General features: G+C 46.7%; 47 protein-coding genes. 2 read left to right on the top strand and 45 right to left on the bottom strand.

Going from position 1 to position 51,578, the window contains the following annotated elements:
- The 32 genes from WMO28_RS14720 to WMO28_RS14565 all read right to left on the bottom strand — a co-directional run.
- A partial coding sequence (locus WMO28_RS14720) for a hypothetical protein (protein ID WP_435376618.1) occupies nt 1–1,313 on the bottom strand: 1,313 nt, incomplete at its 3' end.
- A 128-nt stretch (nt 1,314–1,441) separates the two neighbouring features.
- Nucleotides 1,442–2,692, bottom strand: coding sequence for a glutamate-5-semialdehyde dehydrogenase (locus WMO28_RS14715; RefSeq protein WP_353963845.1), 1,251 nt, complete (start codon nt 2,690–2,692; stop codon nt 1,442–1,444).
- 94 nt (nt 2,693–2,786) lie between these two features.
- On the bottom strand, nt 2,787–3,347 hold the full coding sequence (locus WMO28_RS14710; protein WP_349057483.1) for a 5-formyltetrahydrofolate cyclo-ligase: 561 nt from the start codon (nt 3,345–3,347) through the stop codon (nt 2,787–2,789).
- Complete coding sequence (locus tag WMO28_RS14705; RefSeq protein ID WP_349057484.1) at nt 3,325–3,546, bottom strand: DUF896 domain-containing protein; 222 nt, start codon at nt 3,544–3,546, stop codon at nt 3,325–3,327. Before WMO28_RS14705 ends, WMO28_RS14710 begins: the two co-directional genes overlap by 23 nt.
- Before the next feature lie 51 nt (nt 3,547–3,597).
- Nucleotides 3,598–4,461 (bottom strand): glutamate 5-kinase, encoded by an 864-nt coding sequence (gene proB, locus WMO28_RS14700; protein WP_349057482.1) that lies wholly within the window; start codon nt 4,459–4,461, stop codon nt 3,598–3,600.
- 130 nt (nt 4,462–4,591) lie between these two features.
- Nucleotides 4,592–5,644, bottom strand: coding sequence for a DUF3048 domain-containing protein (locus tag WMO28_RS14695; protein ID WP_349057481.1), 1,053 nt, complete (start codon nt 5,642–5,644; stop codon nt 4,592–4,594).
- A gap of 69 nt (nt 5,645–5,713) precedes the next feature.
- Complete coding sequence (gene ybeY, locus WMO28_RS14690; protein ID WP_349057480.1) at nt 5,714–6,208, bottom strand: rRNA maturation RNase YbeY; 495 nt, start codon at nt 6,206–6,208, stop codon at nt 5,714–5,716.
- Nucleotides 6,205–7,230 (bottom strand): PhoH family protein, encoded by a 1,026-nt coding sequence (locus WMO28_RS14685; RefSeq protein WP_349057479.1) that lies wholly within the window; start codon nt 7,228–7,230, stop codon nt 6,205–6,207. Before WMO28_RS14685 ends, ybeY begins: the two co-directional genes overlap by 4 nt.
- Complete coding sequence (locus WMO28_RS14680; RefSeq protein ID WP_349057478.1) at nt 7,223–8,428, bottom strand: sporulation protein YqfD; 1,206 nt, start codon at nt 8,426–8,428, stop codon at nt 7,223–7,225. Before WMO28_RS14680 ends, WMO28_RS14685 begins: the two co-directional genes overlap by 8 nt.
- Nucleotides 8,425–8,691 (bottom strand): YabP/YqfC family sporulation protein, encoded by a 267-nt coding sequence (locus WMO28_RS14675; RefSeq protein ID WP_349057477.1) that lies wholly within the window; start codon nt 8,689–8,691, stop codon nt 8,425–8,427. Before WMO28_RS14675 ends, WMO28_RS14680 begins: the two co-directional genes overlap by 4 nt.
- 59 nt (nt 8,692–8,750) lie before the next feature.
- Nucleotides 8,751–9,290, bottom strand: a complete 540-nt coding sequence (locus WMO28_RS14670; protein ID WP_349057476.1) for a DUF2284 domain-containing protein — start codon at nt 9,288–9,290, stop codon at nt 8,751–8,753.
- The gene (locus WMO28_RS14665; protein ID WP_349057475.1) at nt 9,287–10,261 is read right to left on the bottom strand and encodes a tRNA dihydrouridine synthase; all 975 of its coding nucleotides are present in this window, start codon (nt 10,259–10,261) and stop codon (nt 9,287–9,289) included. Before WMO28_RS14665 ends, WMO28_RS14670 begins: the two co-directional genes overlap by 4 nt.
- Nucleotides 10,261–11,052, bottom strand: coding sequence for an NYN domain-containing protein (locus tag WMO28_RS14660; protein ID WP_178643491.1), 792 nt, complete (start codon nt 11,050–11,052; stop codon nt 10,261–10,263). The genes WMO28_RS14665 and WMO28_RS14660 overlap by 1 nt, the downstream gene beginning before the upstream one ends.
- A 170-nt stretch (nt 11,053–11,222) precedes the next feature.
- Complete coding sequence (locus tag WMO28_RS14655; protein WP_178643495.1) at nt 11,223–12,443, bottom strand: L-cysteine desulfidase family protein; 1,221 nt, start codon at nt 12,441–12,443, stop codon at nt 11,223–11,225.
- 72 nt (nt 12,444–12,515) lie between these two features.
- Nucleotides 12,516–13,493 (bottom strand): oligopeptide/dipeptide ABC transporter ATP-binding protein, encoded by a 978-nt coding sequence (locus tag WMO28_RS14650; protein WP_178643489.1) that lies wholly within the window; start codon nt 13,491–13,493, stop codon nt 12,516–12,518.
- Nucleotides 13,490–14,449 carry an oligopeptide/dipeptide ABC transporter ATP-binding protein gene (locus WMO28_RS14645; protein WP_178643487.1) on the bottom strand — a complete coding sequence of 320 codons (960 nt, stop codon included), beginning with the start codon at nt 14,447–14,449 and terminating at the stop codon, nt 13,490–13,492. Before WMO28_RS14645 ends, WMO28_RS14650 begins: the two co-directional genes overlap by 4 nt.
- Before the next feature lie 14 nt (nt 14,450–14,463).
- Nucleotides 14,464–15,297 carry an ABC transporter permease gene (locus WMO28_RS14640; protein ID WP_349057473.1) on the bottom strand — a complete coding sequence of 278 codons (834 nt, stop codon included), beginning with the start codon at nt 15,295–15,297 and terminating at the stop codon, nt 14,464–14,466.
- Between the two features lie 13 nt (nt 15,298–15,310).
- Nucleotides 15,311–16,261 carry an ABC transporter permease gene (locus WMO28_RS14635; protein WP_349057472.1) on the bottom strand — a complete coding sequence of 317 codons (951 nt, stop codon included), beginning with the start codon at nt 16,259–16,261 and terminating at the stop codon, nt 15,311–15,313.
- Nucleotides 16,262–16,368: 107 nt separating this feature from the next.
- Nucleotides 16,369–17,943: an ABC transporter substrate-binding protein gene (locus WMO28_RS14630; RefSeq protein ID WP_349057471.1), complete on the bottom strand. Its 1,575-nt coding sequence runs from the start codon at nt 17,941–17,943 to the stop codon at nt 16,369–16,371.
- Between the two features lie 189 nt (nt 17,944–18,132).
- On the bottom strand, nt 18,133–18,420 hold the full coding sequence (locus tag WMO28_RS14625) for a co-chaperone GroES (RefSeq protein ID WP_178644303.1): 288 nt from the start codon (nt 18,418–18,420) through the stop codon (nt 18,133–18,135).
- A 100-nt stretch (nt 18,421–18,520) separates the two neighbouring features.
- Nucleotides 18,521–21,517, bottom strand: a complete 2,997-nt coding sequence (locus WMO28_RS14620) for a leucine-rich repeat domain-containing protein (RefSeq protein ID WP_349057470.1) — start codon at nt 21,515–21,517, stop codon at nt 18,521–18,523.
- Nucleotides 21,518–21,739: 222 nt separating this feature from the next.
- On the bottom strand, nt 21,740–22,219 hold the full coding sequence (gene rlmH, locus WMO28_RS14615) for a 23S rRNA (pseudouridine(1915)-N(3))-methyltransferase RlmH (protein WP_349057469.1): 480 nt from the start codon (nt 22,217–22,219) through the stop codon (nt 21,740–21,742).
- The gene (locus tag WMO28_RS14610) at nt 22,219–24,969 is read right to left on the bottom strand and encodes a DNA translocase FtsK (RefSeq protein WP_349057468.1); all 2,751 of its coding nucleotides are present in this window, start codon (nt 24,967–24,969) and stop codon (nt 22,219–22,221) included. Before WMO28_RS14610 ends, rlmH begins: the two co-directional genes overlap by 1 nt.
- A 23-nt stretch (nt 24,970–24,992) precedes the next feature.
- Nucleotides 24,993–25,868 carry an undecaprenyl-diphosphate phosphatase gene (locus WMO28_RS14605; protein ID WP_349057467.1) on the bottom strand — a complete coding sequence of 292 codons (876 nt, stop codon included), beginning with the start codon at nt 25,866–25,868 and terminating at the stop codon, nt 24,993–24,995.
- Nucleotides 25,869–26,047: 179 nt separating this feature from the next.
- Nucleotides 26,048–27,442, bottom strand: a complete 1,395-nt coding sequence (gltA, locus tag WMO28_RS14600; RefSeq protein WP_349057466.1) for an NADPH-dependent glutamate synthase — start codon at nt 27,440–27,442, stop codon at nt 26,048–26,050.
- Nucleotides 27,442–28,329, bottom strand: a complete 888-nt coding sequence (locus WMO28_RS14595; protein WP_349057465.1) for a sulfide/dihydroorotate dehydrogenase-like FAD/NAD-binding protein — start codon at nt 28,327–28,329, stop codon at nt 27,442–27,444. Before WMO28_RS14595 ends, gltA begins: the two co-directional genes overlap by 1 nt.
- 150 nt (nt 28,330–28,479) lie before the next feature.
- Nucleotides 28,480–29,178 (bottom strand): ClpP family protease, encoded by a 699-nt coding sequence (locus WMO28_RS14590; protein ID WP_349057464.1) that lies wholly within the window; start codon nt 29,176–29,178, stop codon nt 28,480–28,482.
- Nucleotides 29,179–29,246: 68 nt separating this feature from the next.
- Complete coding sequence (locus WMO28_RS14585) at nt 29,247–29,990, bottom strand: YebC/PmpR family DNA-binding transcriptional regulator (protein WP_178644786.1); 744 nt, start codon at nt 29,988–29,990, stop codon at nt 29,247–29,249.
- Nucleotides 29,991–30,100: 110 nt separating this feature from the next.
- The gene (locus WMO28_RS14580) at nt 30,101–30,448 is read right to left on the bottom strand and encodes a type II toxin-antitoxin system PemK/MazF family toxin (RefSeq protein WP_178644788.1); all 348 of its coding nucleotides are present in this window, start codon (nt 30,446–30,448) and stop codon (nt 30,101–30,103) included.
- Between the two features lie 180 nt (nt 30,449–30,628).
- Nucleotides 30,629–31,798, bottom strand: coding sequence for an alanine racemase (gene alr / locus WMO28_RS14575; protein WP_349057463.1), 1,170 nt, complete (start codon nt 31,796–31,798; stop codon nt 30,629–30,631).
- Nucleotides 31,795–33,312: an NAD(P)H-hydrate dehydratase gene (locus WMO28_RS14570; protein ID WP_349057462.1), complete on the bottom strand. Its 1,518-nt coding sequence runs from the start codon at nt 33,310–33,312 to the stop codon at nt 31,795–31,797. Before WMO28_RS14570 ends, alr begins: the two co-directional genes overlap by 4 nt.
- A gap of 68 nt (nt 33,313–33,380) precedes the next feature.
- Nucleotides 33,381–34,025 (bottom strand): redox-sensing transcriptional repressor Rex, encoded by a 645-nt coding sequence (locus WMO28_RS14565; protein WP_178645120.1) that lies wholly within the window; start codon nt 34,023–34,025, stop codon nt 33,381–33,383.
- Nucleotides 34,026–34,240: 215 nt separating this feature from the next.
- Between WMO28_RS14565 and abc-f the strand changes: the two genes are divergently transcribed.
- Nucleotides 34,241–36,157: a ribosomal protection-like ABC-F family protein gene (abc-f, locus tag WMO28_RS14560; RefSeq protein ID WP_349057461.1), complete on the top strand. Its 1,917-nt coding sequence runs from the start codon at nt 34,241–34,243 to the stop codon at nt 36,155–36,157.
- 26 nt (nt 36,158–36,183) lie between these two features.
- Here the strand turns inward: abc-f and WMO28_RS14555 are convergent, their stop codons facing one another.
- Both WMO28_RS14555 and WMO28_RS14550 read right to left on the bottom strand, forming a co-directional pair.
- Nucleotides 36,184–36,963, bottom strand: a complete 780-nt coding sequence (locus tag WMO28_RS14555; protein ID WP_349057460.1) for an inositol monophosphatase family protein — start codon at nt 36,961–36,963, stop codon at nt 36,184–36,186.
- A 23-nt stretch (nt 36,964–36,986) separates the two neighbouring features.
- A complete protein-coding gene (locus WMO28_RS14550) occupies nt 36,987–37,853 on the bottom strand; it encodes a pyridoxamine kinase (RefSeq protein ID WP_178645123.1) in 867 nt (288 codons plus the stop codon).
- Nucleotides 37,854–37,945: 92 nt separating this feature from the next.
- Between WMO28_RS14550 and pdxR the strand changes: the two genes are divergently transcribed.
- Complete coding sequence (pdxR, locus tag WMO28_RS14545) at nt 37,946–39,262, top strand: MocR-like pyridoxine biosynthesis transcription factor PdxR (protein WP_349057459.1); 1,317 nt, start codon at nt 37,946–37,948, stop codon at nt 39,260–39,262.
- Between the two features lie 47 nt (nt 39,263–39,309).
- Here pdxR and WMO28_RS14540 read toward each other — a convergent pair whose 3' ends face one another.
- The 11 genes from WMO28_RS14540 to cbiD all read right to left on the bottom strand — a co-directional run bounded on the left by WMO28_RS14540 (nt 39,310) and on the right by cbiD (nt 51,423).
- Nucleotides 39,310–39,951, bottom strand: coding sequence for a precorrin-8X methylmutase (locus WMO28_RS14540; RefSeq protein ID WP_178645125.1), 642 nt, complete (start codon nt 39,949–39,951; stop codon nt 39,310–39,312).
- Nucleotides 39,948–41,474: a cobyric acid synthase gene (locus WMO28_RS14535; protein ID WP_349057458.1), complete on the bottom strand. Its 1,527-nt coding sequence runs from the start codon at nt 41,472–41,474 to the stop codon at nt 39,948–39,950. The genes WMO28_RS14540 and WMO28_RS14535 overlap by 4 nt, the downstream gene beginning before the upstream one ends.
- Entirely contained in the window at nt 41,459–42,511 is a 1,053-nt protein-coding gene (gene cobD / locus WMO28_RS14530; protein ID WP_349057457.1) for a threonine-phosphate decarboxylase CobD, read from the bottom strand. The genes WMO28_RS14535 and cobD overlap by 16 nt, the downstream gene beginning before the upstream one ends.
- A 34-nt stretch (nt 42,512–42,545) precedes the next feature.
- On the bottom strand, nt 42,546–43,520 hold the full coding sequence (cbiB, locus tag WMO28_RS14525) for an adenosylcobinamide-phosphate synthase CbiB (protein WP_349057456.1): 975 nt from the start codon (nt 43,518–43,520) through the stop codon (nt 42,546–42,548).
- Nucleotides 43,507–44,904, bottom strand: a complete 1,398-nt coding sequence (locus WMO28_RS14520) for a cobyrinic acid a,c-diamide synthase CobB (RefSeq protein ID WP_178645129.1) — start codon at nt 44,902–44,904, stop codon at nt 43,507–43,509. Before WMO28_RS14520 ends, cbiB begins: the two co-directional genes overlap by 14 nt.
- On the bottom strand, nt 44,905–46,878 hold the full coding sequence (gene cobK, locus WMO28_RS14515) for a precorrin-6A reductase (RefSeq protein WP_349057455.1): 1,974 nt from the start codon (nt 46,876–46,878) through the stop codon (nt 44,905–44,907).
- A complete protein-coding gene (gene cobJ / locus WMO28_RS14510) occupies nt 46,871–47,602 on the bottom strand; it encodes a precorrin-3B C(17)-methyltransferase (protein ID WP_349057454.1) in 732 nt (243 codons plus the stop codon). Before cobJ ends, cobK begins: the two co-directional genes overlap by 8 nt.
- Entirely contained in the window at nt 47,595–48,656 is a 1,062-nt protein-coding gene (locus tag WMO28_RS14505) for a cobalt-precorrin 5A hydrolase (protein WP_349057453.1), read from the bottom strand. The genes cobJ and WMO28_RS14505 overlap by 8 nt, the downstream gene beginning before the upstream one ends.
- A 30-nt stretch (nt 48,657–48,686) precedes the next feature.
- A complete protein-coding gene (gene cobM, locus WMO28_RS14500; RefSeq protein WP_178645133.1) occupies nt 48,687–49,445 on the bottom strand; it encodes a precorrin-4 C(11)-methyltransferase in 759 nt (252 codons plus the stop codon).
- A gap of 3 nt (nt 49,446–49,448) precedes the next feature.
- Nucleotides 49,449–50,150, bottom strand: a complete 702-nt coding sequence (cobI, locus tag WMO28_RS14495) for a precorrin-2 C(20)-methyltransferase (RefSeq protein ID WP_349057452.1) — start codon at nt 50,148–50,150, stop codon at nt 49,449–49,451.
- Nucleotides 50,151–50,214: 64 nt separating this feature from the next.
- A complete protein-coding gene (gene cbiD, locus WMO28_RS14490; protein WP_349057451.1) occupies nt 50,215–51,423 on the bottom strand; it encodes a cobalt-precorrin-5B (C(1))-methyltransferase CbiD in 1,209 nt (402 codons plus the stop codon).
- Nucleotides 51,424–51,578 lie beyond the last annotated feature (155 nt).

Raw genomic sequence — 51,578 nt, 5'->3', positions numbered from 1 at the left:
TGTTTCACTAATTTATAGTAGTACTGGCCTGCTTTATCTGACTGAACCGTTACTAACGCTTCTGTTATGCTGTTCCACTTGGTAAAGTCTGCTTTTGTGACATTGGGAGCCGGTTTCTCTGAGGAGATCAGTTTACCTGTAGTCTCATCTACCGTAAACTGTGTCGTATCTCCTTCATACTGCGGTGCAAGAACCTGAAGAGCTTTTGCATACACATTTGCGTCCAGACCATCTGCTGATACGATCGCTGCATAATCTGCACGTGGCTCTTCCACAGAAAATCCAACTGTAGCTGCTGTGAGTTCACCTTTTACTTCAATTCTGCCCTCACCGGAAAGAATGATATTCGCCGGTGTTGTATTATCTGCCCTGAAGTTTCCTGTGATACTCGGCTCCGTATCTGCCGCTCCGTTTCCCTTTTCCAGAGAAAGCACACCGGTACTGTAAATGGCACCATTATCACTCTTATTTCCTGTGATCGTGCCACCGGTAAGCAATACATTTCCACCTTCGTTTAAAATGGCTGCACCCTTCGCATTTGTATTGTTATTGCAAAGAGTAATACCTGTTGTCAGAGAGAAATTTGCACCTTTTGCTACATATACGAGAGAACCGTCTACGGCACTTCCATCTGTAACAGATCCGTCAACCTTAAGAGTTCCCTCAGTTCCTTCTGAATTAGCTGCATCTTTCTTGGCCATATAAAAAGCACTGCCTGATCGTACTTCAAAAAGATTTCCTCGGAAAGAGTCTGCACGTTCAATTACAGCCTGATCATTCTCTCCGAAAATAGCAATGCTCTTATTCTCCGGAATCGTCACAGTTCCTGTGAGCTCGATCGTTCCGCTGATTATGATCTTGGATGGTTCTGCCTCTGTAACAGACGTTGTTGTGGTATCAACAGATGCTGCATTCTCGATGGCAGTCTTCAGTTCTGCCTCGTTCCTGACTATAGGACTTTGCTGACTGTCTTCATTTGTTACAGCCTGGGTCTGTGCTGCAGCCTGCTCTTCAACCAGCTTCTGTTCTTCCGCTGCTGCCTGCTCTTCTGCCTGTTTCTGGGCCTCTGCTGCTGCCTGCTCCTCTGCCTGTTTCTGGGCCTCTGCTGCTGCCTGTTCCCCGTCCTGATTCTGTGCTTCTGCGCCATCAGCGTTGTTACTGTCGCCGGTATTTTCGGCTGTACCTTCGCTTTCAGCACCAGACTGTGCTTCTGCTTCAGAAGCTGTATCCTCAGCAGCAAATGCTACGGCCGGTGCCATTCCAACTGTCATGGAACCAGCAAGCAGGACTGCAAAAAGTTGCTTTTTTTTCATTTCTATGTGTCCTCCTGTTATGAGTTAGTCTCTCTAAATCAATAATTAAAAGAAGTATATCACAACGCCTGCCAAAAGTAAAGCAGGCGCCAGAAAGCATGCAGCACATGCTTTTGCGCCAGACTTCTCTATGGACGTACCTGTCCGTTTCCGTAAATAATATACTTGGTTGTTGTCAGTGCCAGCAATCCCATAGGTCCTCTTGCATGAAGCTTCTGGGTACTGATTCCGATCTCTGCACCAAAACCAAATTCATTACCATCCGTAAATCTTGTGGATGCATTGACATAAACAGCTGCTGCATCTACCTCATCCAGGAATTTCTGGGCATGAGCGTAATCATTGGTGATGATTGCCTCGGAATGCTTGGTATTGTATTTGTTGATATGTGCAATAGCTTCTTCTACGGAATCTACTACTTTTACGGAAAGAATATAATCCAGATATTCCGTACCCCAGTCTTCCTCGGTTGCAGGAACTGCCCCCGGCATCAACGCCTCCGCATCCCTGTCTGCACGTACTTCCACATGCTTCTCTTTTAAGCGTTCTGCCAGTACCGGAAGAAATTCATCTTTTACCTTACGGTTCACAAGAAGAGATTCACAGGCATTACACACGCCGACTCTCTGGGTCTTGGCATTGATCACTATGTCTGCTGCCATTCGAAGATCTGCGGTCTCATCCACATAAATATGACAGTTTCCGGTTCCTGTCTCAATTACAGGAATCGTACTCTGATTAACTACTGCTTTAATGAGGCCTCTTCCTCCACGTGGGATCAGCACATCCACATACTGATTCATCTTCATGAATTCTGCCGCTGTTTCTCTGGAAGTATCTTCGATCAGCGCAATCGCATTCTCTGTGACACCGCAGGACTTCAGGGCTTCACGGATGCAGCTTACAATAGCTGTATTGGAATGAAGCGCATCGCTTCCACCTTTTAAGATCACAGCATTTCCCGTTTTAAAGCAGAGCCCAAATGCATCAGAAGTAACATTCGGACGCGCCTCGTAAATGATTCCGATCACACCAAGTGGAACTCTTTTCTGTCCAATCAGAAGTCCGTTGGGACGTTTCTTCATGCCGGTAACTTCGCCGATCGGATCCTCCAGACCTACAAGCTGGCGGAGCCCGTCTGCCATTCCCTCGATTCTCTCAGGTGTCAGCATCAGACGGTCTATCAGACCTTCCGGCATCTGATTCTTCTTTCCGTTTTCTACATCCAGTGCATTGGCTGTAAGAATCTCTTCTGTATGTTCAATAAGAGCCCCGGCTACAGCTTCAAGGGTTCTGTTTTTGTCGTTTGTGGAAAGATTTCGAAGGACAGTCTCTGCATCCTTGGCATTTTGTCCCAGTTTTTCGAGCATTTCATTCATTTCCAAATATTCCTGCCTTTCTTCCTGCTGATCTTATGCTTTCCATGCAATATCTGCCTGATTTTTTTACTAAATCGCATGTATTGCAAAGAGTTTACTGTTTATCGCGATATATCTTCTCTTCTGTCACGATAACCTGCGGACGGATATCTGTAGGTTCTGTCGGTACTTCCGAAAGGATCTGGAAAGAAAATCCCACAGCTACCCGACGGATTCCCGGATGCTTCTCAAGAAAACGGTCATAAAAACCGCCTCCATATCCCACACGGTTACAGTTTTCATCAAAGGCGACTCCCGGCATGACCATCATCGCATCTTCCCAGGAAACAGTCTCACCATCTTCTTTCGGCTCCGGTATCCCGAAATATCCGGATTCCAGCTGGGCAAAATCTGTAAGTTTATAGAATATCATATCCTTGCCGAAAACCTTCGGGACTGCCACCTCTTTGCCATCCTTCCAGGCCTGTTCAATAATATATCGTGTGATCACTTCATGATTGTAATCCGCATATGCCATGATCCTGTCCGCATCCTCATATTCCGGAAGTGCTGTCAGAAGCTCTGTGATCCTGCGGCTTTTTTCCTCGATCCAGGTATCGGAATGTTCTTTTCTGGCTTTAAAGATCTGCTTTCTAATTGCCTTTTTTTCTTCCATATTTTTCTCCCAGGTTGGTGATGCTGCCATCCTTTTCCTTGATATCAATATTATTCAGATGAGCACGCAGATTTCCCTTTATTGCATCCAGATATTCTCTTCTGAGCTTCGCCTGCTCAACCTTCTCTTCTTCTGTAAGACCTACGCTTTTCTGTTTATGTGCCAGTGCATTAATTCTGTCGATCTTGATATTGTCCATCATAATAATCTGTATCTCCTCGTTCTATTCTCTGTCAGGGTAACTGTCTCGTTACAGCAGTTTCTCGATATAATCAATCAGGAAAAATTCTTCCTTCTTGTTGCCTACGAACAGTGTTCCGCAGCTCTTGCCCTCCACGATTCTGTGAATATTATGAAAATCATTTCCATTGGCAATGACCATGTCGGTTCCTGCTGCCGTGGCAATGATCGCTGCTGTAAGCTTGGTTGCCATTCCTCCTGTTCCCACATTGCTTCCGGTAGAAGATTTGCCAAGCTTACGCATATTATCGTCCATATTTTCCACAATGTCAATAAACTCTGCGTCCGGGTTGGAATTGGGATCATCCGTGAAAAGTCCGTCAATATCGGACATCAGGATCAGAAGATCTGCACCGATCAGCGCTGCTACTACAGAAGAGAGAGTATCATTATCTCCGAATTTTACGAGATTCTGAAACTCATAGGAAGATACGGAGTCGTTTTCGTTTACGATAGGAATAACACCGACTGCCAGAAGTTCATTGAAAGTGTTCTCGGCATTTTTACGGTTGGTATTGTTAACCATTGTATTCTTGGTCATAAGGATCTGTGCCACCGTCTGATTATACTCACCAAAAAGCTTCTGGTAAATAGTCATAAGCCTTGCCTGTCCTACTGCCGCACAGGCCTGCTTCTTCTCAAGCTCCGCAGGCTTGCCTTTCATCCCAAGAGCTGCTGCACCTACTGCGATCGCTCCGGAGGATACCAGAACTACATCTTTTCCCTGATTGTGCAGATCACTGAGTTCTCTTGCAAGGATCTCCAGCTTCCGAAAATCCAGTCTGCCTGTTTCTGCATGGATCAAAGATGAGGATCCGATCTTGATTACGATACGTTTCTTGTCTTTCAGACGTTCTCTGTAATTTGCATTCATGTCTTTTGTTTCTCCTGATACCTGTGTATTTATTGCATGATCCGGACAATCTTTTCATTGCCCGGATCGTTTTCTGCTTTATGATTTCAATATTTTCTGTCTGATAATTCTTTCGGAACCAAACCAATCTTTACTGATATGTAACAGAATCAACCCTGTCATTCTGCACGATCTCCACCCAGGTTTTACCCTGATTCAGCTGAATTTCCTTATCGTTTTTATCATAGTAATGTGTAATACCCCATTCAGAGTCTTTTTCCCAGCGGATATCAATGGCTTTTCCTCTGGTAATAAATTTGCCGTCTCCGCCGGAAGTCGCATCAACATTCAGATAACTGTCCGTACCGTACGGAGGGCAGGATGAATACTGAAGAATAATATTATCGCAGGTAAGCTGCTGATTATCCAGTTCATCAATCTGTTCTTTTCCAAACTGAAAACGTTTGTACTCACCAGATTCTGCATCGTATTCATACCATGGATGATTGTCTGTAAAGTTGTCAAGCTTTACAAGATTTGCAGTAATACCGTCTTCCGGAACGATCTCCACGCCATCTTCTGCAAAGAGATAATGGCCTTTATAGTCTTCCTTGTATTCCTGACTGTAACCCATTGCATCAATGCCTGCCTGAAGATGCGCCGCATCTGTGTAGGCATTATGTGGTGCCTTCCGGTCAGTGGTGCGGAAATATGCAAGGTTTCCCATTTTGATTCCATTAAGATTATCAATTACATGCTGCTCCAGATACGGAACTGCATAAGAAGCCTGTCCGTAATGGGCATAAATGGCATTAAATTCATTTGCATAATAGAGGTAATAATCACGACAGCTTCGTACGGAACCGATCCGTTCCAGTCCGTCGTAATCTTCGAAAATCCCCATAAGGCGGGTAATATTTCCCTCTACAGGTGCTTCATATACCACTCCTGCATGTCCGATTCCACTCTGTGGTGCACCGGAAATGTTATTACCCAGCATTACAGCAACAGGTCGCCGACGTCCGATACTCTCAGGAACATTTTCTCCTGTAAGATAGCTTTTTACCTGGGTTTCTGCCTGTGTCTCTCCGTCCGGATTCATTCCAACCAGATCCTGCTGTGCCGCAAATGCGGGAATTGCCTGTGCCATGCAGACACATGCTGCCATGATACCTACAAAAATATCTGTTTTTTTCCTTCTCATATAATTACCTCCTTTTCTTCAAGCGAATTTTCTCGCTTAATCTCATGCTTATAACCAGCCTGGCTGCTATTACCGGTTGATCCCCAGCTCCTTAAGCGCTGTTGCCTGTTTAGCTTCCATAACCTTCGCCTCATCCTCAGTCATATGGTCATATCCCAGAAGATGAAGCATGCTGTGTGCCACCAGGAAACAGAATTCTCTTGTCACACTGTGGCCGTATTCCTCTGCCTGTGCAAAAACCTTCGGCACAGAGATCATGATATCTCCCAGAAGAAGCTCATCACTGTCCAGGTCAAAATAGGATTCGTCCTCCTCCACAACAGAATAATCCGCCGGGATCTCAAAAGGGATCATGGGAAAAGACAGCACATCCGTCGGTGCCTGGATATTTCGGAATTCTGTATTTACTCTCTTAATCTCCTCATTATCTGTGAGAACAAGATTGACCTGTCCGTCGTAAGGACATCTCTCCATCTCAAGAACCTTGTCCGCAACCTGGGATGCAAGTGCGGCATAATCAATACCAAGCTCCTGATCTGTCTCATATTCAATATTTATCGTCATCGTCTGTACTCCTTATTCTTAACCGCATACCGGTCATCCCTGCGGGGTTTCGCCGGTTTCTGTTTTTTCTCATAATCGTCATAGGCCTGTACGATCTGCTGCACAAGCGGATGACGGACAACGTCCTTGCTGGTCAGCTGACAGAATCCAATATCGTCGATCTTCTTCAGTACCTTCATCGCTACGTCCAGACCGGACGGCGCATCCTTGGGGAGATCCTTCTGGGAAGCATCACCTGTGACGATCACCTTGGAACCGAAGCCGATTCGTGTCAGGAACATTTTCATCTGTGCAGGTGTGGTATTCTGCGCCTCATCCAGAATGATAAAGGCATTATCCAGGGTACGTCCACGCATGTAGGCGAGCGGCGCTACCTCGATCAGCCCTTTCTCCATATTTTTTGCAAAGCTGTCTGCACCCATGATCTGATACAGTGCATCATAAAGCGGTCTGAGGTACGGGTCTACCTTGCTCTGCAAGTCTCCCGGAAGAAATCCCAGCTTCTCTCCGGCCTCAATAGCAGGTCTGGTAAGAATGATCCTTGAGACCTCCTCGTTCCGAAACGCGGTAACTGCCATAGCCATGGCAAGATATGTCTTACCGGTTCCGGCAGGTCCTACTCCGAAAACGATCATCTTCTTGCGGATCTGATCTACATAATCCTTCTGTCCCAGGGTCTTGGGCTTAATGGGCCGCCCCTGTATGGTGTTACATATAAAATCCTTATCAATCTCCTCCATCACGGAACCGATCTTCTCCATGGCAAGGGAGAGTGCGTAATTCACATTCTGCTGTGTGATGGTATTGCCTCTTCCTGCAAGGGTATTCAGCTCCTCCACGATTGCCTTCGCCTGCGTGGCGTTCTGCTGATTTCCCAGAATCTTGAGGGATCCGTCCCTGAAGATCATCGTTACATTCAGAGTTCGTTCGATCAGCTTCAGATGCTCGTCAAACTGTCCGAAAATATTCGCCTGGCGGTCTGCCGGCACATCCACATATAATTCGATAATGCTGCTAGCCATCCTCTGGTGTCCTTTCTTTTGGCTGCGTCTTTTTTTCTGTGGGGGCTTCCCGGCCGGTTTTCTCTGTAACCGTAAGAGTCCCGCTGCTGACGCAGTCCTGATGATTTATTTCTATTTTAACATTATTTTCAGATATTTGAACCCCTTTTTGTATTAATTTTTCTTCATAATTATGAAGACGGAAAATCGCCTGTTTTTTTGCATCCTTTTCTGTCAGGGTTTCTTTTCGAAGCGTATATTCCTGCGCGGTTATAATTCCTGCACTGAGGGGCAGATAGAAATGTTCTGTTACCTGAAACGGATATTCTGTACGCACTCTGTCTTCATTTTTCTTCTTTGCCCATGACAGATCCAGGAACAGATTTTTTATCCGCAGGAAAAAATATTTCTTCTCCTTTCCTTTCAGTATCTTTTTTTCTGTATTTCGCGAAAAAGAATCATAATAGGAAACCTTATGCCGGATGTAAATATCCGCATCTGCGTGTACGTATTCATACCGCACCACCTCCTGGCTGTCATCGGTAATATTCAGGATTCCCGAAACCAGCTCCTGACCTTTTTCTACAGTATCTCCGGTTCTTACAAGCGGTGTCCCTTTTCGCGTGACCATCCTTTCCACAACTCCGTCAATCTCCGAAAAAAGACTGCAGGCTGCGTCCTCTTCTGACTCTTCCGGTGGAGTATTTCCTTCCCGTATCTCAAAGCTCAGCTTTGTCCCGGCAAGGCTTGCGGATACCCAGGTGATCTCCGGAAATTCCCTTCGCATGGCTTCTGCAAGCGCATGGCAGTGGATCTTTTTTTTATTCATTCCGTAAGAAATCCCCTGATCCTCCAGAAATTCCAGAAGCTGTGACGTGGGGTTCATAATATTTCCCTGGATCTGAATGCTCCACAATCTTGTGGAAAGAAAACATATCACCAGAAGCATCATCACAAGTCCTGCCATCAGACGTTTATGTAACCTGCACCAGAGCAGGAAAAACAGCGGGCCTCTTTTTTTCAGGATGTGGATATGTACACCTGTTTTCCGCCTGAGCGGACCGATCCGGAAAAAATCTCTCACCTGCATGGTAACCTGAAGCTCTTTTTCCCCGGTCAGGACAATTCTCTTAAGCTCCATTCCCCGCCCCCTGCAAAGATTCAGGAAACGTTCCCTCTGTTCGCCTGTGACGGACAGGCACACAAAACCTGGAATCATTTTTTCCGTCCCTCCTCCAGAGTAATGCCCTCGATCCGTCCCCGGATACATATTTCCAGCTTTGTATAATTTACGATTTCCAGCTTTTTCCCACAGATAAGCAGCCGGCCGGAGACAGTGAGAAGCTCGATCCTTTCGCCGGTATATGCCGAAATATTTTTATAATTTTCGATCACTGCCTGACGCTTTCCGGTCAGGATCACCTGTGTTTCCCGAAACACATTTTCACCGGGAAGCCTGCATATTTCCGTTATTTTTTTCATAAAAAGATCCCCCGGCTTTTATCACTAATCTATGCCGGGGGATCTGTATGTATGTTATTTTACTTCCGGATCAGGACCATGGAAAACCAGAGAATGGTATTTCCGCCCAGATTATATTCCATCTGCTCCCGCTCCACGATCTCATTTACCACTACGCCGTAGCTCTCCAGACAGGGGTGCATATGCTCCGGAAAACGGCAGGGTTCTCCGTCCAGGTACGCACAGCGTTTACAGAAATCGCAGGATTCCGTAGAAAGGGTGAACGTTTCATAGCCTTCTCCCTCCAGAAAATCCCGGACTTTCTCCGTAAGCCGTTCATGTGCCATTCTTGTGGAAAGCATTTCTTCCATGTTCATAATGTCCGACACTTCCGCAACACTGGAGAAAAATACTGCATCCGGATAGCTGTGGATCTTTTTTTCGCATTCCGGCAGCTCTCCTACGGCCGGGGGACAAGCCCAGCTGCTTCCGTAACGCTCGCATTCCTCACGGCAGATCGTACGCACACGGAGCTGTACGGTAATATCTGCTGTATTCAGAAGACGGTATTCAAAAATCGGGTACTGTGCTATAAATTCTTCAAATTTTTCTTTGTTCATGCTCCTGTGATCTCCTGTTCTCCAAAAAGGCTCATAACTGCTGCCTCATAATCGCCAAAGTGCTGGGATTTTTTGATCTTTTTCAGATATTTCGTATAATTGGTAAAGCCCGGTGCCATGTAGCTCCACACCTCTTTCATACGAAACAGTACATTTCGTTCTCCCGAAAGATATCCCTGGTAATCGTGATAAAGTCTGTCATGGAACTGACGCATTTTTTTCTTATAGGATTCCATGCTGTCAGAACTTCCACATCCTTCCCACGTATCTTTCTTGATCGCATCCAGAAGATATGGCCTTGCGATCACACCGCGTCCATACATAAAGCTGTCTGCCTCCGGAAATTTTTCCCGCATTTCCTGATATGCTTCCACAGAAAAAATATCTCCGTTATAGCCCAGCGGAACCTTAAGACTCACCTGTGCTTTCTGAAACAGCTCGTATCGCGGAGTTCCTTTATAATAATCCTTAAGGAGTCGGGGATGTATGATCAGCTCCTTCATGGGATACCTGGAATAGATCTCAAGAAGCCGGTCCCAATCCTCTTCGTAATCGGTGCCTACTCTCGTCTTGATGGAGATCTCCATATCCGTATGCTCAAAGATCTCATCCAGAAAACGCTCCAGTTTCTCCGGTTCTCCCAGAAAGCCTGCTCCTTTTCCTTTCGCTGTCACAGTTCCGGAAGGGCATCCGAGGTTTAGATTCACTTCTCTATGTCCGTATTCATCCCGGAAAATATGTGCAGTCTTAACAAAATCTTCTGCATTGTTGGTAAGGATCTGCGGAATCACCGGAAGACTTCCGTTGGTTTCCGGTGATACTTCTTTGATCTCCTTGCTGCTCAGTCTTTTGTTTGGTTTTGCTGTGATAAACGGTGTGAAATATTTATCCATAGGATAAAAGCAGTCATGATAGGCGTTCCGGTAGACCCAGTTGGTAACGCCCTCCATCGGTGCCATGTAATTCTTCATCACTGCTCCTCCTTTATGCGGAAATAAATATGCTTCCTTCCACCGCTGCCTGTGGGGATCATACCTGCCTCGTAGTTACCAAGGGATTTGATAAACGGTGTCAGTTTGGAATACCCATAATTACGCACATCAAAATCCGGGAGTCTTTTTCCCAGCTGATCGCCCAGCTGTCCGGATGAAAGCCATCCCTCCTCATCGGAGAATTTCTCGATAATGGCGTTGATCGCTTTTCGCACACGTTTCAGATCTTTATTCTTTCTGGTGCTGGAGGTATTCTGCTTATTACCGCTGTTACCGGATTTCTTCGCCTCTCCTGCCGTCGCCATGGCTTCTTTTTTCTCTTCCTCCTGCTGGTTGTGATAAAGAAGATCCAAATATTTAAACTGGTTGCAGGCGGAAATAAACGGCTTCGGAGTCTTCTCCTCGCCCATTCCAAGAACCAGCATACCGGATTCCCGAAGTCTTGCTGCCAGGCGGGTAAAATCACTGTCCGATGAAACAAGACAGTATCCATCTACATTTTCGGAATACAGAATATCCATGGCGTCAATGATCATTGCTGAATCTGTAGCGCTTTTGCCGGTCGTATAACTGTACTGCTGGATCGGAATGATCGAATTCTCCAGAAGGACATTTTTCCAGGAGGAAAGGCGGGCACTTGTCCAGTCTCCGTAGATTCTCTTGTATGTCGCCACACCAATATTGGCTACTTCATCCACAATGATCTTGATATATTTATCCGATACATTATCTGCATCGATCAGTATTGCAATTCTTAATTCGTTGTTCATAAATCCAACCTTTTCTAAATGATATATGCCGCGGCACTCTTATAAACAGTATATCGGAAATACTGTTTTTAGTCAAACGCTCTTCTACCTGACAGAAAAGCTGCAAAAAAACCTTTCGTCTTTTTTCACTTCAGACGAAAGGTTTTTTCGATAGATAATTGTTTATCCGTTTAATGTTCCAGCATGATCTTAAGGATCTCCCGGTCAGTCTCCTTCATGCCATCTTTACCGATCTGTCCCACACAGCTGATGGTCTCTGCGGTCTCTTCCTGGAGAATACCGGTGTATGGAGCATAGGACTGTCCGTTCATGGCAAGATGATGTGCAAGGAACGCTGCATCCAGGCTGGCTGCGATCTTGGCCGCGCAGGAGATTTTTGCACCGTCACAGATGATTCCCGGGATATTCGCCAGCGTGTTCTCTATGGTCTTCTTGATCTGGGCAGTACTTCCTCCTACCATGTAAGTGATGGCCGCTCCGGCTGCACAGGAAGCCGACACTGCACCACAGAAGGCAGAAAGCTTGCCAATATAATGTTTCTGATAAACTGTAAGCAGGTTGGAAAATACAAGTGCACGGTAAAGGCTGTAATCCGGCAGCTCCATCTCCCTTGCATAGACAATCAGAGGAACGGAGCAGGCGATTCCCTGGTTTCCGCTTCCGGAATTGATCACAACCGGCATGTCGCAACCGCCCATTCTTGCCTCAGAAGCAGCTGCCGTAAGGCTTCGCATCCTGGTCAGCATATCGTAGGAATAGCTCTCTCTTATGACACGGCCGATGCCCAGTCCGTATTTTCCGGTCATTCCCTCATGGGCAATGGCCATATTGCTGCGGATCTGTGTATCCAGAAGATCCTTTACATCCGAAATTTCCACAGTGTCTGCAAATTCCCGGATATCCTCCAGGTCAAGCAGGGTGCGGTCTGCTTTTTCTTTTTCCTCCAGTGCCTGATCCTCGTCCAGAAGAACCTCTCCGTTTTTGATGATTTTTGTCACATTGATGTGATCGTATTTGATCTCAAGACTGACATTGTCCTCACCGGCCTGCATCTCAATAATAATGTGCAGAACCACCGGCGTATCCAGAAGCTCTACCTTGCAGATGTCTGCATCCAGAAGCTCCCGGCAGCGTTTCCGGCCTTCCTCTGTCACTGTGGAAAGCACTTCCATGTCAAGAGAAGCGTCTCCTGCAACCGCACCCAGGACAACGCCTGCCGGAATTCCCTTTAATCCGCCGGAATTGGGGATGATCACGCAGCGCACATTCTTGATGATATTTCCGCTGCATTTCGCTGTGATGCGCTCCGGCTCTTTTCCCAGTATTTCTCTGGCTCTTGCCGCCCCGTAGGCCAGGGCGATAGGCTCGGTACAGCCCATGGCCGGGATCATTTCTTCCTTAAGGATTGCAAGATAATTATCGTATATGTTTTTGTTCAAATCTTTCTTTTCCCTTCTGTCTGATCACTTCTTTTCGCCGTATTTATGGCAGGCTACCATATGCCCCGGCTCTGCCTCACGAAGCAGAGGTGTCTCATTTTTGCAGCGTTCCTCACACCACGGGCATCGGTTATGGAACCGGCATCCATTGATTCCTCTGGACTGAACACCGGTATCTGTGACGATTTTGTCCAAAGTTTTTACTCTTGGATCCGGAACCGGAATGGATGAAATCAGCATTTTTGTGTACGGATGCAGCGGATTGGAATATAGCTTGTCCGCATCCGCAATTTCCATAAGATTTCCCAGATAAAGTACGCCGATCTCATCACAGATCTTCTGCACTACCTGCAGCTGATGGCTGATGAACAGGTAAGTAAGACCGTATTTCTGCTGAAGGTCCTGGAGCATCTGCACGATCTGCGCCTGCAGGGAAACATCCAGCGCAGAGATCGGCTCGTCACAGACTACAAACTCCGGCTGTACGGAAAGTGCCCTTGCAATGGAGATTCTCTGTCTCTGACCACCGGAAAACTCATGGGGATATTTAAGAAGATCCTGTTCTTTCAGGCCAACCACACGGATCAGCTCTTTTGCACGATCCTTCCGTTCTTTCGGTGTGTACATTTTGTGGATTTCCATAGGCTCACAGATGATATCCTGTACCGTATGGCTTGGATCCAGAGATGAATACGGATCCTGGAAAACGGACTGCATTTTTTTCCGGTATGGAAGAAGATCTTTTTCCCCCATGGCTCCGATCTCTGTACCTCCGTAAAAAATCTCTCCGCCGGTGGGCTGATGATATCGGAGGATTGCCTTACCGATGGTAGACTTACCGCTTCCGGACTCTCCTACAAGACCGAAAGTTTTTCCCTTTTCGATGGAAAAGCTTACCTGATCTACTGCTTTAAGGATGCCTGGCTTAAAGGAGAATATTTTTGGAGATTTCTGTTTAAAATATACTTTCAGATCTTTTACTTCAATTAATTTCTCGCTCATTTCGTCTCCTCTCTTCTGTGGCAGAGAATGCGGTGTCCCTCTGATGACTCATAATATTCCGGAAGACAGGCTTCACAGGTTTTGTCCGCATATTTACAGCGGTTCAAGAACGGACACAGAGAACCGCTTCCGTCAGAAAGATCTCTCTCCAGAAACTGTTCAAAAGTTCCGCCTACACGCGGCATACTTGCGATCAGTGCCTGTGTGTAAGGATGTCCCGGATGAAGGAAAATCTCCTCCACAGTTCCCTCCTCCACGACATAGCCGCCACACATAACAGCCACCCGTTTACAGGTCTGCGCCACAACACCCAGATCGTGAGTGATCAGAATAATACTCATATTGTTCTTTTTCTGAAGTTCCAGAAGAAGATGCAGAATCTGCGCCTGTATCGTTACATCCAGAGCTGTTGTCGGCTCGTCTGCAATCAGAACTTTCGGGTTACTGCTCATGGCCATGGCGATCATCACACGCTGACGCATACCGCCGGAAAGCTCATGAGGATAACTACGCATGGCTTTTTCCGGATCTGTGATACCTACTGCTGTGAGAAGCTCCAGCACACGTGCTTTTGCCTGTTTTTTGTTCATATCTGTATGACGGCGGATCAGCTCCACCATCTTACTTCCTACTGTATAGACAGGATTCAGGGCAGAAAGGGAATCCTGAAAGATCATGGCGATCTCGCCGCCGCGGATCTTGCGAAGCTCTGCCTCATTTTTCTTTAAGATATCTTCTCCGTGAAACAGGATTTCGCCGCCCATGATCTTACAATTGGACGGGCCAAGACGGAGAATGGATTTCGTTGTCACACTTTTTCCGCTTCCGGACTCTCCCACGATTCCGAAAAAATCGCCTTCTTCAATGGCAAAGCCGGCATCTTTTACTGCCTCAGTTTCTCCAAGATCCGTAAAGAAAGACACCTTCAGATCTTTTACTTCCAGTAATTTTTCCATTTATCATGTCCTCCTTACTTCGGCTCGAATACTTTTCTTAAAACTTCTCCCAGGTAATTGAAGCTGATAACGGTGATCAGGATCAGGATTCCGGGAAAAATCGCAAGGTACGGAGCCTGCTGGATATAACGCTGTGCATTGCTTAACATACTTCCCCAGGAAGCAGTTGGCGGCTGGATTCCCAGTCCGAAAAAACTCAGCGCAGATTCCATCAGAATGGCATTTGCAATGTTCATGGTCGCAGCCACGATAATCGTCGGCATGATATTCGGAAGAATGTGATGCACAATAGTCGCGAATTTTTTCTGTCCGGAGATTTTTGCATAGATAACATATTCTCTCTCATTCAGGGAGATCGTCTCGCCGCGGACGATTCTTGCAATGTTCATCCAGGTAAGGAAACCGATGATCAGAACGATATTCTGTAATCCCGGCTTGAGAAAAGCATTCATAACAATCATGATCAGGAAGGTCGGAAGGCTCATCAGCGCATCTACGAGACGCATCAGAACTGCATCTACTGTTCCACCCACAAAACCGCTAATGGAACCTATGATCACACCAAGAGCTGTGGAAAGTATCATGGAAAGAAAGCCAACCAGAAGGGACGCTCTTCCTCCGTAAATACAGCGGGCCAAATAATCTCTTCCCATATCATCTGTACCAAAAAGATGTGCCATGGAAGGACCGTTCAGTCGCTCCGTTGCACTGAGGGCGTTGGGATCCACCGGATACAGGAATGCAAAGATTGAGATCAGTGCCAGAAGAATGATTGCTGCCGCACCGACAACTGCAAGTTTATTCGTTTTAAATCCAAGTTTGATATTTTTCCAGATATTTTCTCTCACGTTCCTTCACCTCCTAACATCCGGCCTTGCGGATTCTCGGATCAAAGACAGCATACAGGATATCTGCCAGAAGATTTCCGAGCACCACAAGAAGTGCTGTAAACATTGTGATTCCCATGATCAGCGGATAGTCATACTGCATAACGGCAGTTACGGCCAGCTGTCCGATTCCCGGCCATGCAAAAACCTGCTCTGTGATAATGGCACCGGAAACCAGTGACTGCAGACTCATTCCCAGAACCGTGATCATCGGAAGCATGGCATTTTTCAGTACATGGCGGAAAAGAATTCCGGACTCTTTCATTCCGTAAGCCTTCTGTACCATAACGTAATCCGATGACATTTCTGTGATCGTGCTGCTTCTCAAGTAACGGATATACTGGGAAGCATTGGCAAAGGTCAGCACTGCACATGGCATCACCATATGTAATACAAGGTCTCCGAAGGAACGGTTTCCGTCTGAATGCATACCGATGCTTGGCAGAATGTGAAGATGCACACTGAACAGATAAATCAGCATGATTCCAAACCAGAAAGTCGGAATGGAAATTCCCACATAGCAGAAAAGGCTGGTAATCTTATCCAGGATTCCGTTCTTGTTTTTTCCGGAATACAGTCCCAGCACAATGGCGATGAGAAATCCCAGAAGCATACTGGTTCCCATCAGGATCACAGTTGCAGGAAGACGTTCCAGCATCTGTGTGAGAACCGGGCGGTTATTCATCAGGGAATTTCCGAAATTCCCGTGAAAAATCCTTCCCAGCCACAGAAAATACTGTTCATAGACAGGTTTGGTAAGTCCCAGGCTTTCTCTTAAATTCTGAATGTATTCTTCACTCATGTTCGGCTCTACATATGTGAGCACCGGATCTCCAGGCGCTGCTTTTGTCAGTGCAAAGCAGAGAATAGATACGATGAATAAAGTCAGAATACACTGTATCAGACGGTTTACGATTTTCTTCAAAATGTACCTCCTTAAAATTTCCCCGAAAACAGGAAATTGGCTGGCGCGTAAAAACAGCGTCAGCCTTTTCCCTTCCAGTGTTTTATTTCTGTATAAAATTAATTTCTTTATTTCTCCAATGTGTAGATCTTGGAGTAATCATAATAGATCGTCTTTAACAGGCACTCATCAAAACCGCCGAAATCCTTGCTTACTGCATAGAAACCGTTGGAATATGCGATCGGGTAGATGTACATATTGTCGTTGATGGTATTCTGGATCTCTTTGTATACTTCGCTTCTCTCTGTCTCATCTGCTGTGCTGTTGCCCTTCTCCCAGAGTGCATCAAGATCAGTATCCTTGATTCTGGAATAGTTGGAACGGCTGTCAGAAGAGCACATATCTGCGTAAAGGCTTGGCTCTTCACCTAATGTATAGAAGCTTAATACCAGGTCATAATCTGTGCACTCCGGATCCTTTGTCTTGTTCTTGAAAGTAGATTCATCTGTCGGAACAAGATTAATGGTGATTCCTACATTCGCCAGTGCAGACTGTACATAAAGTGCCTCGCTCTCCATGGTCTTATCTGTGGAAACATACATAAGATTCAGGGAAATGTTGCTCTTGCCAGCCTCGGAAAGAAGCTCCTGTGCCTTAGCCGGATCATTGTCATAGGTATTATCCGGCTTCGCATAGTAGAGAGTATCCGGTGTAAACAGGGAATCTGCCGGCTCTGCGTAATCCTCAGAAAGGAATGCAAACTGGCAGAACTCTTCTTTATTAAGTGCATATGCAATAGCCTGACGCACTTTCACATCCTGAAGGTCTTCGTTCAGCTCATTCATGAACATAGCGTTAACTCTTCCGGAGTTGTATGTATTGATGTTTACATTGTCGTATGCGCTGACTGTGTCGTAATCATCAGCACTGATCAGACGTGCATCCAGATCGCCGCTTGCCAGTGCTGCATTGGCGGAACTGGAGTCTTTAACGATCTTGAAGGTGATGGAATCCAGATTCACATCCTCGAAATAATCATCGAATTTCGTAACTTTGAAATATTCTCCGGATTTATACTCTTCGAATTTAAACGGGCCGCTTCCGATCGGATTATTGTTCAGATCGCTGTCTCCGATATTCTCCACACCATCATAAATGTGCTTCGGAATGCAGTAAACCTGGCTCAGTCCGCCAAGGAAGCCTGCTGATGAGGATCCCAGGGAAAGCTTCACGGTAAGGTCATCAACCTTCTCCGCTTCAACAGTCTTGTCATTTACATATCCGTAAGAAGAATATGGTACATTCTGCTTCTCGTCTACCAGAATCTGCATGGTAAATACTACATCGTCTGCTGTGATTGGCTCACCGTCGTGCCATTTCAGTCCATCCTTAAGCTTCAGAGTGAATTCGCTGGCGTCGTCATTGGCTGTCACGCTCTCGCAAAGCCCGTTTCCGTAATACATCTCTCCATTTACGATCTCGAAAAACGGGCTGTACAGGGACTGCATCATATCAAAGCTTGTCTGATCCATAACATAAAGCGGATTAATGTTCTGAGGATCTGCTGTCTCTGCGATGGTAATGTTACCACCTTCTGCCTTGGTTCCTTCTGTAGTCTCTGCTGCAAAAACCGCGGTTCCTGCCATAACTGTAGTTCCTGCCACTGCAGCTGCAAGAAGTGCTGCCAGTACTTTTTTTCTCATTTCTAGGGTCCTCCTCTGGTCCAGTGATTATTCCCATTTTCCCACTGGCTTAGTATGATATAAAAGATAGTACTATATCACACCGTTTTTGTCAAGCTCAACTGGAAAATCCTGTGAATTTTTATCACTGCATTTCGTTAAAACTTTACGTTTTATTTTACCTGCAGAGGGCAGGGACGTCAAGGAACATTACTCTTCTACGATAGCAATGATATCATCTGCATTGATAACCAGATATTTCTCTCCTTCATATTTAATCTCTGTTCCTGAATATTTACCGTAGATAACACGGTCTCCTGGTTTTACCTGTACAGGTACTTCCTTACCGTCAACGATCTTACCGCCACCTACAGAGATAACCTCTGCCTGCTGTGTCTTCTCCTTGGAGCTCTCCGGAAGTACGATACCGGATGCTGTCTTATCCTCTGTCTCAAAGTATTTCACGATAACTCTGTCTTCAACTGGTTTTAATGCCATTATTATTTCCTTCTTTCTGTATTTATTAGCACTCTTTTGTATTGAGTGCTACTCTTTTCTTATCATACTACAAATCCGGAAATTGTCAAGATATTTACGGTTATTCATCCTTGGCGACTTCAATCGGCTCTGTTTCATAAATAAATTTCACACTTCCGTCCATGTCGCTCTGGCGACTGGTAAAACTGTCATAAGAAACCGCTTCGGATTTCAGTGCTTTGAAGCGGTCGATCACATCTTTCAGGTCCTTGTTTACTGCATCGTCCAGTTTCTTCACACCATCTTTATAAAATTTCTTCTGTCCGTCGCTCAAAGTCTTTGCACCGTCACTGAGCTTGGTAAGTCCTTCCTGTACCTGTCCGCTTGCTTCTTTAAGCTTGTCGCCGCCGCTCTTAAGTGCTCCTACACCAGAGGAAAGAGCCGACGTTCCGCTCTTAAGACTCTGGGTTCCACCTGCAAGAGTTCCAGCTCCTTCTGCAAGCTTGTCTGCTCCACTGTTTAACTGAGCTCCGGAAGAGGAAAGTGCTGCCGCGCCCTGGGTCAGTTTACTGCTGTTAGCAGAAAGTGTCTGGATGCCCTGCTGAAGTTTTGTGATGGCTTCTTTGATCTGTTTGCTGCCTGCTATGAGTGTTTTTTCTGATTTTTTCAGAGAAGCAGCGCCATTTTGCAGGGCTTTTGCGTTCGCATTCTTTTCGCCCTGAACTTCCGTGATGCCTGAAATAATGGTTTTCCCTTTATCAATAATATCTTCTGCGCCTGCCTGAAGGCCACTGCTTCCTTCTTCCAGATTATTTTTGTATGTAGACTGAATCCCGGTGTTATCTTTTACAAGAGAATCTGTATTCTCTTTCAGCTTGCCAAGCTCGCTTTGAATCTCCGGTAACTGACTGCTCAGATCTGTGAACGCTTTTTTCATCTTGGTCATGGTCGCCGAAAGTTTTTTACCTGTACCGGAAAGAGTATTTCCGCTATCTTTGATCTCCTGTCCGCTGCCGGTCAGATTCTGTGCTTCCTGATCCAGCTTACTGATCTCTTCGGCAAGGCTGTCCATAGCTGTGGAAAGTGAATCGGTCGTATTTTGCAGAGTGCTCAGATTTTCTGCCGCTGTCTGACTGTTCTTCGCTGCTGCAACTGATTCTGCGGCAGCTCCTTTCAAAGTATCTGCCACATTTTTCAGCTGGGAGGTATCCGGTTCCTGGCTCTGAATGGAAGAAGTATCTATACTTTCTGCACTGCTGCTGGCTGCCTGCACGGCTCCAAGTGCCGCCTGTACTGCTGCTTTTGTACTTTCATCCATAGTACTGTAGTCAATTCCAGAAAGAGCCGCTTCTGCTACTGAAAGATTATTTTTCACATCGGAAATCCCGGTATCTACCGCAGAAGTATCCGCATTTACTGTCCCCTGGCTGCTGATCCAGTTCTCAACAGCTGCCGACTGGTTATTCATAGTGTCTGCATTTTTCTGCAAAATCTCGGCCGCCGTCTGCGCTGCACCTGCTGCCTGCTGTGAAATATCCGTTTTGTCAGCCGACGCAAGTCTGCTGCTAAGCTTCGCAAGCTTCTCTCCCAGCTGTTCTACATCGGTTATATAGCTTTGTACCTGAACATTATAATCGTAGACAGCTCCTGCATAGGTTTCCATGTCATCGGAAATTGTCTGCAGTGCCTCTCCATCCAGCGCGCTTCCAAGTTCCTGCAGCTGTGTTACCGCTGCCTCAGTATTTTTCAGTGTTTCATCAAGTCCAGGAGCCAGAATATCCAGCCTCTTGAAAAAACTGTCCAGTCCTTTCAGATACTGAATCATTTCCTCGAAAAGCTGGCTGCTTCCATCAATATAGTTTTTCACTCCATCGGTTACGGCAACTGTCCCTTCCACATAGGCGCTGATCCCGTCAGAAAGGCTGCTTCCACCGGAAACATAGCTGGCCACTCCTTTTGTATAGGAATCCACACCTGATGTAATCTGAGATATACTGCTGTTAAGTGTGTCGACACCTGTGATGTACTGTTTTACTCCTGTTGCAAGTGTTCCGGCTCCGGAAGTATAAGTGGAAACTCCCTGTGCAAGCTGAGACGCGCCTGTGCTCAAAGCCACCGCTCCACTTTGCAGGGTTTCCACTCCGTTGTCCAGCTTATCCGCTCCGGAATCAAGAGAAGCAATTCCATCCGCCAATGTTGCAATTCCATCATCAAATTCTTTGTATTTAGTGCTCAGCGTATCCGCACCTTCGTAAAGAGATTTTGTCCCCTTGGAAAGCTTCGATGCTGCTTTTGTCATTTTACTGATGGAATCCTGAAGATCATCAATACTGTCAAGATCATCCAGATCGATCTCATCCAGAACATCCGTCATGGCTACTGTAAAGGATTCACTCATCTCACACTCTGTCACATCAGCCTCTACGGTAACATCCTCCGGAATCTCCACATCTTTCTCAATATCCTTCGAAAGATTCAGGCTTTTTTTCAGTCCCGGCATGGCTATTCCCAGAACAATATTTCTGGAATCGTCCTCCACAACCTTCCCGTTGTCTACCATCACATTGGAAAAATGATCCGTGGAAAGAATCATTCCGGTGATCATCATAAAAGGCGCATATAATTCTGCTGATTTTCCATTGATCTTTCTGGTTGTCTTCTCATTATTCTGGTATGTGATATGAATTTTCAGATGTCCGGATTTTCCTGCCAAATCTTCCGGCTTGACTTCTTTTCCATCTAGTTCATACGTGAAATGCACAGTTACAGGAAGCTCTTTATCAGTTTTTCCTTCATAATGGATATCTTTTCCATCATTTTCCCAGGTGAGTGTATCGCCATTTTGAGTAAAGTCTTCGTCGCCCTTCGTATTCTTGATCTCTGTAAGATCTGAAGCGTCTGCGATCGTAGAACCGGAGGCCTGTCCTGAGTTTTTCAGCCATTCAGAAACAGTGATCTCTTTTACCGTTCCATCTGCATGCGTATTAACGTAAACAGTCTCCTCCTTGCTGATGGCACTGCCATTCCGTTCTGCTGCACCTGTAAGTATACTCGTCCCCATAAGCATCGACATGCCTGCTGCCAGTGCTGCCGCTGATCTTCTTTTTATATTTTTCATACCGGATAACTCCCTCTGTTGTATTTGTTATACTGCTATAACTTTGTTATACAATAACGAGTTAGTCACGTCAATCTTTTTGTAGATGTTTTATCTTTTTTCGTATATTTTTCTCAGAAAAAATCGGCCTTTTCGAAAAAATAAAGCATCTGCTCACGAACGATTTAAAATGTAAGAAATCGCTGTAAGCAGATGCTTATTTATTGCTTAGTTATTGCTTAGTTATTTATGATACGGTTCCCCGCTGATGATCCGGTAACTCCGGTAAATCTGTTCCAGAAGGATCACTCGCATCAGCTGATGCGGAAACGTCATCTTTGAAAAGCTGAGTGCATAATCTGACCTTTTCAGGACTTCTTTTCCAAGGCCAATAGAACCGCCGATCACAAACTGGATGTGGCTGATTCCACGAATTCCCAGCGTATTAATCTTTTCAGCAAATTTCTCAGATGTGAGCTGTTCTCCTGCAATTTCCAGAGTGATCACAAAGGCATCATCCCGGATATATTTCAGAATACGCTCCCCTTCCTTATTCCGGATGGAATCCTCCACAGTCTCACTTGCATTATCCGGTGTTTTTTCATCGGCAGCCTCTATAATCTCAAGCCTGCAATACCGGCTGAGACGCTTGGAATATTCCGCAATGGCATCTCTTAAATATTTTTCTTTAATTTTTCCTACGGTGAGGATGCTTATCTTCATCAGCCGTTCTCCTCCAGATAATTCTCAAATTCTTCCGCTGACATCAGTACCTTTCGAGGCTTGGTACCCTCCTCCGGTCCGACAACACCTGCGTCGCAGAGCTGATCCATGATTCTTGCTGCACGGTTAAAGCCGATTTTGAACATACGCTGGAGCATACCAATGGAAGCTCGTTCTTTCTCTATAATAAACTTACCGGCATCCGTGAAATACACATCCCGGTCACCGCCACCTGCACCTCCAGCTGCACTTGCTGTGTTTACCTGCTTCTCGATAGCAGTATCATAGACAGCACCCTGATTCTTGTCTGATACATATTCTACAACTGCACTGACTTCCTCATCTGAAACAAAAGCTCCCTGCAATCTGGCAGGCTTTTGATATCCCTGCGGATAAAACAGCATATCGCCTTTTCCAAGAAGTTTTTCTGCACCATTCATATCCAGAATTGTTCTGGAATCCACACCGGAAGAAACCGAAAATGCGATTCTGGAAGGCATATTCGCCTTGATCAGACCAGTAATAACGTTAACCGACGGTCTCTGTGTAGCAATGATCAGATGAATACCTGCTGCACGTGCCAGCTGAGCCAGACGGCAGATCGCATCCTCTACTTCACCAGGTGCGACCATCATAAGATCCGCAAGCTCGTCCACAATGATCACGATCTGCGGCATTTTTTCCGGAGCAGTCTCTCCCTCCGGAACTCGCATATTGGCAACCTTCTTATTATATTCTCCAAGATTACGCACTCCGTACTCCGCAAAAGCATTGTAACGGCTTGTCATTTCCGAAACTGCCCAGTTCAGAGCACCTGCTGCTTTCTTCGGGTCTGTAACGACCGGAATGAACAGATGCGGAATACCATTATAAACGCTGAGCTCAACCACCTTCGGGTCAATCATGATCAGACGTACCTCATCCGGCGTTGCCTTATAGAGAATACTAATGATCAGCGTATTGATACAAACAGATTTACCGGAGCCTGTTGCACCGGCAATCAGAAGATGTGGCATCTTAGCAATGTCTGCTACAACTGGCTTTCCTGCGATATCCTTACCCGCTGCAAAGGAAAGCTTGGATTTCGCATTCTTAAATTCTTCAGACTGAAGAAGATCCCTCAGCATAACAGGACTGTTCTCTTTATTCGGAACCTCGATTCCCACAGCAGCCTTACCTGGAATCGGTGCCTCAATACGGATATCCGGAGTTGCCAGATTCAGCTTGATATCATCTGAAAGACCTACAATCTTGCTGACCTTGACTCCCATTTCCGGCTGCAGCTCATATCTTGTTACAGTAGGTCCGCAGCTGACATTTGTAACTGTCACGTTCACACCGAAATTATGCAGTGTTTCCTGCAGCTTCTGGGCTGTTTTTCGAAGATGTGCATCGGAATCACCCTGTGATCTGCCATCACCACGTTTCAGAAGCTTCAGCGGCGGGTACTGATATGGTTTCTTCTCCGGAACTTCCTTCTGGCTGATTTCATGCTGGATATTTTTGATTCCATGCTCAATCTCTGCCTGGGAAGATTTCGGATTTCTTACAGGCTGATGTGCTGATTTCTCTTCCTGCTGAACCGGTGATTCAGTCTTTATATCTGTCGCAGCTCTTCCTGATCCATGTTTCCTGTTTTCATCTACTGCAGCTGATGTTTTTTGCGGAAGGACCTGTTGCATTTCCGGTATATCAGCGTCCTCATAACCATCATAATCGTCTTCCTGAATCTCCTGCATATCCCGCTCAAAATCCGGTACATCCGTTTCGTCTGCTTCTTCCACCGGTTGTGGTGCAGAGCGATGGATCTGAAATTCCAGAGGTTCTTCATGTTCGGGCTGTTTCATCTCTGTCTCGTTCATTTCGCCGGTTATATCTGCGTCTGCCGGAAGCTCTGCTTTTTCTTCATCCAGAAAAGAAGGAAGATTAAATGCTCCCTTACGGTTGGCTTTTACAGCTGCCTGTCTTTCTTTTTCTGTCTTTGCAGTTTTTTTACGAAATTTCTTCTTCCCTGCAGTTTCCGGAATATCTTCTGAAAGGGCAAGCTCTTCCTCCGCAAGTTCTTCCTCCAGCTGGCGAATCTTCTCTGCTCTTCTCTCTGCACGGATCTTCTTACGGAGTTCTTTTTGTTTTTCGCGGTCAGGCTGGCCATCCATATAGGCCTCCCGTCCTTCCTGGAACACATCTGTAATGAAATCCAGTATTTTATTCATAAATCCGAAAAAAGATCTCTGCGTTATAATGATCAGTGACACCATAAGCACCAGCACAATAATCACTGTTCCACCTATTACACCAAAAGCCGAAGCTGTAGAAATACACACAGCGCCGCCAAAAACGCCACCACCGGTATGATACTCTGAGCTTAAGGAATAATAATCCGCAAATGTGGTACTGGGCGTATATCCTTCTGTCAGAAGCTGAAGAAGACCACAGAGAAAAATAAAAAATATGATTCCCGCCAGTATCTTCTTATAAGCAAGAGGATTGGTATTATTCACAAGCAGAAATGCCACGCCTCCAAACAGCACAACTGGGAACAGATACGCACATAATCCCATAATACCAAACGTTATACTGCTGATGGCATTTCCCACAATGCCGCCCATTCCAAATGCACTGATCATCAGGATGATGCAGGCAGCAAGCATTACCAACGTAAGGATCTCGGTCTGAAATCTGTTACCGGCAGGCTGCTGCTTTGATGCAGTCTTTCTTTTTCTTTTTTTTGTTGTTTTTGAAGCTGCCATTGTCAGATTCCTCCCAGTTGATCTTAAATATAGTTTACAGCCAGTACAAGAATTCCGGCTGCAAAGCTGTAAAATGCAAAATAACGCAGTTTAGCCTGATTGACAAGATTAAGCATAAACCGTATTACAAAATATCCTGTAATTCCGGCCACCAGCATTCCCAGTACATATGTAAAACCTTTTCCGACAGTCATGCTTACTGCCGTAAACTCTCCCATTTCTACAAAAAACGCTCCGATCACTGCCGGAATACTCATAAGAAGAGAATACTTCACGGCGAATTTCCTGCTTAGGCCGCAGAAAAGTCCAGCACTCATGGTAAGCCCCAGTCTGGACAAGCCAGGTAATACAGAAACTCCCTGACAGATACCCATCCACATGGCATCTCCATAACCAGCTTCCCTGGTTCCCTTATTTCCATTTATATTACTATAATCCACTACAAGAAGAATCACGCCCGTCAGCAACAAGCCGATCCCGGAAAACATATGCGATGCTGCAGTACGCACAACCAGACGTTTGCACTGATATCCAATCAGCATTGTCGGAATGCATGAAACAAAAAGCAAAGCAGTAAGCTTACGGTAAGTGCCACTTACAATCTTCGCATAGGTAAGATTCTTCCCTGTTCTCCTGTTATAAAAAAATATATTGGCATTTCCGATAAGATCCAGGATCATCCCGATCAGTTCGATTCCAATCTTCTTAATATCCTTTCGAAAAAAAAGTATCAAAGCTGCCATAGTTCCTATATGAAGCATCACTTCAAAAAGTACTCCGGAACCTCTGGTTCCACCAAGAAGCCGCTGTACTGTGCAGAGATGTCCAAAACTGCTGACCGGCAGAAATTCTGTGATGCCCTGCAGGATTCCCAATATGATCGCATGTATTACTGACATAGTTATATTTCCTTTTCTAAAAATTTTTCCAACACATTATAGCATAATTGCAAAGAACTTACAATCCACACTTAACAGAAAAGTCAAACAAATGTTCTTTTTATTAAAATAAAAAACCTCCCGGCCGAGTCTATATGACTACAGCAGCCGGAAGGTCTGTTTATAAACAGATTCTCTTTTTATTTATTTTTCAGATACTCGTCGATACCTCTTGCACCTGCTTTACCGGCACCCATTGCAAGGATTACGGTAGCAGCACCTGTAACTGCATCACCACCGGCATATACGCCGTCTTTGGATGTCTTACCGGTTTCTTCCTCAGCAACGATACATCTTCTCTTATTAATATCAAGACCTTTCGTTGTAGAAGAAATAAGCGGGTTCGGTGAAGTACCAAGGGACATGATAACTGTATCTACATCCATGTCATACTCAGATCCTGGAATCTCAACCGGGCGTCTTCTTCCGGAAGCATCCGGCTCACCAAGCTCCATCTTGATAACCTTCATACCATTTACATGGCCGTTCTCATCCACAAGGATCTCCTTCGGATTAGTAAGAAGATCAAAGATAATGCCCTCTTCTTTTGCGTGATGAACTTCCTCTGCTCGTGCTGGAAGCTCTGCCTCACTTCTTCTGTATACGATATGTACCTCAGCGCCAAGTCTCAGAGCTGTTCTTGCAGCATCCATGGCAACGTTACCGCCACCAACAACTGCAACTTTCTTACCTGCTGCGATCGGTGTATCGTAGGAATCATCAAATGCTTTCATGAGGTTGCTTCTTGTAAGATACTCGTTGGCAGAGAATACACCGCTTGCATTCTCACCCGGAATACCCATAAACATCGGAAGTCCTGCTCCGGAACCAATGAATACAGCCTCAAATCCCTCATCCTCGATCAGCTGATCGATGGTTGTGGATTTACCGATGACAACGTTTGTCTCGAACTTAACACCTAACTCTTTAACTTTCTCGATCTCTTTCTTAACGACTTTCTGTTTCGGAAGACGGAACTCCGGAATACCGTAAACAAGAACACCGCCAAGCTCATGAAGAGCCTCGAATACAGTTACATCGTAGCCAGCTTTTGCAAGGTCACCAGCACAGGTAAGTCCGGAAGGACCAGAACCGATAACTGCAACCTTATGTCCGTTCTTAACTTCTGCTCCGGCAGGTTTGATATCATGCTCAAGTGCATAGTCAGCAACGAATCTCTCAAGTTTACCGATGGAAACAGCCTCGCCTTTCTTACCACGGATACACTGTCCCTCACACTGAGACTCCTGCGGGCATACACGACCACAGATAGCCGGAAGTGCTGATGACTGTCCGATCACCTTGTAGGCTTCTTCAATATTTCCTTCTTTAATGTGTTCAATGAATCCAGGAATGTTAATGGATACCGGGCATCCTTCCACGCATTTCGGTTTCTTACAGCCAAGGCATCTCTGTGCCTCTTCCATTGCTTCTTCCTGATTGTATCCAAGACATACTTCCTCGAAGTTTGTCGCACGTACCTTCGGATCCTGCTCTCTTACAGGAACTTTATTTAACATTTTTGCATCTGCCATTACTTGTCACCTCCGCACTGTCCGCATCCACCGTGGTGGGTATCGCCTTCCTGAAGTTTCAGTAATGCACGTCCCTCCTGGGTCTTGTACATCTGGCTTCTCTTCATAGCCTGATCGAAGTCAACAAGATGTCCGTCGAACTCCGGTCCGTCTACACAGGCAAATTTAATCTCATCACCGACCTGCAGACGACATGCGCCGCACATACCGGTTCCGTCAACCATGATCGGGTTCATGCTGACAATTGTATGGATGCCCAGCTTCTTGGTAAGAAGACAGACGAATTTCATCATGATCATCGGTCCGATTGCAACGCAGACATCATACTGTTTGCCCTCGTTTGTTACAAGATCCTCAAGCGTCTTGGTTACCATACCGGAACGTCCGTAGGAACCATCATCTGTTGTAACATAAAGGTTGGAAACTGATGCAAGCTCTTTCTCAAGGATAACCATATCCTTCGTCTTGGATCCAAGGATAACATCTGCTGTGATGCCATGCTCATGAAGCCATTTAACCTGCGGATAAACAGGTGCTGTACCAACACCACCGGCAACGAATACCATTTTTTTCTTCTTGAGTTCTTCGATATCCTCGTGTACAAACTCAGACGGGCATCCAAGAGGTCCTACGAAGTCACGGAAAGCATCTCCCTCTTTCAGTGCAGCCATCTTAATTGTAGATGCACCAATCTCCTGGAATACGATGGTGATCGTACCTGCCTCGCGATCGTAATCGCAGATAGTGAGTGGAATTCTCTCACCCTTCTCATCAAGTTTCGCAATAATAAATTGTCCTGGCAGACAGTGGCTTGCCACACGTGGTGCATGCACAACCATAAGATGGATCTTAGCTGCCAGCGTTTCAGCTTTTAAAACCTTATACATGGTCTTCCTCCTCGCGCAAATTATAAACCTTTATTAATAATACGCTAAAATTTATCATATGGCAAGGGGAGATTTACAATTTCTGTCGATTTTCTTTATCACATTACAGTGCAACCACGTTAGTCATACATAACTTATAGAAAAAAGAAATCATCTTTTTTCTATAAGTTTATACAGCTTATCCAGTGCCTCGCGGATTCCTCCCACCTCATCGATCAGCCCTTCTTTTACTGCATCTGCCCCTTCCAGCATGGTTCCCACATCTTTGACCAGCTGGGAAGTATCCAGCATCAGTTCCTCCATACGCTCTACCGTGATATGCGAATGTTCTGACACAAAGCCAGTGATCCGGTCCTGAATCTTTTCCATATTACGGTATGTCTGTACTACACCGATAAACATTCCATTCTGGCGTACAGGATGAACCACCATAGTCGCGCTTGGCACAATAAAGGAATAATCTGCGGAAACAGCCAGCGGAACACCAATGGAATGTCCTCCTCCCAGAACCAGGGAAACCGTAGGAATACTTAAAGAGGCAATCATCTCCGCAATAGCCAGCCCTGCTTCCACGTCCCCACCCACTGTATTCAAAAGGATCAGAAGCCCCTCGATTTCTTCGTCATCCTCGATCAGTGCCAGCTTGGGAAGCACATGCTCATATTTCGTGGTTTTGCTATTGGAAGGTGCTGACTCATGACCTTCGATCTCACCGATCACTGTAAGAAGCTCCACCTTATGTTTTCTTGAATTCCCTTCAAGCATTACCTGTCCCATTTCACAGATCTGGCCATTCTGACTGTCCTCCCGGTCCAACTCCTTCTGCTTTTCATTTTCTTTTTTTTCCATATAAAAATACCTCCAGAATCTGAAATTCTGAAGGTATTATATGCAAAAGATCAATTTCTATTCAAAAATCACTCGTCCCAGTTTGTCCATACATCTGTGACATCGTCGTCCTCATCAAGAAGATCCAGTGTTCTGTTAAGATCTTTGATGGCCTGCTCATCAGTAAGTTCTACGTATGTCTGCGGGATCATGGCGATCTGTGCTTCCATAAGTGGAATTCCGGCTTTCTCAAGTGCCTCACGTACTGCACTGAAATCATCTGGTGTAGTAAGGATCTCGAAGCTGTCCTCTTCCTCATTGAAGTCCTCAGCTCCTGCGTCCAGAGCTGTCATCATCAGCTCGTCCGCATCCATTTCACCGCACTCATCCTCAAGTGCTTCCTTATCGATGATGATCTGGCCTTTCTGATCGAACATGAAAGATACGCATCCCTGTGTTCCGATGCTTCCGTTACCTTTGGTAAATGCGTTACGTACATTACCAGCTGTACGGTTCTTGTTATCTGTAAGAGTCTCAACGATGATGGCAACACCATTCGGACCATATCCCTCATATACAGCCTTCTCATAGCTGTCTGCGGAATCTGCGCCTGCTGCCTTCTTGATTCCACGGTCAATGGTATCGTTCGGCATGTTGTTCGCTTTCGCCTTGGCAATGACATCACGAAGCTTGCTGTTGTTTGCAGGATCCGGACCGCCAGCCTTTACTGCCATAACGATCTCACGTCCGATAACTGTAAAGATCTTACCTTTCTTGGCATCGTTTTTCTCTTTCTTATGTTTGATATTGGCAAATTTTGAATGTCCTGACATCTTATCTTCCTCTCCTTGTTCTTACGTTTCACGTATTACAACTCGATTAAATATATCACTTATAGAAGATTTCGTCAAGAATCAGAATATCTGCCTTAAGAAAAACTCCGCTAAAACGTAAGCTCCAGGCTTATCTCAAGGGCATGGTTCACCTTATCCAGCATGGTACCATCCAGATGGCATACCTTATCCTTCAGTCTCCGCTTGTCGATCGTGCGGAGCTGTTCCAGAAGAATTACGGAATCCTTTTCGATCCCGTATGCAGATGCATCGATCTCAATATGTGTCGGCAGCTTTGCCTTGTTCATTTTTGATGTAATGGCCGCGCAGATCACTGTGGGGCTGTGTCGGTTGCCCACATCGTTCTGAATGATCAGTACCGGTCGGATTCCTCCCTGCTCACTTCCCACCACGGGACGCAGATCCGCGTAAAAAATATCCCCTCTTTTTATAACCACACAATTCACACTCCGATTCTGGTCCGGCCTCCCGGCTGTACCAGGAGACTGTAGTCCTTTTTAAGGTTAAGTATTTCCACAATCTCGCTGTGTATACATGCGTGGTAATTTTTTACCCGCTTTCCCTTTCCGGTAAAACAGATATTACCCGATCTGTCCGAGGAATCTGGTCATTATACTTTACTGGAAAAAGCTCTCTTCCTCACCGCATTCCCTACCGTCTTTGATATAAACCCTTGGAACACGCTTGCTGATCTCACAGACAAACTCATAGGAAAATCTTCCGGAAAGATCACCCAGAGTCTCCACACTGATAAACTCATCGCCATCTCTTCCCATCAGTGTCACCTCATCACCAGTCTTCACATCCGGGATATCCGTCACATCCACCATAAACTGATCCATACATACACGACCAAGGATCGGCGCTTTTTTTCCATGGATCAGAACCCAGCCCTTATTGGAAAGCTGTCTCGGGTAGCCGTCTGCATAGCCAACCGGGATCGTTGCCATTCTGGTAAAGCGCTCTGTGACAAAAGTTCCTCCATAGCTGACCTCTGTTCCGCGTTCTACGTTCTTCACATAGGAAACATGGCTCTTTAATTCCATAGCCGGAGTCAGCTTCACCACGTCGCGCTCCACCTCATCAGAAGGATAAATACCGTAAATCGTGATTCCCGCACGCACAACATTTAAGTTTGCCTCCGGAACACGGATGATTCCTGCACTGTTGGAGCAGTGGAGTACCGGAACATGCACGCCTCTTTGTTCCAGAAGGTCCGCAAATCTGAGATATCGGTCAAGCTGTACCAGGGCAGGGGAACGGTCGAACTCATCTGCTCTTGCAAAATGTGTAAACATTCCCTCAATCTCAAGATTCGGGATTTTGGATATCTCCTCGATGCGTACCGCATTCTCCGGAATGTCTGCATAACCGATCCGGGTCATTCCTGTGTCAAGCGCCAGATGAATATGTACATTTTTTCCGATGCGCTCTGCTGCTTTTGCATATTCCACGGCAGTATTCAGATCTGAAATGGTGATCCGGATATCATTGGCAGCCAGCTCCTCGTAATATTCCTCAAAGACAAGCCCCAGGATCAGAACCGGCTTCGTAATGCCTGCATGTCGAAGCTCCAGTGCTTCTTCAGCGGTAGCTGTCGCAAAGCCCCAGATGTAATCGTAATCATGGATCAGTCTGGCAATGGCTCTGGCACCATGTCCATAGCCATCCGCCTTGATCACTGCGATGATCTTCGTTCCTTCCTTGATGTTCCTGTGCATTTCCTCAAAGTTGTGGGCAATGGCATCTAAAGATACCAGTGCTTTGACTCTCTCGTATTTTTTCATAATTTTGACTCCTCTTCACCTATAGCTAAAGCCTGCGGCAGATATTCGATGATATCTCCTGCCAGCATACTGCGCTTTCCTTTTTTCGTGGCTGCAAGATCGCCGCAAAGTCCGTGAAGATAAACACCTAACGCGGCCTTTAAAACCATGGGAGGCTGTTCCTCCGTTTTCAGATACATACATAATACGCCTGCAAGAAGCCCGGAAAGCACATCTCCGCTTCCTGCTGTGGCCATGCCGGAATTGCCGGAAAGATTCAGATAAATATCCTCTCTGCCATCTGTAATAACCGTACATGCGTCTTTCAGTACACAGACAGTGCCGGTTTCTCCGGCATAATCAATGGCAGTTCGGGCAAGTGTTTCCTGAATTTCCCGGATCGTTTTGCCGCAGAGGCGACTCATCTCTCCGATATGCGGAGTCAGAATCACATTCTCACCTAAGAATTCCTTCCACTGAGGATGCGCGGCCAGAAGATTCAGCCCGTCTGCATCCAGCACAAGATACTTCTTTTCGCGGGCAGCTGCCGTGAGAAACCACTGTTCTCTCTCACGGCTCTCCCCGGAAGTTCCAAGTCCCGGTCCGATCACGATCACATCGCACCAGGAAAGAAGCTGTTCATTGGATTCCTCATCAAAACGGGTGCATACCATAGCCTCCGGAAGAAGGATCTGCAATGGGATCCGGTTCTCCTCCACTGTCTGAATCTTCACCATTCCCGCCCCGGCCCGGAGTGCTGCGCTTGCGCTTAAGTAAGCTGCTCCGCACATACCTGCACTTCCGGTAACAAAAAGAATTTTTCCGAAGGTACCTTTATTTCCGCCGGGATCACGCTCCGGAAACAGCTTCAGGTCTTTCTTTTCCAGACAGCGTGCGGATGCCTTCACAGCTTCCTGCTCATAGATCCCGATATCAGCTACCACGATCTTTCCTGCATACAGCCTTCCCGGATAAAAGCAAAGTCCTCTCTTCCGGTATGCGAATGTGACAGTCAGATCTGCGCTGAAAGCAATGCCCATTTCCAGGCCAGTATCTCCGTTAACTCCTGATGGGATGTCTACAGCGATCTTTTTGGCCCGCGCACTGTTCATCTCATGAATGATCTCAGCATATCGTCCCTCGATCGGACGCGCAAGCCCCACACCGAACACGGCATCTACTATAGTAGTATATTCACTCCAGTCCGGGTTATTCACCTCCGGCACATGATAACCGGTGGCGATCTTGTATTGTAAGGTCGTCTCCCGGGTCATTTTTTCTTTGTTTCCGGCCATGTAGAAATCTGCACGAATTCCTTTCAGATGAAAGATCCTGGCAACCGCAATTCCATCACCGCCATTGTTTCCGCTTCCGCAGACAACCAGGATCCGTTCATTCTTTCCAAGGTACTTCTCTGTCTCTTCTACGACCTTCAGTGCTGCCCGCTCCATCAGAACTTCTGATGCCACTCCGATCTTGTGGATTGTGGCACTGTCCAGATTCTTCATTTCCCCGCAGGTAACAAGCTTCTTCATGCTGTTTCTATACCTCCCTCTGTAACAGAGAAAGCTGCCGTCTCCGGCAGCCTCATTCTCTGATTTTACTATTCCACATGCTCCTGCCTGTATTTACTCAGATTATAAGACAGTGTCATCAGACTCTCGGAAAGATGTACGTTCTCCACGATCACATCATCCGGTGTCTCCAGATCAAGATGTGCAAAATTCCAGATAGCCTTAATACCGTTCTCTACCAGAATATCTGCCATTTCTTTGGCCTTATTCTTAGGAAGAGTAAGAATAGCGATCTCCACGTTATTCTCTTTCAGGAAAAACGGAAGCTCACTGAGCATCTGGATCTCCAGTCCGCGGACTGCAATTCCCTCAAGAACAGGGTTTACATCAAAAATTCCTACCAGCTTAAAGCCCCTTTTCTCAAAGTCCACATAATTGGCAAGTGCCTGTCCCAGATTACCTGCACCAAGAATGATCATCGGATGAATCGTATCCAGTCCCAGGATCTTACCGATCTCCGTATAAAGATAATGTACATTATAGCCATACCCCTGCTGACCAAAACCGCCAAAATTATTAAGATCCTGACGGATCTGGGAAGCTGTGGTGTGCATCTTCTTACTTAATTCATTGGAAGAAATACGCTCTACATTGTCTTCCATCAGCTCTCCTAAGTAGCGGTAGTAGCGTGGCAGACGCTTAATCACCGCTTTCGAGATTTGTTTTGTCTCCACGATAGTTTCCCTCCTTATCTTACACTAGGTTAATTATACCGAATTGATATTTTCCTGTCAATTAATCTTGTGACTTATGTACAAATTTCTTCATATTTTTTCAAATATTTGATTTTTTCTTTGAAATCCCCGCGGTTTCCGTTATAATAGGTAGAGGATTTTTCCTGTTTTTTACGAAACAGAGACAGGATCCTTTGTACAGGAGGACAGTTTTTATGATTTTATCATGTCAGAATATATGCAAAGCCTTTGGCGAAAAAGTAATCTTGAACGACGCATCCTTTCATATTGAGGATCGTGAAAAGGCAGCTCTGATCGGCTGCAACGGTGCAGGTAAGACTACACTTCTCCGCATTATCATGCAGGAGATTTCCGCGGATTCCGGTACGGTGGTGCTCGCCCGCGACAAAAATATCGGTTACCTTGCCCAGTATCAGGATATCCACGGGCACCATACCATATACGAGGAGCTTCTTACCACCAAGCAGCACATCATCGATATGGAACGCCGCATCCGCTCCCTGGAGCAGGAAATGAACAACGTTACCGGCGATGACCTGAACCGTCTGATGGAGACCTATACCCGTCTCACCCATCAGTTTGAGCTGGAGAACGGCTATGCTTACAAGAGCGAGCTTACCGGTGTACTGAAAGGTCTGGGATTCACAGAAGAAGACTATGACAAATACATCGAGACTCTTTCCGGAGGCCAGAAGACCCGCGTAGCCCTGGGTAAGATGCTTCTCTCCAAGCCGGACATCCTGCTTCTGGATGAACCTACCAACCACCTGGACATGGAGAGCATTTCCTGGCTTGAGACTTATCTTCTCAATTATCCGGGCGCGGTATTCATCGTATCCCATGACCGTTATTTCCTGGATAAGGTAGTCACCAAGGTGGTAGAGATCGAGGCCGGCCAGACCCGTGTATACAGCGGAAACTATTCAGCTTATGCGCTCAAGAAGGCACAGCTTCGTGATGCACAGTATAAGGCATACCTGAATCAGCAGCGAGATATCAAACATCAGGAGGCTGTGATCGCCAAGCTGAAATCTTTTAACCGTGAGAAATCCATCAAACGCGCTGAGAGCCGTGAGAAGATGCTGGATCGCGTGCAGCGCATTGAGAAGCCGCTGGAGATCCAGGATCGTATGCGTATCTCCCTGGAGCCCCGCGTTTTAAGCGGCAATGATGTTCTCCATGTAGAAGAGCTTTCCAAAGCATTCCCGGGACAGACACTTTTTTCGGATATTTCCTTTGATATCAAGCGCGGAGAACGTGTAGCTCTCATCGGTAACAACGGAACCGGCAAGACTACTATGCTGAAGATCATCAACGGTCTTCTGGAAGCAGATGCAGGTAAATTTTCCCTTGGCTCCAAGGTACAGATCGGCTATTACGACCAGGAACATCACGTTCTTCATATGGATAAGACAATTTTCCAGGAGATTTCCGATACCTATCCGACTCTTACAGAGACTGAGATCCGTAATATGCTTGCAGCCTTTCTGTTTACAGGGGACGATGTATTTAAAGAGATCTCCGCTCTTTCCGGTGGTGAGCGTGGCCGTGTTTCCCTGGCTAAGCTGATGCTCTCGGAAGCCAACTTCCTGATCCTGGATGAGCCTACCAACCATCTGGATATCGCCTCCAAGGAAATCCTGGAAGAAGCCCTGGTAAGCTATACCGGTACAGTACTGTATGTATCCCATGACCGTTATTTTATCAACCAGACCGCTACCAGGATCATGGAACTGACCAATCAGGCAGTTGTAAATTATATCGGCGATTACGATTATTATCTGGAGAAAAAAGAAGAGCTGACCACTGCCTATGCTCCAGGAATTGATTCCCCTGAAGCCCCCCAGGAAGAAAAAGCAGTCTCCGAGAACAAGCTTTCCTGGCAGCAGATGAAAGAAGAACAGGCAAAAAAAAGAAAACGCGAGGCAGAACTCAAAAAAGTCGAAACCCGCATTGAAGAACTGGAAACAAGAGACCAGGAAATCGATGATACCATGGTTCTTCCGGATGTGTGCACCAACGTGGCAGAATGTACGAAACTCAGCCGCGAAAAAGCCGCAATTGCAGAAGAACTGGAAACACTATATGAGAAATGGGAAGAGCTGGCCTGACGGTCAGCTCTTTTTCCCACTTTCATTCATCGTTTTAATTCTTTCAGAAGAATCTCTTCGAACTGCGGCGCACAGGCAAGGATATCTCCGTTCTTCAGATAAGTCGGCTCCCCACCTTCCCAGGTTCTTACCACACCGCCCGCTTCCCGGACAATGACCGTTCCGGCTGAGTAATCCCAGGGCTTCAGATCCCGTTCAATATAACCATGCTCTCTTCCGCAGGCCACATAGCACATGTCAAGCTCCGCGGAACCTGTACGGCGGAAATCCCCGCATTTCATAAAGATATCATAAAAAATCGGAAAGAGATTCTTCGCCTCGGATTTTGTGTACGGTGTGGAGCCGTAAGAGATTACGGCGTCCCCGAAATTCTCCGTATCCGATACATGGATCTTCCGGTCATTCAGATAAGCGCCCTCGCTTTTTGCTCCATGAAACAGCTCATCCGTAAACGGGTTATAGACTACTCCGAAAACGATCTCTCCCTTTTCGTAGAGCCCCAGTGCCACGGCACTCATATGAAAATCCAGGATCAGATTGGCAGTTCCGTCGATTGGGTCTAAAATCCAGTAAACACCATCTTTTAAAAGTCCGGTGTTCTCTTTCTCTTCCGCGATCAGCGGAATCTCCGGAAAAGCTTTTCCTAGCTCTTCCTTCAGAAAATTCTGCACAGCCAGATCTACGTTGGTCACATAATTGGCTGCTCCCTTTACCATTACTTCTTCCTTCTGCATTTCTCTTAAGATCAGATCTTTTGTCTGTCTTACAAGTTCGATGACTTTTTTCTGCTGCTGTGCTTCGATCATTTTTTCTCCTCTTTTCCGTAATTTTATCCGATCAGCTTGTGAAGATGCAGTTCAAAGCACACACCGTCGTTGCGGTCTGTCCCTTCCTTAACTGCATCCTGAATGGACGCCGAAATAAAATCCACTGCTATCTGTGCACATTTTTCCATAGGATATCCTTTCACCAGGCCTGCACTGAGCACCGATGCAAAAAGATCTCCGGTCCCGGAATAGCTGCCGCCGGATTTCTCCGCAAATATCCAGGAGCTCTTTCCTTTTTCCAGGACAAGATTGCCCATTCGAAGCGGTTCCCCTTCTTCTTTGTGGTCTACACCTGTGATCACTACTGCTGAAAGAGAAAATTTCTCTGCAAGACTGCGCCCGGTCTCCTGGATCCGCACCAGACGCTCTTCTCCGTTTATACTCTGAAATTCCCTCCATTTCTTCTCCATCCCTTCTTTTCCATGAAGGAGAAGAAGTGCCTCCGTGAGATTCGGTGTGATCACATAAGAGCGATTCACCAACTCGCAGAATCTTTCACGAAGTCCCTCTGTATAGATTGGATAGACTTCTCCATCATCCCCCATCACAGGATCTGTAAGGATCAGCGTATCCTTCCCTGCAAATATATCCATAAATTTCAAGATCTGATCCGCCTGTTTCTCATCCGAGAGAAAACCTGTATAGATCCCATCCGGAGAAAATCCCCGTTTCTTCCACTGTTCCATATATAGTTCCATATGCTCCGTGAAATCCTCACAGAAATACGTCTCATAGCCAGTCTGATTACTTAAAACAGCTGTGGGAAACGGACAGGCCTGCACTCCCATAACCGAGATCACCGGAATCGCCGCTGTGAGAGAACATTTGCCCAGTCCGGAAAGATCGTTGATCACTGCTATTTTCTTCATCTTATTTCTCCAGTCTTGAGTTTTTTTCTGTATTATTATAGAATAAACTGTCACGTTAACGCAATCACTTTTGGAAGGAAATTACCATACCAATGTTAAATATATCCGCAGAACACAAAAAAGAGCATCTTTATCTGGAAGTCTATCATTATTACCGGAAGCTGATCATGGAGAACCGGCTTCTCCCGGGAAGCAAAATGCCCTCCCTCAGGAAATGTGCACAGGATCTGAAGCTGAGCCGGACCACTATCGAAACTGCCTATCTCCAGCTGGCAGCCGACGGCTACATTATCGCCAGGGCACAAAGTGGCTATTACGTCACGGATATTGCCAGAAAGCAGCACTCTCTCCCGCACGAAAAACATCCCCAGGACACGGTTCCCTGTATTTACGATTTCGCCTCTTCAGGCGTTGACCGGGAGAGCTTTCGTTTTGACCTGTGGCAGCGCTACATTAAGAGTGCCCTCCGCCAGGATGAGCGCATGCTTTCCTACGGCGAGCCTCAGGGGGAAAAAGATTTCCGGGAAGTTCTCGCAGACTACATCCGGGAACGTCGAAATGTGATCTGTTCCCCTGACGATATCGTAGTCGGCGCGGGTATCCAGAGCCTGCTCCAGATCCTCTGCCCCCTGATCCGCGAGAGAAAGACCGTTTCTTTTCCCACACCTTCTTTTGTACAGGGCAGCACTATCTTTGAAGATCACGGCTTCGAAGTTCATTACCGGGACAAAAACTGTGACGTGATTTATGTATCCCCTGCCCATATGACCAAATGGGGCGAGATCATGCCAGTAAAACGCCGTCTGGAGCTGATCCATCACGCAGAATTATATGATCATCTTATCATCGAGGATGATTTCGAAAACGAATTCGTTTATCTCCAGAAGCCGACTCCTTCTCTTTTCGGACTTGCAGGCGGGGAAAACGTTGTTTATTTCGGCTCCTTTTCCAGGCTGCTGCTGCCTTCCATCCGTCTGAGCTTTATGGTACTTCCGCCTGCTCTCCGGGAGCAGTACAAAAAAAAAGCTGCCTTTTATAATCAGACAGCTTCCAAAGCAGAACAGATTGCTCTTTGTCAGTTTATCCGCGACGGACATCTTCTCTCCCAGACAAGAAAACTCCGCCGTCTCTATTCCCAGAAACTGAAAGCCCTTTCTGCCGCTGTAACGGAAACTTTCGACAAAAACTGCCAGATCAAAACCGGAGCAGCCGGAACCAGCCTTGCCCTCACACTTCCCTGCACACTGACCGGCAAACAGCTGAAAAAAAAGGCACAGGCCAATGGCCTGCGCCTGGAGCTTCTGAAAGAAACCGAAAACGATGTAACGCTGGTTCTTTCCTGCTCTTCCATTCCCATGAATGATTTTCTTCCTGCCTGCCAGCTTCTGAAAGAAGTGCTCGGACAATAACTACTTCCGGCAGACAGAACCTTATAAACGTATGGCAATAACCGGATTTAATCTCTCCGGTTATCGATCATGTACAGAAGTGCATTTACGATACATGCTGCGATATTGCTTCCACCCTTGCGTCCTTTTGCTACAATATACGGAACGTCTGCATGCATGATCAGTTCTTTTGACTGTACCACATTGACGAAGCCTACCGGCACGCCGATGATCAGCTCAGGATTAATCTTGCCTTCCTCGATCAGCTCATAAAGACGTACCAGAGCTGTAGGTGCATTTCCAATAGCAAAGATCAGCTTCTCATCCATCTGAGCTGCTTTATCCATGCTGGCGGTCGCTCTTGTAGTGCCGTTCTTTTTTGCCATGGCAGCTACATCTGTGTCGGACATGAAGCAGTATGCCTCACCACCGTAGCGTGCCAGTGCATGCTTGTTGATGCCGGCTTTTGCCATCTGGGTATCTGTTACAATGCAGGCACCGTTGCGGATGGCTTCCAGTGCTTTCTCCACAGCACCTTCGGAAAAACAGAGATTTTTGGCATAATCAAAATCTGCGCTGGTATGGATACAGCGTTTTACGATCAGCTCTGTTCCCGGGATCAGCGGAGTATCGCCAAGCTCCTGGGTAATGATCTCAAAGCTTCTTTTTTCGATCTCCATAGGTTTTACATTTTCAAGCTCTACTTTCATTTCTCTTCTTCCTCCGTAATCCCGTTTTCCAGAATCTCATAGATTTTTTTCATATCCATATGTTTTCGTAATTCTGCTGCCAGAATATCATACTGCTGTTCCTTGAATGCCGCAAAATCCACGCCCGTCATGTTCTCCACATCGATGCCTTTTTTCTCGCCGATCACACGAATGATGGCTTCTGCTGATTCTTCCTTGTCAAATACACCGTGGATATAGGTTCCGCACACATTTCCCGCAAAAGCACCTTCTTCTTTCTTTTCGCCGCTGACGCTGTCTGTGATCCTGGTAGCTGTGCCTGCATTTTTCTTCAGGACACTTTCTCCCATATGGATCTCATAACCTTCGATCTCCGCACCGGAAAGAGGTGCAAACACGCCGGAAAGCTCTCCGAAATGTCCCTGCACTCTTGTCCGGGTCTTTTTCTCTGCAAAAACAGTTTCCATGGGAAGAAGTCCCATGCCCTTCATGGAACCGCCGTTTTCCACCCCATGAGGGTCACTTAAGGTCTCACCCAGCATCTGATAACCGCCGCAGACACCAAAGATCAGCTTTCCTCTGGAAGCTTCTTTAAGAACCGCTGCCTCCATGCCACTCTCCCGCATCCAGATCAGATCACCCATAGTATTCTTGGTTCCCGGAAGAATGATCATATCCGGAGAATGCAGATCCCGCGGGTGCTTTACATAACGAAGGGAAACCCCCGGAATACTCTCAAACGGATTGAAATCTGTGAAGTTGGAAATTCTTGGTGTACGGATCACCGCGATATCGATGACGCCAGCCTCCTGCTTCCGGTCAAAACGCTCTGTCAGGCTGTCCTCGTCCTCCACCTGGATATCCAGATAAGGGGCAACACCGACCACCGGAATACCGCTGCGTTCCTCAAGCATCTCCACGCCAGGGTCCAGAATGGTCTTATCCCCACGGAATTTATTGATAATAAGACCTTTTACCATGGCCTTCTCATCTTCTTCCAGAAGCTCTACGGTTCCGATCAGCTGTGCAAAAACACCACCCCGGTCAATATCTCCCACAAGAAGGACCGGTGCTTTGGCCATCTTCGCCATTCCCATGTTTACGATATCCTCATCCTTTAAGTTGATCTCTGCCGGGCTTCCTGCACCTTCGATCACGATGATATCATTTTCTGCTGCAAGGGCATTGTAAGCCTTCATCACATCCGGAACCAGTTTTTTCTTATATTTGAAGTAATCCCTGGCACTCATGGTTCCAAGAACCTCGCCGTTTACGATCACCTGGGAACCCACATCATTCGTTGGTTTAAGAAGGATCGGGTTCATAAGAACCGATGGCTTGATCCCGGCTGCCTCTGCCTGCATGACCTGGGCACGGCCCATCTCCAGTCCGTCCTCCGTGATAAAAGAATTCAGTGCCATATTCTGTGATTTAAAGGGAGCCACTTTGTAACCGTCCTGCTTAAAGATCCTGCAAAGTCCTGCGGCCAGCAGACTCTTTCCGGCATTGGACATGGTTCCCTGTACCATTATTGCTTTTGCCATAAAATACCTCCCTCAAGTACTTCGATCAGTTTTACATTCTCTTCATGTGTTTTTACCGCGATCCGGTAAAAGCCCTTCGTAAGCCCCGGATAATTGCTGCAGTCGCGGATCAGGATCCGTTTCCGGAGACAGAAATCAAACAGTTCCTCCGGCCCCTTGAAAAAAATGTAATTGGCCTCTGAGGGAAATACCTGATACCCGATGCGGGTCATCTCCTCCTTCAGCCACTGTGACTCCTGAAAAACTGTCTGACGGCCTTTTTCCACATACTCTGTCTCGGTCAGCGCCTGGATTCCTGCTGCCTGTGCCATAGTGGAAACATTCCATGGCTGAACGCAGAGTTCCATCTTTTCCAGAAGTTTCCGGTTGGAACAAAGTCCGTAGCCCAGCCGCACACCGGCCATTGCATATCGTTTGGTAAAGGCTTTCAGGATAAAAAGATTGTTAAATCCAGAAAGTGACCGTTTCAGAGAATACGCATCCGGCTCTTTTACAAAATCAAGAAAGCATTCATCCACAACAAGAAGGATATCTAACTTCCGGCATTTTTCCAGAATTCTTTTTAAGAGACGGTGCGGGATCAGCATACCGGTAGGATTGTTCGGATTGCATAAAAACGCCATGTCCAGCCCCTTGTGAAGAATATCCAGATACTCCTCTCCCAGCACAAAGCCCGCATTTTCTGTAAGCATATAATATTCCAGCTCACAGCCGGTACTGTGAAGTGCCTGACCGTATTCTGCAAAAGTCGGTGCCGGGATCAGGGCCTTTTTCGGATTTACCGCACGGCACAGGGTAAAGATCACCTCTGCCGCACCGTTGCCGCAGATCACCTCATCCTTCTGTACACCCTCATATTCCGCGATTTTTTCCCGGAGGATATCGCATCCCACCTGAGGGTACTGGGCAATGTGATCCAGGCTTTTGATAATGGCCTGCTTCACGCTTTCCGGCGTCCCCAGAGGATTCAAGTTCGCAGAAAAATCAAGACAATCCTTATATTTGTATACGTCTCCTCCATGCATGTGTTTTGTCATTGGTCACTCTCCTGTATATTTGTCATAATTCCGTTCAGAGAATCAGCATACGGATTCCTCCACTGATCAGAAGAAATACGATGACTCCCAGTATTGATGCTGCATACATCAGACGATTGGCACGCCGGATATCCTCCGGCTCTACCGGACGGATCGAATCACCAATCGTAGGTTTTTCATATAATTTTCCAAAATAATATGCATTTCCCGCAAGCTGTACATCCAGAGCTCCTGCCATAGCCGCCTCTGTCTGTGCAGAGTTGGGGCTTGCATGATTGCGGCGATCCCTTAGATAGATCTTCGCTGCGTTTCTGGTATCCATCCCTGTAAAAACAGTTCCTGCCACCATCAGCCAGCCGGATATCCTGGCCGGGATATAATTGGCCACATCATCAAGCTTCGCGGCCACGCGACCGAAATACAGATATTTATCATTCTTATAGCCCAGCATGGAATCCATGGTATTGATGCCTTTGTAAAGAAACATCAGCGGCACGCCTCCGATAGCCATATAAAACATCGGCGCGATCACACCATCCGAAGCATTCTCCGCCACAGTTTCAACTGCCGCCTTTGTCACACCCGTCTCGGTAAGCTCCTTGGTGTCACGACCCACGATCATGGATACTGCATAGCGAGCCTCATCCAGTGTGCCGTTCACCAGCCGGTCATAAACCTTCATGCTCTCATCCTTCAGGGAACGGGTCGCAAGAAGCTGATAACACCAGAACGCTTCCAGGATAAATCCGGCCCATGGCAGATAGCGGTAAAGATAATGCAGTACCAGAAGCGGTACTCCGCCGCTGAAAAGACAGATCAGAACTACGATCAGAAAACCACCTGCAAGTTCTCCTCCATGATTTTTCGGAAAAATCTTACGGATCGCTTTTTCCAGCACTGCGATCAGATTTCCAATGACGCAGATCGGATGATAAAGCCATCTCGGATCCCCGATCAGAAGATCCAGCACAAAACCAACAGCCAGTGCCGGCAGACTATATTTCAGCATCTTTTTTCTGCCTCCGTTCTTTTTTGTATTCCAGCGCATTTCCCAGAAAATGTGCCGGAACCTTTGGATTTCCATAATAGTAGAGATGCGGAAATCCTGCTATCAGACGGCCTTCTCTGTGCATGCAGTCCCAGCCCCGGGTGGATGCCGGCTTCGCTGCATGAAAAGCTTCTCCACAGTTTGTAGAATCAAAATAGTGGAACTCATGGGCCGGGATCTCGCCCATACCCGTATCCGTTTTTTCCGTAAGGGTAATATATCCAAAACGGTTCAGCTTCGGTGTGCGGAAGGCTTTTCCAGGAATCACACCGCAGAGCTTCCGGAATTTCCCGTCCATATCCTCCATCTCCTGATGAAGATACATAAAACCGCCACATTCAGCCAGACATGGCATTCCGTCCAGGATAGTCTCCCGGATAGCACTGCACATGGACTGGTTATTCTCAAGAGCTTCTCCGTTTAATTCCGGATAACCGCCACACAACAGCAGCCCGTCAAGATTCTCCGGAAGTTCTCTGTCATGGATCGGAGAAAAATGAACAAGCTTTGCTCCCATCTGCTCCAGAAGTGCCAGATTATCTGCATAAAAGAAACAGAAAGCCTCATCATCTGCCACGCCGATCCGCACAGGCTCCTCTGTACGATATCCAAACGCCGGATCTGCGTCTTTTAGATCTTCAGAAGCCGAAAGCTCCGGTGCTTCCCCGGCAAGTTCCAGAATCCCGTCAATATCCAGCGTTTTTTCCAGAACTTCCGAAAGCTTCATAAGACGCGCCTTCAGCTCCGGAATCTCCTCCGGCAGCACCAGACCAAGATGGCGGCTCTCGATAACACAGTCCTCCACCTTCGGCACATAGCCCAGAACCTTCACTGAAAGCTCTTCTTCCAGAAGCTTTTTCATCCGGGGATAAAGCATAGGCGACATCTGGTTAAAGATCACGCCCTGAATATGACTGTCCTTACGGTACTCCAGGAAGCCTTTCACATAAGCAGCCAAGGAAACACTCATTCCTCTGCTGTTGACGATCAGGATCACCGGTGTATCGGTAGCAGAGGCCAGATCATAGGCACTTGCCTTCGTTGTCGTGCCTGCCACGCCGTCATAATATCCCATGACGCCTTCCATCACAGCGATCTCATATCCTGCAGTGTTTTTTGCCAGAAGGTATCTTGTTCTGTCCTCTCCTGTAAAAAAGGTATCCAGGTTCCGGGATTTCGTGCCGATCACACGGCTGTGAAACATTGGATCAATGTAGTCCGGCCCGCATTTAAAAGAAGCCGTCTTTAACCCACGGTTCACCAGTGCCTGCAAAAGCCCACAGGTGATCAGGGTTTTTCCGCTTCCGCTGGCTCCTGCCGCCAGAAGTATTCTTGGAATCTTCACTTAAATTTCCTCCCCTCTTCCGGTACAGGAAATGATATAGATTGGATTTTCTCCCATCATCATATGGTATCTTCCAATAGATTTGGAACGTGCAGCTCCAAGCTGTACGATATCCACATCTGTGAGATCAAAATCCCGGATTGCGTTCATGGCTTCTGTCACGGTTTCCAGAGTGATACAGTTGATCACTATACGGACTTTGGGATTTTTTTCCAGGAGAAGCTTCACGATCGCATTCATGTTTCCTGATGAACCGCCGATAAACGCATGTGTCGGAACCGGAAGCTCTGTCATGGCCTCCGGAGCTGTTCCCGGTACGATGGTAAGATTATCTGCCGCAAATTTCTGTTTATTCTCCTTCAGCAGCGCCAGCGCATCCTCCTTCTTCTCGATGGCATAGACCTCGCCATTCCATGCCCGAAGTGCCATCTCAATAGATACCGAACCGGTACCTGCGCCTACATCGTAGCATACAGAATCTTCCCCAAGACGCAGCTTGGAAAGGGATACCGTCCGCACCTCTTCCTTTGTCATAGGTGCCTTGCCCCTTAAAAATTCCTCGTCACAGATACCGTGAACCGCACTGAAAGCTCTCGTATTCTCATTGTATGCGGTCACAACACTTAAGGCATCACCACGGTATTCCATGAGATTTGCTGCTTTATCATGAAAGATCTTTTCGTTTTCGTAAGAAAGATTTTCTCCTACATAAAGTGTCACATCACCCATTCCGTAATAAACAAGCTTTGATGCAAGAGCTGCCACCCCGTCTTCTGTTCCCAGAATGGAAAATACCTTCCTGTTATGACGGATCAGCGACACCAGATTGCACTTTCTGCCATGAGCACTGACAATCTTCGCATCATCCCAGGAAAGACCGATCTTTGCCATAAAATATACCACGGATGAGATTCCACAGATTACCTGCACTTCCTCGCCCAGAAGATCCACAAGCTTCTTCGCGCCACTGTAAAAGCCCACATCACCGGAAAACGCAATGGCAACTGTCCGGTATTCCGGATGCGCTTTGATGTATTCCACGATCCGGTCACTGCGGTATTCATGAAGCACTGCCTGCCCCGGTTTCTGCACAGCATCTGTCATCCGCTTCGCGCCGATCAGAAGCTCCGCTTCATCAAAAGCCTGTTTTCCTTCCAGGGTCAGGGTCTTCTGTGCACCCATGCCGATTCCCACAAGAGAAACCTTCTGCTCCAGTTTGAGATCGAACAGCTTTGCCAGAAAGCCTCTGGCCTCCGGCAGGGAAAGTCCCTCCTCCTTAAGCGGACGTCCGATGATCACAGGTGTCACACCGCAGCGCTGGCAGGCTTCCAGCTTCTCCGGAAAACCTCCCGCAAAGCCGGTATCCTTTGTCACAAGATAGCTGCACTGGAACTGCCTGAGCATAGCTTCGTTGATTTCCGTAGAAAAAGGCCCCTGCATACCGATGAGATGCTTTCCCTCGATTCCAAGCTCTGCACAGGACTTTATCACAGACGGAATAGACAGCACCCTGGCAAAAAGCCGCTCTTTATAATCCGGGATTACTGTGAATTTCGCCAGCTCCTTGCTCCCTGTTGTGAGAAAAATATTCCCCTCTGTGCCTGAGAGAAATTCTGCTGCTGCTTCCGGACTGTCCACATAGACCGCCTGGCCACTTTTTTCCCCTTCCGGACGCAGTACACGCTGGTATCGCACTGCGGCGTTCTCGCAGGCTGTTCGTATATTTTTTGTTACTTCTGCCGCGTACGGATGTGTGGCATCCAGCACGATCTCCGGTGTCTCCTTCCGGAAAAGCTCCTCCATATCCTCTGTTTTCAGCCTTCCGGCACTGACATGAAGAAAATCATTTTTTGTAAGAAGAGAGCCGCCATACTCCGTCGCCGCACAGGCATAAACAGAAACCCTGTTCTCCGAGAGAAACTCACAGAGCGCATAGCCTTCTGTGGTGCCTGCAAAAACAATGGCTTTATACATTCTTATATCCTCTTGGTGTTACCATCTTGCCGCCGATGTTCTTTGTCTGGGAATTTCCCACAAAAACAGTGGTAAACATATCTACTTCTGTATCACGAAGCTCCTTTAAGGTCATCACCTGTGCAGTCTCGCCGTCTCTTGCGATCTGTGCAACTGTACCGCAGACAGTATCCGGGGATTTGTATTTCATCATCAGGTCGCATGCTTTCTGGAGATAATCCTTACGCTTTCTGCTGGATGGGTTGTACAGGCATACCACAAAATCAGCCTGTGCTGCTGCCAGAAGTCTTGCCTCGATCTTTTCCCACGGTGTGAGAAGGTCACTTAAACTGATCAGGCAGAAATCATGGATCAGCGGTGCACCAAGAACAGCAGCTCCGCCGGTTGCAGCTGTAACGCCCGGAATAATGGTAAGCTCAACATCCGGATAGTTCTCTCCTACTTCATACATCAGTCCTGCCATGCCATAAACACCGGCATCACCGCTGCAGATCATGGAAACTGTTTTTCCTTTATTTGCCTCCTCGAAAGCAAGCACACAGCGGTCTACCTCTTTTTTCATCGGTGTTGTCATGAACTCTTTTCCTGCAAAATATTCCTTTACAAGGTCAACATATACAGTGTATCCGATGATCACATCACTTTCATTTAATGCACGGATCGCCCTTCCTGTCATCTGGTCGTATGCGCCCGGTCCAATTCCCACAACATAAATCTTACTCAAAACGTATCCTCCGATTTCCGGCTGCAAGAGCGGTGGTCACACCGTCCCGGCCTGTTTTTTTTCTGATCAGGGTCCCCTCGCCTGAGGCCAGCACTGCGCTTCGCTCACAGACATTGTCCACACCTGTTATTTTCTTGACAAATTTTGACGGAGTAAATTCTCCTTTTACTGCTTTCAGTTCCTCCTCCGTAAACGTCTGAAACGGAAGTGACCACTCTTTCGCAAGAGCTAAAAGACCCGGCTCTTCCTTTTTCAGATCAATACTTGCAATAGAACACAAAGCTTCTTTATACAAATCTGCTTCTTCCAGACAGTTTTCGGCTGCCTCAAGGATCGCGGCTGCCTTTTTTTCCTTACGGCAACCCATTCCAAGAACAGCCACAGGCGGAATTACATGGACGGTATTTGGAAATGGCAGACAGCTCTTGTGAATCGTCACTGCAATACCGGTTTCCGGTCTTTCTGCTGACTGCCCGGTGTATTTCTGCCCGGACATTGAAACCGGTTTTCCGGTGCTGTCACAGAGAACCAGCCCTTCCGGCAGTTCCCCCTCCCACGGAAATTCACTGTAAAAACCGATCTGTTCTCCGGAAAGCAGTGCAGCGGAAGCCTCCTTCGCCGCCTTCATATGAAAAATGGCACACCCATTCTTTTTTGCAAAAACATCGACTGCAAAACGGCTGTGAAGATCTGTAGCAGTAGTTACTACAGGCGTAGCCTTAAGATGTGTGGCACAGCGAAGTGCCAGCTCATTAGCACCTCCAAGATGCCCGGAAAGAAGGGAGATCACAAATTTCCCACATTCATCGATCACAAGAACAGCGGGATCTGTTTTTTTCCCCACAATATAAGGTGCAATACTGCGTACGGCGATCCCGCAGGCACCGATAAAGATCACGCCATCCATTCCGGAATGGAACTGTTCTCCTGCCCACTGTGAGGTGGAAGCAACCATAGAATCCGGAAGATACCGGCTCTTTTTTGCCAGCGTTACGATGTCTCCTTCTCTTTGCAGTGCCTTTTGAAGTTTTTCTCCTGTCTCCAGTCCTGTCATACTGAAGCAAATCATGGAAATATTCATGTTTTATTTCGTAGCCTCGCGGAATTCTGTTGTAAATCCTGGATCATACAGCTTGGAGCGGTCATAATGTGCGGCATTTACCGCATCTCCTACCAGCATAAGAGCTGTTTTCGTAATGTTGTTCTCTTTTGCTGTCTGTGCCAGAGTTCCTACTGTACAGATAAATTTCTTCTCATCCGGCCAGGTTGCCTTGTAAACGATAGCCGCCGGTGTATCCTCGCGGTATCCGCCTTCAACCAGTCTGCGGCTCAGCTCCTCCAGCATACCGGTACTTAAGAAGATAACCATAGTCGCATTGTGTGCTGCAAAGGACTGGATGCTCTCTTTTGCCGGAACCGGTGTTCTTCCTTCCATTCTTGTGATGATCACACTCTGGGAAATATCCGGAAGTGTGTACTCCAGATTCAGAGCGGAAGCCGCGCCACAGAATGCACTGACTCCAGGACAGGAATCATACGGAATTCCCTTCTCATCCAGAATATCCATCTGCTCACGGATAGCACCATAGATACATGGATCTCCGGTGTGAAGTCGAACCGTCATCTTGCCTTCTGCTTCTGCTCTCTCCATAACGGAAATTACTTCCTCGAGAGTCATTTTTGCACTGTTATGAATAGTGCATACATCCTTGGAATACTCCAGAAGCTGCGGATTTACAAGGGATCCTGCATAGATGATCACATCCGCTTCCTCCAGATACTGTTTTCCTCTTACTGTGATAAGATCCGGTGCTCCCGGACCTGCTCCTACGAAATGTACCATAATCTATTCCTCTGTCCTTTCTTTATTTTCTTTGATAATGATCAGTGAATAATAGCCTGCATCCTCCGGGATTTCTTCTACAGTGCGGAAGATTTTTTCATCCGGCATACCGCAGTTCTCGATCATCATGGCTTCTGCCCCCTGTGCAAGAAGCTCTGCCTTAACATTCTTCATTTTCTTTCCGGCTTTCATGAGAACCTTGGTTCCCGGAAGCTTCAGTGCATCCTCGATCTGATAAGAAGCCGGGATCACATGAAGCGGTTCTGCCTTCTCTACAAGTCCTGTGTTCAGACGTGCGGAAACTGCACAGAAAGATGTGATTCCACAGACGATCTCGGTTTCATATCCCTGAGCCACCAGTCTGTGATGTACATAGAGATATGTGGAATATACTGTCGGATCTCCCAATGTAAGAAATACCACATTTTTCCCCTGATCCAGTACTGCCTTTACTTTGTCTGCGCCTGCATCGTGGTAGCTTTTCAGAACTTGCGGATCCTTTGACATGGGGAAAGGAACTGCAAGGAGTTCTTTTTCGCCAAGCTGTGGATATGCGCCCTCCACGATCTTAAATGCTACGGTATCCTCCGGAACTTCTCCCGGAAGTGCGATCACATCTGCCTCTTTTACAAGACGAAGTGCCTTTAAGGTAAGAAGCTCCGGGTCTCCCGGTCCTACACCTACACCATATAATTTACCTGCCATTTTTCTTTCCTCCTAATATATCTTTTTATACAAAACAGTTATTCTGCTGTATTTTCTTTTTTATTTACTGCTCACCATTCCCCGATTCTCCCTGTTTCTGTATGGCATCGATCAGCTTCCCAGCATCCCGGGTCTGCCCCAGGAATCCATACACATTGGAGAACACCACAGCTCCCAGAAGAATCTGCTCATAGGAACGGTGATCCAGGTAAAACTGAATCTTTTCCATAACGATCGCCATAGTTTCTTTCAGGATTCCATACCTGTCCAGAATCGAAAGCGCATCGTCCGTGGTTCCAGCCTTCAGGATCTCCCGGGCACAGTCAAGTGTGCCACCTGCGCGTATGGCACTGGCACATAAAACTTCCATTCTGCCATCTGCACAGTGGGAATGGGTATTCATGATCCCGGCTGCAACTTTTACAAATTTGCCGATATGGGCTACAAAAAGAACGCCTTTTACGCCCATATCTATTGCCATATCTATAGTCTCTCCTACATAATTGCTGCATTTAATATTGTTTTCAAAGGGGATGGTCATATGCTCCCTGAGATAATCTGCCCCGTAATTGCCCGGTGTCACCAGAATGTAATTTTCTCCCTGGCAGAAGTGTTGTTTCATTTCCACATGGATACTCTCGATCAGCGCCTTTTCACTCATAGGCTCTACGATGCCGCTGGTTCCCAAAATAGAGATTCCTCCCAGGATTCCCAGTCTTGGATTAAATGTTTTTTTTGCGATCTCTTCTCCTTCCGGAACGGAGACGGTCAGTTTCAGAATTCCTTCGTAGTCGTATTCCTGAGCAGCTTCTTCTGCTTCTCTTAAGATCATCGCTTTGGGAACGGGATTGATGGCTGCCTCACCTACCTGCTGGGAAAGACCTGGTTTTGTGACGCGGCCTACACCGACTCCGCCATCCAGAATGATATGGGGAAGGGTGCCGCCCTTTTTTTCATCCTGAGGATGAGGTTCCAGACAAGAAAGTTTTTCTGCTTTTACGTAGACCAGGATGCCGTTAGTGGTGTCCGGGTCGTCGCCTGCGTCTTTCTGTACTGCACAGGAGACGTAGTTTTCTCCTGTGGTGATGTCGTGAAGCTCCAGGGTGAGGGTAATTCCCTTTGGGGTGAGGAGCTGTACCTCGGAGAGTTTTTTGCCGGAGAGCAGCATGCGGACTGCCCCGCGGGTTGCTCCTGCCGCACAGGAACCAGTTGTGTAGCCGTAGCGGAGGCGTTTGTTGTTTTTTATGATGTATTGGTTTTCCAGGCCGTTCATTGGATGGCACCTCCTTTTTTTAATGAGTTTTTTTGTAGGAAAATTTTTTTCTTAATATTATTTTCTGCTTTTTTAAAGCGGGGAAATTCTGCGGGGGAGGGGAAGCACTCATAGTTGCGAAGGCCGTTTCCCCTCCCCACACCCCAACCCGCCGG

The organism is Blautia aquisgranensis (assembly GCF_040096615.1).
Lineage (GTDB): Bacteria > Bacillota > Clostridia > Lachnospirales > Lachnospiraceae > Blautia_A > Blautia_A aquisgranensis.
The sequence above is the reverse complement of the archived record's forward strand: the minus strand, read 5'-3'. Positions and strand labels throughout refer to the sequence as shown.

Bases quoted from the DNA above. Each gene is read 5' to 3' on its own strand.
- pdxR (WP_349057459.1), top strand. From the start codon at position 37,946: ATGTTAAATATATCCGCAGAACACAAAAAAGAGCATCTTTATCTGGAA.
- WMO28_RS14535 (WP_349057458.1), bottom strand. From the start codon at position 41,474: ATGGCAAAAGCAATAATGGTACAGGGAACCATGTCCAATGCCGGAAAG.
- cbiD (WP_349057451.1), bottom strand. From the start codon at position 51,423: ATGAACGGCCTGGAAAACCAATACATCATAAAAAACAACAAACGCCTC.
- WMO28_RS14630 (WP_349057471.1), bottom strand. From the start codon at position 17,943: ATGAGAAAAAAAGTACTGGCAGCACTTCTTGCAGCTGCAGTGGCAGGA.
- cobK (WP_349057455.1), bottom strand. From the start codon at position 46,878: ATGTATAAAGCCATTGTTTTTGCAGGCACCACAGAAGGCTATGCGCTC.
- cobI (WP_349057452.1), bottom strand. From the start codon at position 50,150: ATGGCAGGTAAATTATATGGTGTAGGTGTAGGACCGGGAGACCCGGAG.
- WMO28_RS14680 (WP_349057478.1), bottom strand. From the start codon at position 8,428: ATGATTCCAGGTTTTGTGTGCCTGTCCGTCACAGGCGAACAGAGGGAA.
- WMO28_RS14675 (WP_349057477.1), bottom strand. From the start codon at position 8,691: ATGAAAAAAATAACGGAAATATGCAGGCTTCCCGGTGAAAATGTGTTT.
- WMO28_RS14650 (WP_178643489.1), bottom strand. From the start codon at position 13,493: ATGAGCGAGAAATTAATTGAAGTAAAAGATCTGAAAGTATATTTTAAA.
- WMO28_RS14655 (WP_178643495.1), bottom strand. From the start codon at position 12,443: ATGATCCCGGCCATGGGCTGTACCGAGCCTATCGCCCTGGCCTACGGG.
- WMO28_RS14685 (WP_349057479.1), bottom strand. From the start codon at position 7,230: ATGGCTAGCAGCATTATCGAATTATATGTGGATGTGCCGGCAGACCGC.
- WMO28_RS14620 (WP_349057470.1), bottom strand. From the start codon at position 21,517: ATGAAAAATATAAAAAGAAGATCAGCGGCAGCACTGGCAGCAGGCATG.
- WMO28_RS14570 (WP_349057462.1), bottom strand. From the start codon at position 33,312: ATGAAGAAGCTTGTTACCTGCGGGGAAATGAAGAATCTGGACAGTGCC.
- rlmH (WP_349057469.1), bottom strand. From the start codon at position 22,219: ATGAAGATAAGCATCCTCACCGTAGGAAAAATTAAAGAAAAATATTTA.
- WMO28_RS14710 (WP_349057483.1), bottom strand. From the start codon at position 3,347: ATGGAAGAAAAAAAGGCAATTAGAAAGCAGATCTTTAAAGCCAGAAAA.
- WMO28_RS14595 (WP_349057465.1), bottom strand. From the start codon at position 28,329: ATGTATAAGGTTTTAAAAGCTGAAACGCTGGCAGCTAAGATCCATCTT.
- WMO28_RS14590 (WP_349057464.1), bottom strand. From the start codon at position 29,178: ATGGAAAAAAAAGAAAATGAAAAGCAGAAGGAGTTGGACCGGGAGGAC.
- gltA (WP_349057466.1), bottom strand. From the start codon at position 27,442: ATGGCAGATGCAAAAATGTTAAATAAAGTTCCTGTAAGAGAGCAGGAT.
- WMO28_RS14540 (WP_178645125.1), bottom strand. From the start codon at position 39,951: ATGAAAGTAGAGCTTGAAAATGTAAAACCTATGGAGATCGAAAAAAGA.
- WMO28_RS14605 (WP_349057467.1), bottom strand. From the start codon at position 25,868: ATGTCAGTAATACATGCGATCATATTGGGAATCCTGCAGGGCATCACA.
- proB (WP_349057482.1), bottom strand. From the start codon at position 4,461: ATGAATGCAAATTACAGAGAACGTCTGAAAGACAAGAAACGTATCGTA.
- WMO28_RS14585 (WP_178644786.1), bottom strand. From the start codon at position 29,990: ATGTCAGGACATTCAAAATTTGCCAATATCAAACATAAGAAAGAGAAA.
- WMO28_RS14665 (WP_349057475.1), bottom strand. From the start codon at position 10,261: ATGAAGAATTACATGGCACCGATGGAGGGCGTTACCAACTGGGTCTAC.
- WMO28_RS14645 (WP_178643487.1), bottom strand. From the start codon at position 14,449: ATGGAAAAATTACTGGAAGTAAAAGATCTGAAGGTGTCTTTCTTTACG.
- cbiB (WP_349057456.1), bottom strand. From the start codon at position 43,520: ATGCTGAAATATAGTCTGCCGGCACTGGCTGTTGGTTTTGTGCTGGAT.
- WMO28_RS14670 (WP_349057476.1), bottom strand. From the start codon at position 9,290: ATGAACAAAGAAAAATTTGAAGAATTTATAGCACAGTACCCGATTTTT.
- cobM (WP_178645133.1), bottom strand. From the start codon at position 49,445: ATGGTACATTTCGTAGGAGCAGGTCCGGGAGCACCGGATCTTATCACA.
- WMO28_RS14705 (WP_349057484.1), bottom strand. From the start codon at position 3,546: ATGGACAATATCAAGATCGACAGAATTAATGCACTGGCACATAAACAG.
- WMO28_RS14625 (WP_178644303.1), bottom strand. From the start codon at position 18,420: ATGGCATTAAAACCAGTTGAAGACAGAGTTATCGTGAAATACTTTGAG.
- WMO28_RS14550 (WP_178645123.1), bottom strand. From the start codon at position 37,853: ATGAAGAAAATAGCAGTGATCAACGATCTTTCCGGACTGGGCAAATGT.
- WMO28_RS14715 (WP_353963845.1), bottom strand. From the start codon at position 2,692: ATGAATGAAATGCTCGAAAAACTGGGACAAAATGCCAAGGATGCAGAG.
- WMO28_RS14695 (WP_349057481.1), bottom strand. From the start codon at position 5,644: ATGAGAAGGAAAAAAACAGATATTTTTGTAGGTATCATGGCAGCATGT.
- alr (WP_349057463.1), bottom strand. From the start codon at position 31,798: ATGAAAAAATACGAGAGAGTCAAAGCACTGGTATCTTTAGATGCCATT.
- WMO28_RS14505 (WP_349057453.1), bottom strand. From the start codon at position 48,656: ATGACAGGACTGGAGACAGGAGAAAAACTTCAAAAGGCACTGCAAAGA.
- cobD (WP_349057457.1), bottom strand. From the start codon at position 42,511: ATGACAAAACACATGCATGGAGGAGACGTATACAAATATAAGGATTGT.
- abc-f (WP_349057461.1), top strand. From the start codon at position 34,241: ATGATTTTATCATGTCAGAATATATGCAAAGCCTTTGGCGAAAAAGTA.
- ybeY (WP_349057480.1), bottom strand. From the start codon at position 6,208: ATGACGATAAATATTGAATATGAGACAGATCAGGAGCTTGGTATTGAT.
- WMO28_RS14555 (WP_349057460.1), bottom strand. From the start codon at position 36,963: ATGATCGAAGCACAGCAGCAGAAAAAAGTCATCGAACTTGTAAGACAG.
- WMO28_RS14610 (WP_349057468.1), bottom strand. From the start codon at position 24,969: ATGGCAGCTTCAAAAACAACAAAAAAAAGAAAAAGAAAGACTGCATCA.
- WMO28_RS14660 (WP_178643491.1), bottom strand. From the start codon at position 11,052: ATGAACAACGAATTAAGAATTGCAATACTGATCGATGCAGATAATGTA.